The organism is Pandoraea sp. B-6, assembly GCF_000282835.1.
In the GTDB taxonomy this organism is placed as follows: Bacteria; Pseudomonadota; Gammaproteobacteria; order Burkholderiales; family Burkholderiaceae; genus Pandoraea; species Pandoraea cepalis.
Genome location: NZ_KB290527.1, coordinates 1 through 55,724, shown reverse-complemented (window position 1 = coordinate 55,724; position 55,724 = coordinate 1). Strand labels below are relative to the sequence as shown.

Genomic DNA, 55,724 nt, shown 5'->3' with positions numbered 1-55,724 from the left:
CACGACGCTGGTCTTGACGTTGGCCACCGCGGGCAGACGGAAGATGTGTTCGTGCAGGAACGCGTCGTAGGCCTTGATGTCGGGCGCCACGATTTTGAGGATGTAGTCGGCTTCGCCCGTGGTGCTGTAGCACTCCGTCACTTCCGGGCAGGTGCGGATTTCGCGCTCGAACTGCTCCGTGCCGCCCTCCGTATGGCGGGTGAGTTGTACGTGGGCCAGGGCGCATACGTGCAGGCCGAGCTTTTCCCGATCGAGCAGCACCGTGTAGCGCTGGATCACGCCGCTTTGCTCCATGTCCTTGATGCGCCGCCAGCACGGAGTTGCCGACAACCCCACGTTATCCGACAGCTCCTGCGCCGAGCGGCGCGAGTCGATCTGCAACAGTCGCAGAATCTGGCGCGCAAAATTATCGAGTAATTCCATTTCTCAAAACCGCCATCTACGAAATGAACGTTTCTTATTGTGCGCCAAATGGAGTGAAATAGTAAAAATCTTTCTCGTGCCTCCCCATACACTGCTTGCATACCGATGCGTGGCCGCTCGATGCGGTCGGAACGTCGAGACGAACAGAACAATTGCCCCCGAAGCACGGTCGATGTCGCCGTCAGATCGATCTGACGCAGGCCGCGGGGATCAGGAGAGACACAATGAATGCCCCCATGCGCGCCGCCCTCGCGACGCCGACGGCCAATCCCCTGGCCCATCCCGATTACCAGCTCTCCGACGCGCTCGCGGCCAGTCGCGGTCAGATTTTCCTCACCGGCACGCAGGCGCTCGTGCGCATCCTGCTGATGCAGCATCAGCTCGACGCCGCGCGAGGCTTGAACACTGCGGGTTTCATCAGCGGCTATCGCGGCTCGCCGCTCGGCGGCGTGGATCAGCAGTTGTGGAAGGCGAAGAAGCTGCTCGATGCGGCCAACGTCAAGTTCCTGCCGGCGATCAACGAAGAGTTGGGCGGTACCGCCGTCATGGGCACGCAACGCGTGGAAGCCGACCCGGAGCGCACCGTCGAGGGTGTGTTTGGCATGTGGTACGGCAAGGGGCCGGGCGTGGATCGCGCGGGCGATGCACTCAAGCACGGTAACGCTTACGGGGCGTCGCGCCACGGTGGCGTGGTTGTGGTGGCGGGCGACGACCACGGTTGCGTGTCGTCGTCGATGCCGCATCAGAGCGACTTTACGATGATGTCGTGGAGCATGCCCGTGCTCAACCCGGCCGACATCGGCGAACTCGTCGAATTCGGTCTCTACGGTTATGCGCTGTCGCGCTTCTCGGGCGCCTGGGCTGGCTTGAAGGCCATCTCCGAGACGGTCGAATCGCGCGGCACCGTCGATCTCGACAAGATCCGCACTGACTGGGTCGAGCCGTCGGACTACGTTGCGCCTGCGGGTGGCCTGCACAACCGCTGGCCCGATCTGCCGAGCCTGGCGCTCGAAGCGCGTCTGGCGGACAAGCTCGACGCCGTGCGCGCCTTTTCGCGCGTGAACAGCATCGACAAGTGGATTGCCCCGGCCCCGGACGCCGACATCGGTATCGTGACGTGCGGCAAGGCACATCTCGACCTGATGGAGACGCTGCGCCGCCTGGACATCACCGTCGACGATCTTGCCGCGGCCGGTGTGCGCATCTACAAGGTCGGCCTGTCGTTCCCGCTGGATATGTCGCGCCTGGACACGTTTGTCGCTGGCCTGAAGGAAATCCTCGTGATCGAGGAAAAGGGCCCCGTCGTCGAGCAGCAGATCAAGCAATACCTGTACAACCGCGCGACGGGCACGCGCCCGAGCGTGCTCGGCAAGACCGACGCCGAGGGCCGCGCGCTGCTCTCCGCGCTGGGCGAGTTGCGGCCGTCGCGCGTGTTGCCGGTGTTCGCCGAGTGGCTGGCGAAGCATCGCCCGGCGCTGGATCGTCGTGAGCGTGTGGTCGATCTCGTGGCGCACGACATCCTGTCGAACGCCGCCGACGGCGTGCGCCGCGTGCCGTATTTCTGCTCGGGTTGCCCGCACAACACGTCGACGAAGGTGCCCGAAGGCTCCATCGCGCAGGCCGGCATCGGGTGTCACTTCATGGCGTCGTGGATGGATCGCGACACGACGGGGTTGATCCAGATGGGCGGCGAGGGCGTGGACTGGGCCGCGCACTCGCACTTCACCAAGCGTGCGCACGTCTTCCAGAATCTGGGCGACGGCACGTACTTCCACTCGGGTCTGCTCGCGATTCGCCAGGCCGTGGCCTCGAAGGCGAACATCACCTACAAGATTCTCTACAACGACGCCGTGGCGATGACGGGTGGCCAGCCGGTCGACGGTTCGATTTCGGTGCCGCAGATCGCGCGTCAGGTCGAAGCCGAGGGCATTGCGAAACTTGTCGTGGTGAGCGACGAGCCGGAGAAGTACATCGGCCACGAAGGCCAGTTCCCGAAGGGCACGACGTTCCATCACCGTAGCGAACTCGACGCCGTGCAGCGCGAGTTGCGCGAGATCGCGGGCACGACCGTGCTCATCTACGATCAGACGTGCGCGGCCGAGAAGCGTCGTCGTCGGAAGAAAAACGAATTCCCGAATCCGGATCGGCGTCTGTTCATCAACGAGGCGGTTTGCGAAGGCTGCGGCGATTGCGGCGTGGCATCGAACTGCCTGTCGGTCGAGCCGGTGGAAACGGCACTGGGGCGCAAGCGTCGCATCGATCAGTCGTCGTGCAACAAGGACTTCTCCTGCGTGAACGGCTTCTGCCCGAGCTTCGTGTCGGTCAAGGGCGCGCAGTTGAAGAAGGCGCTGGCCGCCGCCTTCGACCAGGCGGCCTTCGAAGGGCGTCTGAACGCGCTGCCGCAGCCGAGCGCGCTCGCCGGCGATGCACCGTTCGACATCATGGTCACGGGCGTGGGCGGCACCGGTGTGGTGACGATTGGCGCGCTCATCACGATGGCAGCGCACCTCGAAGGCAAGAGCGCGTCGGTGCTCGACTTCATGGGTTTCGCGCAGAAGGGCGGCGCGGTGCTGTCGTTCGTGCGCTTCGCCAACACGCCGCAAGCACTCAACCAGGTGCGTATCGACACGCAGCAGGCCGACGTGCTGCTCGCGTGCGACATGGTGGTGGGCGCCAGTGCGGATGCGCTGCAAACCGTGCGACGCGACCGCACGCGCGTGGTGGTCAACACGCATGCGATTCCGAACGCGACGTTCGTGCAGAACCCCGACGCGAATCTTCATGCCGACGCGCTGCTCGAGAAGATGCGTCATGCGGCAGGTAGCGACAAGCTCGATGCGTGCGACGCTCAGGCGCTCGCCCAGCGTTTCCTCGGCGACACGATGGGCGCGAACATCATCATGCTCGGCTTCGCGTGGCAACTTGGGCTGGTGCCGGTCTCGCTGGACGCGCTGCAACGTGCGATCGAACTGAACAACGTGGCGGTGCCGATGAACCAGCTGGCGCTGGCGATCGGTCGGTTGGCGGCGGGGGATCCGACGGCGCTGACGCAGACGACGGCCAAGGCCACGCCGGTGCCGGTGCATGCCCCGGTCGCCGACGACATGACGTTCGACGAGCTCGTTGCGCATCGCGTGACGTTGCTGACGCAGTACCAGAGTGCAGCGTATGCGGCGCAGTTCGCTGCCTTCGTGAAGCAGGTGGCCGATGCGGAAACGCGTGTGGCGGGGGCGCCTGGCCGCTTGTCGCGCGCCGTGGCGCAGCAGCTCTCGCGCCTGATGGCGTACAAGGACGAGTACGAAGTGGCGCGACTGTATGCGCAAACGGCGTTCGCCGACGCGCTGGGCGAGACCTTCGAGGGCAAGCCGGGGCGCGACTTCCGTGTCGAGTTCCATATGGCGCCGCCGCTGATTGCACGCGGCAAGGACGGTGCGGTGCCGAAGAAGGTGACCATCGGGCCGTGGCTGTGGCCGGTGTTGCGCGGCATGGCGAAGCTGCGCGGTTTGCGCGGCGGTGCGCTCGACGTCTTCGGTTACACGCTGGAGCGCCGTATGGAGCGTCAGTTGATCGCGGACTATCGCACGACGTTGGAGCGCGCGTTGGCGGGCCTTTCGGCCGACACGTTGGCTGACGTGATCGCGCTGGCCGAAGCACCGGCGAAGATTCGCGGCTATGGTCATGTGAAGCTGGCGAACCTGGCGATGGTCAAGCGCGTCGAGGCCACGATTGCGGCACGGCTGAACGTGACGCCCGCCACGAGCGACGCCGTCGAGCAGGCGCTGGCACACGCACGCAGCAGCGGCAAGTCGCTCAAGGGCATTCCGGTGGTGACGGCGAAGTAAGGGGATCGGCTTGATCGGGGGCGCCTTCTGCAATAGGACCTGAGGGCGCCCCCTTTCGACAATTACCTACCGAACTTGTTGGAGTGAACGGAACGAAGCTTGTCGGACGGCTTGGCGTCATTCGCCATTCACGAGTGCGGCGGCGGGTGTTGTGCGACTGGAACCATGCGGGTGAACAGGGCGAGTCCGATAGCGGCACTTCCTGCGCAGAGAAACACGAACTCGATGCTGGTGAGGTTTGAAAGGGCACTACCGATCAGCGGCGCAATGATCATCAGCAGCAACTGAAGACTTCGGCCTGTGGACGTCACGGTCCCCAACACCTCGCGGGGACACTCCCGCTGGAACGTCAGCATCATCAGCATGACGCCAAGTCCGTAACCGAATCCGTTACCGATCCAAAGGCCAAGCATGGCGACTACCGGCAAGGCGGCGTTCGCGTAGACAATGGCCGCAGGCGTCAATATGGTGATGCCAAAGAGCAGCGATGAAGCAGCGAGCAGATCCGCAGGGGGCCATCGCCTTATCGCTGCTTTGAAGGCAAATGTCGCCAGTATTGCGCCAGCTGCCGTGCACCCCACAATGCTGCCGAAGGTCCCGTCGGGATAGCCGCGCGCTTTCAGAAACAGAGCGAGCAGTGCGTCGTAGAAGCCGAGGACAAACGCCTGACATAGCATGACAAGGAACACCCGGCGCAGCAGGGGGTGAAGTCTCAGGACGTCGTGGAACACAGACCAGACGGGACGTGCGGTGGGGAGAGCCCCGGCGCGTTTGCCGGTGTTTGGGGGGAATCCGTTTGGCAAGAGCAGGATGCCGATGACGCTGAGCGCCGCCGAGATGGCAAAACCCGGAAGGTGCCATGTCGCCAGCAGTGCTGCGACGAGTGGTGCTACCAGTTTCGCCAACTGATCGATGAGCGTGACTTTGCTGGCATTGCCGGGAAGTGCCTCGTCGGCCAGCAAGCGGCGAAACAACTGTTGTTCGGCGGGGCCGGGGACGAGGTTGGCGAATCCTTTCGATGCGACGCAGATGAGAAAAATGCCGACGGTTGGGGCTTGCCAGAGCGCCAGCGCCGCGGCAGCGCGAATAAGGTAGCTCCAACGCAACATCCGCCATGGACAGTGGCGATCCACGAGTGCGCCGATCCACGGGCCCGCAAGGACGCCGGGAACGCCGTAGAACGCCATAGCGACTCCAATCACGACAGCATCGGCATTCCACCGAAATGCGAGGTTTTCGAAGATAAGTGTGAAGTCGATCCATAGGATCGACGCGCCGATTGCACGGGAGGCGAGCAAACGCGAGTAGTTTCCTGCTAGGCGTGTAGCAATCAAAGCGAATCTCTTTGTGATGCGGTGATGTGCTGATCGCGCAGGTATAGCTGATTTTCGACAACGAAACCGTCCAGGCCGACGCCTCGCGCAAAACGAGCGAGGTCCGACGATCGATTGATGAAGCCGGCGCCGTTGAAATTCAGAAAGTACTTCGTGAAGCGGAACGGTCTTGCCGTTTCGATAGCGTCGGTACGCGCGTGGCGCTGTCCACATGAACCGCACCGGAATTCGTAGCTGCCGATCAGGGGAAGCGTTCAGGCGTTGCAGCCGTTTCTGTACCGCCTTCGCGCCGACGCGCTACCATTCGGGGGTTACGGTTGACGCAATGGGGTGAGCCGGATGCCGGTGGGGGTGTTGCGACGGGAGGCCGTCCATCGCGCACGGGGCATCGGGACTTGCCATAAGCGATTGATTACGGAGAGGAAAATGAGTGTTTCGAAGGCACCTGCGGATCGCAAGGTGATCCTCACGGGTGACCGCCCGACGGGGCCGCTGCATCTGGGCCACTATGTCGGCAGTCTGAAGAACCGCGTGGCGTATCAGCACGAATACAAGCAGTTCATCCTGGTCGCCGACGCGCAGGCATTGACGGACAACACCGACGATCGCGGCAAGGTGCACCGCAACGTCTCAGAAGTGGCGCTCGATTATCTGGCCGTCGGCATCGACCCCAGTGTCACGACCATCTGCGTGCAGACGTGGCTGCCCGAACTGACCGAACTCACGTTCTACTACCTGAACCTCGTGACCGTGGCGCGCCTGGAGCGCAATCCGACCGTCAAGCAGGAAATCGGGCTGCGTAACTTCGAGCGCGATATTCCGGCCGGCTTTCTCACGTATCCGGTCAGCCAGGCGGCCGACATCACGGCGTTTCGGGCAACGCTCGTGCCGGTCGGCGAAGACCAGTTGCCGATGATCGAGCAGACCAACGAAATCGTGCGCCGTCTGAATCGTTTGGCCGATCGCGAGATCCTGGTCGAAGCGAAGGCACTGGTGCCGCCGATCGGGCGTCTGCCGGGCATCGACGGCAAGGCCAAGATGAGCAAGTCGCTGGGCAACGTGATCAACATTTCGTCGACGCCGGACGAGATCCGTGCCGCCGTGAAGAAGTGCTACACCGATCCGCTGCATCTGAAGGTGGAAGATCCGGGGCATCTGGAAGGCAATGTGGCATTCGCGTACCTCGACGCCTTCGACGAAGACAAGGAAGGCTTGCAGGCGCTCAAGGATCACTACGTGCGCGGCGGTCTGGCCGACTCGAAGGTGAAGGCGCGTCTGGAAGAGCGGTTGCAGGAGATGCTGCGCCCGATGCGTGAGCGTCGCGAGGAATTCGCCAAGAATCCGGAGTTCGTGTGGGACATGCTGCGCGCCGGTACGGAACGTGCGCGTGAGACGGTCTCGCAAACGCTTGAAGATGTGCGCTCGGTGTTCGTCACGCCCGGGTGGAAGAAATAAGGTCGCGCCGACCGCCGCGTCGGCGTCTTGCTGGAAGAGAAAAGCAGCCCGGTGAACTGCACCCCAAAAGTTGGACGTAAATCCAATCTTTGGGGTGTTTTTCATGGGCGCGGCAGCGGGCGAGGCGTTGTAGAGGGAGGCGTCTGTACGGCAGTTCTGGTCACACGGGCGGTCTCGCCGTTGGCACTCGATCCACACTGTGCCATGTCGTTCCTGAACGACTCGGCGCTGAGCAGGGGTTGCGCCTCGTCAGCGGATGCATCGTGCGCCGCAGCGCCCGCGTTCGCCTGACGGACGAGGCGCTCGACGCGGGACAGCGCCGCATTCTGCAGGCTCAGCAGTTCCGCGAGGCCGCTTTCCGCCTCCGTCAGGGCGTCCCTGATCTGCCCTTGCGCGGCGAGTGTCCGATAGCGTTGCGCCAAATCGACGGTGGGCGCGGCAGATACGTACTTGATTGGACGCATGGTGATTTTGTCTCCTCGTGTTGAATGAACCCTCGCCGAGCCAACGGCTCGCCGTCAAAGCCGGGTATTCCCAAACGTGTGATCGAGATGCTCGAGATTCTCGTTGAGCACGCGTTGATTGCGTGTGGTGCGCGCAATGTCACGACTGAGCTCGTCGAGACGCGCCTGTATCTCGGTGGTCGCCCCCGATTGATGCGCACTGTGCCGCGCATCCAGCCCGCGATTGACGGCGTCGTTCAGGTTCTTGATCGCTGTGATCTCGTTCGATAGCTTGCCCCAGCCGCGATTGCGGGCATAACCGAAGACGTTGAATATCCCGTTGCAGGCCGTCAACACACCGGCCGCCGTTGAGGCGAGCTTCAACCCCAGCGCGAGACCGACGATTGCGGGCAGCAACCCGGGAAGCACGGCCGACGCGACCCCTAACGAGACCGTGATGACCAGGAACGAGACGAGAATCAGGATTCTTGTCTTCCATCTCCGCTTCTCTCCCGGGATGGCGGCCTGGGCCTCGGTCAGATAGTGGTTGATCAGCGGCTCGGACTTGCTCAACAGATCGCCCGTCACCACGAATGCCGCGTATAGCTCTGCCTTGGCTTGTCGAAGCGCTGCCGGCGTCATCTCCGCGTTCTCCAGAGCCCGCTGCTGGTCCTCCAGAACCCGTCGCGCCGATGTCGTGCCCACCATCGTGTCGAGAGCGGCTTTCAAATGACGGAGCGCGTCGAACGCCGCCTTCGCTTTCGGCGTCAGTTGTGCCGTGTCGGAGATCGATTGTTGCGCGTCGACGCGCTTGAACGACATGAACGACGTGAGCGACAGATCGCGTGCCTTGCCGATTTTCACGATGGCCTTCTCGAACTGGTCGATCAGTGCATCGATGCCGAGAATATCGGACGCCGCGTGCGTCGAGATGGTTTCTGACAGTCGCGCGATGGCGTCGTACTCACCGGACAATTTGCCTCGGACCGCCGCGGGGCTGACCGCTTGCGCCGCCGCATCCCAGTCGCGCTTGATCGCGGCCAGGTTGGCGACAATGTCGGCCCGGAGCGTTTCGATCGTGGGTAAGGTATCGGCGCCAGCGGTGGCCGACGAGGCCAATCCAGGGGCTGGCGCATGCTGCCGAACCCCGACCTGTTTCCATTCGGACCCGGGCGTTGGCGATAAGGGCTTGGCGACACGCCCGCCAAAGGCGGTATCGAAGCCTAATGACAGGTAGGATGGCGGAGCGAGCTTCATGGGTAGACACCTTCTGCGCGACATTGCGAGGAGTCTATGCAGCGGTGCCCGGCCGCGCTTTTCATTCGCGCGTCGAATTGTCGGAATCGGGGTATCGAGGCACCACCGGCAACGACTGCTTACGCAACAAAAAAACGCCGCGATGTGCGAGACATCGCGGCGCTTCGTTTTCCGCCCACCGCGAACGCGCTTGCGCGTGTTGCCGGGCGGCGGCTCCGGTGATTGCGGTTATTCCGGCTGCTTGGCGACCTTGCCGTCCTTGAAGACCCAGCGGATGTTTTCGCCCTGGCCGGTCAGCACCTCGATGGATTCGAGCGGATTCCCCTCGACGACCAGCACGTCGGCCAGCGCGCCCGGTGCGATCACACCCAGCTCGCCCGCGCGATTCAGAATCTCCGCACCGATGACCGTTGCCGAGCGAAGCGCTTCGGCGGCCCCCAGCACGTCGGCACGGATCGTCAGCTCGTCGGACTGGTACTTGTGCATGTCGCCGAGCAGGTCGGAGCCGAAGCCCATCTTCACGCCGGCGTCGCGATAGATCGTAAGCGATTCGCGACCGGCGCGCTGCACACTCTCCACCTTGGCCACCGACTCCGGCGGCAGGCCCAGCGACGCGCCGTCCTTGGCCAGCGCGTCGTAGGTGACCAGCGTCGGCACCACATAAGCCCCTTTCTCCGCCATGAGCTTTGCCGTCTCGGCGTCGCACAGATTGCCGTGCTCGATGGTACGCACGCCACAGCGCACAGCGCGGGCAATCGCCCGCGGGGTGTAGGCGTGGGCCATCACATAGGTTTGCGCCGCCTCCGCTTCCGCGACCGCTGCGCGGATCTCGTCTTCCGAGTATTGCGTGTTGGCAATGGGATCGACCGGCGACGCCACGCCCCCCGAGGCCATCAGCTTGATCTGCGTGGCGCCCTTCTGAATCTCCTCGCGCACGGCGAGGCGGATCGGATCGACGCCATCGACGACGCGCCCGATCGCCCCCGCGCGAAACGCGCACGAGCACGGCTCCAGCGTGTCGCTGCGGGGACGGAAGTCGCCATGTCCGCCCGTCTGCGAGAGCGCCTTGCCCGACGGGAAAATGCGCGGCCCGGGAATCACGCCCTGCTCGATGGCCTGTTGCAGCGCCCAATCGGCGCCGCCTGCGTCACGCACGGTCGTGAAGCCGCGATTGAGCATGCCCTGCATGATCGGCAGCGACTTGAGTACGGTGAGCACGTTCGGCTGGCTGGCGTTCGTGCCGAGGTTGGGATGCGACGCGAGCACGTGCACGTGGCAGTCGATCATGCCGGGCATGACGGTCTTGCCGGTGACGTCGATCACCGTCGCGCCGTCGATGTCGAGCGGCGTGGCGCTGAGCGCCGCAATGCGATTGCCCTCGATAACTACGTCGTGACGCTCGAGCAGACGGCCGGCGGCTGCATCGAGCACATTGCCGCCGCGAAGCAGGGTAACGGACATGGGGGGATTCCTTGAAAAAATGCATAAGGCGCGCCGGTGAGGGCGCGCCCGGACGACAGGGGACTCAGGCCTTGGGCAGCGGCTTCACGAAGCACGTGCCGACGAGGCTGATGGCCGCCGCGACGATCACGTAGATGGCCGGCGCCATGTTGCTGCCCGTGCGGGCAATCAGCCACGTGATGATGAGCGCGGCGAAGCCGCCAAAGATCGTCACCGCGAAGTTATAGGCTACCGACAGACCCGTCGAGAGCACCTTCGCGGGGAACATCTCGGAGAACGCCGCGAGAATCGGGCCGGTATAGCAAGCGATGAGCAGGCCGAACACGATCTGGAACATCAGCAGCGAGTGCAGGCCAGGGGCCACGTTCAGGTACGTGAACATCGGCCATGCCAGCAGCAGGATCAGCAGGGCCGATCCCGACAGGAACGGACGGCGTCCGTAGCGATCCGCCAGACGTCCCACCACCGGCGCGAACACGAGAATCATCGCGCCGCCGACCATGCCCGCCGTGAAGCCATCGGAGGCCTGCAGCTTGAGCACGCGCTGGGCATACGTCGGCATGTAGAACAGCAGCACGTAAGTGCAGATCGTCCACAGCACAACCATGGAGAAGCTGGCGAGTGTCTCGCGCGGATACTGCGAGAGCACGTCGCGCAACGGCGTATCGGACTTCTCGGCGTGCTGGAACGTCGGCGTTTCGTCGATCTTGTGACGGATGTAGAAGCCGACCGGGCCGATGAGCATGCCCACGAGGAACGGCACGCGCCAGCCCCAGGACACGAGCGAGGCGTGATCGAGTTCCGTTGTCACGAACGTGCCCACGGCCGCGCCGAGCAGCACGGCGAAGCCAATGCTCGACTGAATCCAGGCCGAGTAATAGGCGCGCTGATTGGCGGGTGCGTACTCGGTCAGGAAGGCCGTTGCGCCGCCCATTTCGCCGCCGGCCGAGAAGCCTTGCAGCAAACGCGCCAGCACGATGATGAGGGGCGCGCCCAGGCCGATCTGATCGTAGGTCGGGGCCAGGCCGATCATCGCGGTGCCGGCGGCCATGAGCAGAATGGTGAGCGACAGGGCCGCCTTGCGGCCCACGCGGTCGGAATAGATGCCGAGCACGATGCCGCCGACCGGGCGCATGAAGAAGCCCACGCCGAACGTGGCCACGGCCAGCAGAAACGACGACAGATCGTCGCCGGTGGGGAAGAATTGCTTCGCGATGATGGCCGCGAAGAAACTGTACACGGTGAAGTCGAACCACTCGAGACCGTTGCCGATCACCGTCGCCACGATCGCGTGACGGCGCTGACGGGCCAGGTTCTGTTGAGGCACTGCCAAAGTCGCCTGCATCTGAGTCTCCCGAAAGATGGGTGGCGTCCGTTGCGTGCCTTGCGACTACGTCATACCGGTAATACGCCTGCTTTTATGTCGGATCACGTCTGCGCTCCCATCGGGATCGGCACACGTGCGCGGATAAGACACAAAGTAGTGCAGACAAAATGACAGGCCAAACGAAAATTCTGCATGTTGCCATGCGTGTGGCGCATGGCAACGGTCCGAAAGATGGCGTAACCCCTATGATGGGGAACAATATTCCGTGTAGATCCAGTTGCGGAAAATTCGCGCTGCGGCATGCTCGTGGCGCTCGGCAGGCCATACGAGATAGTAGCCGCCGCCCAGGCTGGCGGTCGCATGGCACGCCTGCACGAGCAGGCCTGCGTCGAGGCACGGATCGATCATATGACGCCATCCCATGACCAAACCGCCACCCTCGATCGCCATCTGCACGAGTAGCGGGTAGTAGTTCGCGCTCACCATGCGCGGAAACTTCGGTGCGTTCACCCCCTGCAGCTCGAACCAGTCGGTCCATGACATCCACTTGCGCTGGCCGTCTTCGATGAAGAGCAGCGTCTCGCCGACGAGATCGGCCGGCGTGAGCTGGCGCCCGCGCAAATAAGTGGGCGAGCAGACGGGAAACACTTCCTCGTCGAAGAGCCGCCGACCGGCGAAGTCCGGGGGCAGGTCGTTACGCACGTAATAGACGCCCAGATCGAACTCCGACGCGGACAGCGACGTCATGCCGTCTTTCACGATCACGCGAATCTTGATGTCGGGGTGCGCGGCGCGAAATCGCATGAGTTGGGGCGTCATCCACAACACCGCCACGCCCGACGAGCAGGCCACGGTGAGTTCCAGATCGCCGCGCCGCTTCATCAGGTCGGCGGTGGCTTCGGCGCACTCGCCGAGCAGGCGCTGGATCTGTTCGGCGTAGCGTTGCCCGGCCACCGTCAGGCGCAGCGTGCGATGCTCGCGCGTGAACAGCGCGCGCCCGAGGAATTCCTCGAGCTGCGCGATTTGCCGGCTCACGGCGCTTTGCGTGAGATTGAGTTCGACGGCGGCCCGCGTGAAGCTCGCGTGCCGCACGGCTGCATCGAAAGCAATCAGGCAATGCAGCGGCGGCAACGGCGAGATGGGCATGCGTGGTGACGAAGTGACGGGTGAGGGCTCGCGCGAAATCAGCGCTTGCCGACCATTTGCTCGGGGCGAACCCAGGCGTCGAACTGCTCGGCCGTGACGTGGCCCAGCGCGAGGGCGGCCGCCTTGAGCGTGGTGCCTTCCTTGTGCGCCTTCTTGGCGATCTGCGCGGCCTTGTCGTAACCGATGTGCGGGTTGAGTGCGGTTACGAGCATGAGCGACTCTTCGAGCAGCGTGCCGATGCGCGCCCGGTTCGGTTCGATACCGATGGCGCAGTTGTCGTCGAAGCTCACCGCACCGTCGGCCAGCACGCGCACGCTTTGCAGGAAGTTGTGGATGAGCATCGGCTTGAACACATTCAGCTCGAAGTTGCCCATCGAGCCGCCGATGTTGATCGCCACGTCGTTGCCGAGCACCTGGGCGCACAGCATCGTCATCGCTTCGCATTGGGTCGGATTGACCTTGCCCGGCATGATCGAGCTGCCCGGTTCGTTTTCCGGAATCATCAGCTCGCCAATGCCGCAGCGCGGGCCGCTGGCCAGCCAGCGCACGTCGTTGGCGATCTTCATCAGGCTGGCGGCGAGCGTCTTGAGCGTGCCGTGCGCGTTGACGATGGCGTCGTTGGCGGCCAGCGCTTCGAACTTGTTCGGTGCGGTGACGAACGGCAGGCCGGTGTCGCGCGCGAGCGTGGCGGCTACTTGCCTGGCGAATTCCGGATGCGCGTTCAGGCCCGTGCCCACGGCCGTGCCGCCGAGCGCGAGTTCCGCCACGTGGGGCAGGGCGTCGTCGACGTGCTTCAGGCCGTGGTCGATCTGCGCGACCCACCCCGAGATTTCCTGGCCGAGCGTGAGCGGCGTGGCGTCCTGGAGGTGGGTGCGGCCGATCTTGACGATATCGTCATAAGCGCGGGCCTTGGCGGCGAGCGTGTCGCGCAGTTGGCCGACCCCGGGCTTCAGGTGATTGACGAGGGCGTCGAGGGCGGCCACGCTCATGGCCGTCGGGAATACGTCGTTCGACGACTGGCCTTTGTTCACGTCGTCGTTGGGGTGCACGAGACGCGTTTCGCCGCGCACGCCGTCGAGCAGTTCGCTGGCGCGGTTCGCAAGCACTTCGTTCATGTTCATGTTCGACTGCGTGCCCGAGCCGGTTTGCCACACGGCCAGCGGGAATTCGTCGTCATGCTGACCGGCGATGACTTCGTCGGCGGCCTGGATGATGGCGTCGGCTTTCTTCGCGTCGAGCACGCCCAGGCCCTTGTTGACCTCGGCAGCGGCGCGCTTCACGCGAGCGAGCGCGCGCACGAGCTCGCGCGGCATCTTCTCGGTGGAAATCTTGAAGTTCTGCAGCGAGCGCTGCGTTTGCGCACCCCAGAGACGATCGGCGGGTACCGCAATTTCGCCGAAGGTATCGCGTTCCATTCTCACAGACATGATCGACTCCTCGAAGACAGAGTTAAATTCTAGAGCTTTCACCGGGATCCGGCATGGCAGCGTCTTCCGGGATGCACCACGACGTGGGCGTGAATCGCGGGACAGGGGGGCTTTTCGACGGTTTGGAACCCGATGGCCCGAGCCACGAATTATGCGCCCCAACCGGGGGTAGAGGGCGCGGGGCGTCGGGCGTTGGGCGAGGGCGTGCCGTAGCCGTTGCTCGCGCGCTCAGGCCCAGACCGCCGTCACCAATTGCAAGGCGGCGGCGATGGCGGGTTCGTCGCGTCGCGAGGCCAGCGTGACGAACGTGAGTTCCGTCGGCACGCTCACGCCGTCAGCGATCACCAGACCATGGGCGTGCGCCTCGCGCAACGCGATCGAGTCGCGCACGAGCGACAGCCCGACGCCCGACTTCACCAGATCGAGCATCGACGGCTCCTGATCCACTTCCGCCACCTTCGTGGGCGACACGCCCAGAGCGCCGAAGCGTTCAGAGAGCAGGCGGTTGTGGGCCGATTCGGGGGGCGTCCAGATCCACGGCAACGCGGCGAGTTCGCGCCATCCGCGCCGGGCCACGCGCTCGCGCCAGCCGGCGGGTGCCAGCACCTGATACGAGAACGGCGTGAGCGTGATGGCGTGAAAGCGCTCGGGGTCAGGCAGGCCGAGATAGAAGCCGACGTCGAGTTCGCCGCGCCCCAGTTGTTGCAACACCGATCCGGACATCCCCTGACGCAGCGCCGTCTCGATCTGCGGATATGACTCGACCAGCCGTTTGAGAAAGGCGCCCAGCCGGGTGAATTCGGGGTCGAGAATCGTGCCAATGCGCAGCCGTCCGCGCACCGTGTCGCGCATCGCACCGGCCGCCTGCTGCAGATCGGCCAGCGCGGCGAGCATGCGCTCGGCCAGCGGCAACAGGGCCTGTGCGTCGCGCGTGAGCGCCAACCCCTGCGCCGTGCGTGTGAAGAGCGTGAGCCGCAGCGCCTCCTGGAGCGCCTTCGCCTGCAGGCTGACCGCCGGTTGCGTCAGATGCAGGCGTTGCGCGGCGCGCGTGAGGTTGCCCTCGTGGGCGATGGCGACAAACGCGCGAAGATGGGCGAGTTCCATGGAGGACATTCACGGGCGGCGCCCGAGGCGTGGATTATCGAGAAAGGGAGAGCAACATAAGTGAATCTTATATTGCTTTTGATAATTTCTCATTGGATTGTGTCGGTGCGCAGCAGTACGCTTGGGGCTTGATGTGGCGTGAGCCGTGGGGCGAGCGTCTGGCGAAACAGGCGGGGACCGTGTCACGGACCGGGCCGGATTGGGGAAAGACGAACATGAGCAATGCTGATATTCCGACGGTGCAACACTTCATCGGCGGTCGCCGCGTAGCGGGCGATGGCGAGCGTTTTGGCGACGTTTTCGATCCGGCGCAAGGCACCGTGAGTGCGCGCGTGGCGCTGGCGGGTGTCAACGACGTGAACGCCGCGGTAGCGGCGGCCAAGGCTGCGCTGCCATCGTGGGCGGACACGGCGCCGCTCAAGCGCGCCCGGGTGCTCTTCAAGTTCAAGGCGTTGCTCGACGAGCATCAGGACGAACTGGCACGCATTATCACGCGCGAGCACGGCAAGGTGTTCTCCGACGCGCGCGGCGAAGTCACGCGCGGTATCGAAGTCGTGGAATACGCCTGCGGTGCGCCGAGCCTGCTCATGGGCAAGCACAGCGACAATATCGGCGGCGGTATCGACAACTGGCATCTGCGTCAGCCCGTTGGCGTATGTGCGGGCATTACGCCGTTCAACTTCCCCGTGATGGTGCCGATGTGGATGTTCCCGATGGCGCTGGCGTGTGGCAATACGTTCGTGCTCAAGCCGTCCGAGCGCGACCCGTCGGCCAGCTTGCTGATCGCCGAGTTGCTGCGCGAAGCGGGGTTGCCCGATGGCGTTTTCAACGTGGTGCAAGGGGACAAGGTCGCGGTCGACGCGCTGTTGGCGCATCCTGACGTCGACGCCCTGTCGTTCGTCGGTTCGACGCCGATTGCCGAGTACATCTATACCGAAGGCACGCGTCACGGCAAGCGAGTGCAGGCGCTCGGCGGCGCGAAGAATCACCTGGTGGTGATGCCCGACGCGAATCTCGATCAGGCGGTCGACGCGCTGATCGGTGCGGCCTACGGGTCGGCGGGCGAGCGCTGCATGGCGATTTCGGTCGCGGTGGCCGTGGGCCAGGTGGCGGATCGTCTGGTCGATGCGTTGGTGCCTCGTGTGAAGGCGTTGCGCGTGGGGCCGGGGGCGGACGAAGCCTCGGAAATGGGGCCGGTCGTCACGGGGGCTCACAAGGCGAAGATCGAGGGCTATATTGCCGATGGGGTGAGCGCGGGGGCCAAGCTGCTGGTCGACGGCCGCGGATTGCAGGTGCCGGGCCACGCGCAGGGGTTTTTCCTCGGCGGGACGCTGTTCGATCACGTCACGCCCGAAATGACGATCTATCGGGAAGAGATCTTCGGGCCGGTGCTGGCGGTGGTGCGTGTGCCGGATCTTGCGGCGGCCATCGACCTGGTCAATGGGCACGAATATGGCAATGGCGTTTCGTGCTTCACCAGCGACGGTGGCGTGGCGCGTGCGTTCTCGCGTCAGGTGAAGGTCGGCATGGTGGGCATCAATGTGCCGATTCCGGTGCCGATGGCGTGGCAGTCGTTCGGCGGCTGGAAGCGTTCGCTGTTTGGCGATCATCATGCGTATGGCGAGGAGGGCATTCGTTTCTACACGCGCTTCAAGAGTGTGATGCAGCGCTGGCCGGACAGCATCGCCAAGGGGGCGGAATTCACGATGCCGGTGGCGAAATAATCGAGTGCCGTGCGTATCGGCGCGCACCGGGGTGTCGCGCCGGATGTCGGACCTGACGACAAAAATGAACCCGGTGCGGGTGGCGACAGTCCATCCCACTCGGGTGCCGCACCAGTGTTGGCACCGCACCATGGCGAGTGCTGCGCCATCGACGGAGACAGGCGGGAATGAACAAGCAGGCAGCGAAGCCGGATCGCTTCGATTACATCATTGTGGGGGCCGGCTCGGCCGGTTGCGTGCTGGCCAATCGCCTCACGCAGGACCCCGACGTCACCGTGCTGTTGCTCGAAGCGGGCGGCAAGGATGACTATCACTGGATTCACATCCCCGTCGGCTATCTCTACTGCATCGGCAATCCGCGCACCGACTGGCTGTATCGCACGCAGGCCGAGGCAGGGCTGAACGGGCGTTCGCTCGCGTATCCGCGTGGGCGGGTGCTGGGCGGCAGCTCGTCGATCAACGGCATGATCTACATGCGCGGACAGCGTGAGGATTACGACGTGTGGGCCGACGCCACCGGTGACGATGGCTGGCGGTGGGACAACGTGCTGCCGCTCTTCAAGCGCAGCGAGGATCACTACAAGGGCGGTACGGCGTTTCACGGCAGCGGGGGCGAGTGGCGTGTCGAGAAGCAGCGCCTGTCGTGGCGCGTGCTCGATTCGTTTGCGGACGCCGCCGAGCAGGTGGGTATCCCCAAGACGGACGACTTCAATCAGGGCGACAACTTCGGCATTGGCTATTTCGAAGTGAATCAGCGGCGCGGTGTGCGCTGGAGTGCGGCCAAGGGGTTCTTGCGTCCGGCGTCGCAGCGGCCGAACCTGACGATCATCACGGGCGCGAGTGTGAGTCGCTTGCTGTTCGACGGCACACGCTGTACAGGCGTGGCGTATCGCGGCGGCAATGAAGACTTCACGGCGCTGGCGGGTGCCGAAGTGATTCTTGCGGCAGGGGCGGTGAATTCGCCGCATCTGCTGGAGGTTTCGGGCATTGGCGATGGCGAGCGTCTGCGCGGTTTCGGGATCGATGTCGTCTCGGACCTGCCGGGCGTGGGCGAGAACCTGCAAGACCATCTGCAATTGCGCACCGTGTACAAGTTGCGCGGGGTGCCGACCCTCAATCTCACCGCCAACAGTTGGTTCGGCAAGCTGAAGATCGGCATGCAATATGCGTTTGCGCAGCGCGGACCGATGAGCATGGCGCCGTCGCAATTGGGGGCGTTCGCTCGCAGTCGCGAGGATATGGCGCGCCCCGATCTCGAATACCACGTACAGCCGTTGTCGCTGGAACGCTTTGGCGAACCGTTGCACAAGTTCAATGCGTTCACGGCGTCGGTGTGCAATCTGCGGCCGACGTCGCGCGGCCATGTCCATCTGAGCTCACCTGATGCGCGCGTTGCACCGAGCATCGCGCCGAATTATCTGTCGACGGAAGCGGATTTGCGCGTGGCGGCGGATGCCATCAAATTGACGCGCCGCATCGTGGGCGCACCGGCGTTCGCGCGCTATGAACCGCGCGAATATTTGCCGGGGCCATCGGTCCAGACCGACGCGGAGTTGAAGCGCGCGGCGGGCGACATCGGCACGACGATCTTTCATCCGGTGGGGACCTGCCGCATGGGCCGAGCGAACGATCCGGAGGCGGTCGTCGATGCGCAGTTGCGCGTGCGCGGCGTGCAGAACCTGCGCGTGGTCGATGCGTCGGTCATGCCGGTCATCACGTCGGGCAACACGAACTCGCCGACGATCATGATTGCCGAGCGCGCGAGCGACATGATTCGCGCGGCGCGCAAAGCAGGGCGGTGAGCGAGCACGTGATCAGCAGGCTGGCGAGTATCGCGAGTCGCGGCGGATCGACGGCCGTGATGACGAGCGTCAGGGTGCCCGCCATCGTGAAGCGGATGGCCCCTATCATGGCCGCAGCCGTGCCGGCGTGCGTCTCGAAGCGGGCCATCGCAAGCGTTGTGCTGGCGGGACGCACTGCGGACGCGCCGAACGTGACGATCAGCATGGGGATGAGTACGGTGACGACATGTATTCCAATCAGGACTCCCAGCAATGCCATCAGTCCACCCGCCATCGCCAGCAGCATGAATCCCGTGCGGATTTGATCGCGCGCGTCACGCACGCGGGCCATGCGTCCTGCCGCGAAGCCAGCCGCCACGTAGGTCAATCCGTAGATGGCGAGCATCTTCCCATAGGCGCTCGCTGAATACCCGAGGTCGTCGATGAAGATCGCAGGGGAGAGCATGATGAACGAGAAGTGGCAGACGAAGGCCATCGCGGCCTGGCTGGCGTAGATCATGAACTGGCGATGCCGCAGCATTTGTGCGTACAGCCGAACGTATTGCGCGAGGCCGGAATTCGTTTGCGGCATAGATGCCGGGAATCGAACCGCTGTGACAAAGCCCGTCAGGGCGCCCAGTCCTGCGAAGGACCAGAAAATGGCACGCCAGCCGGCGGCCTGCGTCAATGCCACGCCCACAAGTGGGGCGAGCGCGAGGCAGACACCCGCGAACGTGAGGGTGAAAATGCGCGCGCGCCATCCGGTCTGGCCGGGGAAGGCGTCTTGCAGAATAGCCTGGCAAAGCGCGAAGCCCGCGCAGCCTGCGCCCTGAACGATGCGAAAGGCGAAATGGATCTCGTACGTCGTGGCGCATGCGCTTCCGACGGCACCCATGCTCGCAAGCGTCAGGCTGCCGAGCAGCACGCGCTTTCGACCGAAGCGATCGGACATCGGGCCGACGATCAATTGCAGTCCTGAGAGTGTCAGCACCACATGGCCGACGATGGCGGCGATGGCGCGGACGTCGATCCGAAAGTCGAGCGCCATGGCTCCGAACGCGGGCAATGTGGCATCGAGCAGCAGCGCGCTGATCGCCGTGAGTGAACTGGTGAGCCAAAGGACTTCCGCGCTGCGCATATCGAATCGCTTCCGGGGAGAGCGTTCGATGCTGTCACGAAGCGACGCGGCGTAGTTTGGTGAAAATCCGATGATGACGGCGCCAGGCGCACTTTCCGGATTTCCGGATATTTACCTTAAAACTTACGTAGTAATACCTAATGTCGGTTGCGCGACCCATGGCGGGGCATCGTCAAACGGGGCCGGACGCTTTTTTGCGGGCGCGGTAAAAGCCTTATGCCATAAGGGGTTTGGGACGTGTTCGCGCCGTGATCGAAGGGTCTCGAAAGCGTGTGCGCACGCGCGTTTCGGTAGACGCGAAGCCTAGTGCAAATCCCAATGATCGCGTTGCAGCAAACCACACACAATATCGGTTCCCAGTGTGCGACCGGACCAAGAATTCGGCGACACACCCCGGGACGCGGGGCACCTCGCCGACGACGCCACCCACAGCGATGTCCGCCTGCCTCGCGGTTGTCACAGACGATGGTGCCGAGGCGGTCATTTGCCTCGCACCGCCAACCAGGAATGTGGCAGGAGACATGGCGAACAACGATTACATTCTCGAGACCCGCGGACTCACAAAAGAGTTTCGTGGCTTCACCGCCGTGAACGGGGTCGACCTGCGCGTCGCGCGCGGTACCATTCACGCACTCATCGGGCCTAACGGCGCCGGCAAGACGACCTGCTTCAACCTGCTCACCAAGTTTCTCGTGCCCAGCGCCGGCACCATCACGTTCAACGGTGAGGACATCACACGCGAAGCGCCCGCGCAGATCGCGCGACGCGGCATCATCCGGTCGTTCCAGATCTCCGCCGTCTTCCCGCACCTCACCGTGCTCGAGAACGTGCGCATCGGCCTGCAACGCAACCTCGGCACCGCGTTCCACTTCTGGCGCAGCAGCCGTTCGCTGCATCAGCTCGATGCCCGTGCCATGGAATTGCTCGCGGAAGTCAGCCTGACCGAATTCGCCGATACGCTGACCGTGGAGCTGCCCTACGGGCGCAAGCGCGCTCTCGAGATCGCCACGACGCTTGCCATGGAACCCGAACTAATGCTGCTCGACGAGCCGACGCAAGGCATGGGCCACGAAGACGTGGATCGTGTCACCGCGCTCATCAAAAAAGTGTCGGCCGGTCGCACGATCCTGATGGTCGAGCACAACATGAACGTGATCGCCGGCATTTCCGACACCATCACCGTGCTTCAGCGCGGCGAGGTGCTCGCCGAAGGGCCGTATCACGAAGTCTCGAAGAATCCGCAGGTGATGGAAGCCTATATGGGCACCGCGGACGGCGAATTGCAGGGAGCGCACGGGTGAGGACGTCTATGTACGGTAACGGCGGCGGTAATGGTGGCGCGAATGTGCCCGCACTCGAAGTCGAAGGACTGCAGGCCTGGTACGGCGAATCGCACATCCTGCACGGGGTGGATCTGGCGGTCGGCCGCGGCGAGGTCGTGACGCTGCTCGGACGCAACGGCGCCGGGCGCACCACCACGCTGCGCGCCATCATGGGCCTGACTGGCCAGCGTCAGGGCTCGATCCGGATCGGCGGCGAGGAGACCATTCACCTGCCGACCTACAAGGTTGCGCACCATGGCGTGGGCTACTGCCCCGAGGAGCGGGGCATTTTCGCGAGCCTGTCGTGCGAGGAAAACCTGTTGCTGCCCCCTTATATCGGTGTGCGAGGCGATCGTCGCGACGACGGCGGGCGCGGAATGTCGCTCGACGAAATCTATGACATGTTCCCCAACCTGAAGGAGCGTCGCCACAGTCCCGGCACGCGCCTGTCGGGCGGCGAGCAGCAGATGCTGGCGGTGGCGCGCATTCTTCGCACCGGTGCGAATCTGCTGTTGCTCGATGAGATCTCCGAAGGGCTCGCGCCCGTGATCGTGCAGACGTTGGCACGCATGATCACCACGCTCAAGGCGCGGGGCTACACCATCGTGATGGTGGAACAGAATTTCCGTTTTGCGGCTCCGCTGGCCGATCGCTTCTATGTGATGGAGCACGGCAAGATCGTGGAGCGCTTCGGCGCTCCGGAGCTGGAGGCGAAGATGCCGGTGTTGCACGAGTTGTTAGGGGTATGAGGTGACTTGCCCGGCGCGCAGGCGTTCCGGGCGATGAAACCAGGCAATCCAATCCACGAAGGAGACAAAGATGACGATGCGGATGAAGGCGTTGGCGGTTGCGGCTGCGTTCGGTTTTGCGGCGATGGCCTCACAGGCCCATGCCGACGGCAATGCGGTGAAGATCGGTTTCATTACCGATATGTCGGGCCTGTATACCGACATCGACGGGCCGGGCGGGGCGGAAGCCATCAAGATGGCCATCGCCGACTTCGGCGGCAAGGTCCTCGGCAAGCCGATCGAGCTGGTCACCGCCGATCACCAGAACAAGGCGGACGTCGCGGCGTCCAAGGCGCGCGAATGGTTCGACCGTGATGGCGTGGACATGCTGATCGGCGGCACGAACTCGGCGACTGGCCTCGCGATGAACAAGGTCTCGGCCGAGAAGAAGCGCGTCTACATCAACGTGGGCGCCGGCTCGGATGCCCTGACCAACGACCAGTGCCAGCCGTACGGCGTGCACTATGCCTACGACACCGTCGCACTGGCGCGTGGCACCGGCTCGGCCGTCGTGAAGGCTGGCGGCAAGTCGTGGTTCTTCCTGACGGCCGACTATGCGTTCGGCCACGCGCTGGAGAAGGCCACGGCCGATGTGGTCAAGGCCAACGGCGGCACGGTGAAGGGCGAGGTGCGACATCCGCTCTCGGCCTCGGACTTCTCGTCGTATCTGCTCCAGGCGCAGGCGTCGGGCGCCCAGGTGCTGGGTCTGGCCAATGCCGGCGGCGACACGGTCAACGCCATCAAGGCCGCGAAGGAGTTCGGCATCAAGGGCAAGATGCAGATCGCCGGTCTGCTCGTGTTCATCAACGACATTCACTCGCTGGGGCTGGATAACACCGGCGGCATGTACTTGACCGATAGCTGGTACTGGGACAAGAACGACAAGACGCGTGCCTTCTCCAAGCGTTACTTCGACAAGATGAAGAAGATGCCGTCGAGCCTGCAGGCCGGCGACTATTCGGCCACGATGACCTATCTGAAGGCGGTTCAGGCCGCGGGCTCGACCGACGCCGACAAGGTGATGGACGAACTGCACAAGATCAAGATCGACGACATGTTCAGCAAGGGTTACATCCGCAAGGACGGCTCGATGATCCACGACATGTACCTGATGCAGGTCAAGACCAAGCAGGAATCGAAAGCGCCGTGGGATTACTACAAGATTGTCGCCACGATTCCGGGTGACAAGGCATTCACTACGCCGCAAGAGTCGACCTGTCCGGTCTGGAAGAAGTAAGCGCCGTTAGCACGATGCTCCGAAAGCGGCGGGACGCGTGTCCCGTCGCGACCTTTCTCGCAGAGAATCGATTTCGATGGAATTACTAGGCATCCCCCTGCCGGCGCTGTTGAGCCAACTGCTGCTGGGACTGGTGAACGGCTCGTTCTACGCCATGCTGAGCCTCGGCCTGGCGGTGATTTTCGGCCTGCTCAACGTGATCAACTTCGCGCACGGCGCGTTGTTCATGCTGGGGGCCATGCTCGCCTGGATGGGCGGCAACTATCTCGGCCTCAATTACTGGGTCATGTTGATTCTCGCCCCCGTTGTGGTGGGCATCATCGGTATCGTCATCGAGCGCACCATGCTGCGCTGGATCTACAAGCTCGATCACCTGTACGGCCTGCTGCTGACGTTCGGCATCACGCTCGTGCTCGAGGGCGTCTTCCGTTCGATCTACGGCGTGTCGGGGCAGCCCTTCGACGCCCCCGACATGCTCTCCGGCGCGACCAATCTCGGCTTCATGTTCATGCCGAACTATCGCGCGTGGGTGGTGGTGGCTTCGCTCGTGGTGTGCTTCGCAACGTGGTTCGTGATCGAGAAGACCAAGATCGGTGCGTATCTGCGCGCGGGGACCGAAAACCCGAAGCTGGTGGAAGCGTTTGGTGTGAACGTGCCGCTCATGATTACGCTGACGTATGGCTTCGGGGTGGCGCTCGCCGCGTTTGCGGGCGTGCTCGCCGCGCCCGTTATCCAGATCTCGCCGCTCATGGGGCAGTCGATGATCATCACCGTGTTCGCGGTGGTCGTGATCGGTGGTATGGGCTCCATCATGGGTTCCATCCTGACCGGTCTGATGCTCGGGATCATCGAAGGCTTTACCAAGGTGTTCTACCCGCAAGGGTCTGCGACCGTGGTGTTCGTCATCATGGTGATCGTGTTGCTGCTGCGCCCGGCAGGGTTGTTCGGCAAACAAAAGTAAGGGGCGGAACCATGCAACAAGAGACGCAACAACGGGTGCTTTATTCCCTCTTGCTACTGGCGCTGATCGTCGCGCCGTTCGCCGGTGCGTATCCGGTATTCATCATGAAGGTGCTGTGCTTCACGCTGTTCGCTTGTGCGTTCAACCTGCTGCTCGGCTTTACGGGTCTGCTGTCGTTCGGCCATGCCGCGTTCTTTGGCAGCGCAGGCTACGTCACCGGTTATGTGGTGCGCAATCTGGGGTTCACGCCGGAAGTCGGCATCATTGCGGGCGTGGCGGCCGGGGCGTTGCTTGGCCTCGTCATGGGGGTGCTGGCGATCCGGCGGCAGGGCATCTACTTCGCGATGATTACGCTGGCGTTGGCGCAAATGCTGTACTTCCTCTGCCTGCAAGCGCCGTTCACCGGTGGCGAGGACGGCCTGCAAGGCGTGCCGCGCGGTAGCCTCTTTGGCCTGCTGCCGCTCGATTCCGACCTCACGCTGTATTACGTGGTGCTGGCCATTTGCGCGTTGGGCTTCCTGCTCATCATGCGTGTCGTGCATTCGCCCTTCGGTCAGGTGCTCAAGGCGATCAAGGAGAACGAGCCGCGCGCCATCTCGCTCGGTTACGACGTCGATCGCTTCAAGCTGCTCGCGTTCGTGCTGTCGGCCACGCTTGCCGCGCTGGCCGGTTCGACCAAGACGCTGGTGCTGGGCTTCGCGACGCTGACGGACGTGCATTGGACGATGTCGGGCATGGTGATCCTGATGACGCTGGTGGGTGGGCTGGGTACGATGTTTGGGCCGGTGGTGGGCGCGGTGGTGATCGTCGTGCTGGAGAACAAGCTCGGCGACATCGGCGACTGGCTCGCGACGGCCACGGGCGTGACCTGGTTCCAGACGCTCGGCGAGTCGGTGACGATCGTCATCGGGGCGATCTTCATCATCTGCGTGCTGGCCTTCCGCCGCGGTCTGGTGGGCGAGCTGGTGGCGCGGAGCCGGTTGTTCCGCCCTACGCGCACCACGGCGCAACCTTCTTGACGGAGGCGCGGGCGCACCGGCTTGGGGCGCCCGCTCTTCACCCTGGCGCACGCGTGTCGGAAAAAACCTAATCCGTAGGGGTAAATGCTGACTTGTGGTGCATCGGGTGCTCCTTTATTCTCTCCTTCAGTTCGCGTCACGGCAGGATATAGGGGCGAGGATCGAGGAGACAATAAGCGCGATAACGCGCACCGCCAAAAAGGAAGCGCTGTTGGAGAAAACTCCAACAGCGCTTTTTATATTGGGCTTCGCCGCAGTGCGGGGCCGTCATCCGCAGAAGCCCGATTCTCGTCCCCCGACAGTCCTGGTCGCATGCCCCGCCCCCCTCACGTTCCTCCATCAGCACTTTTGCGCGCCCATGTCCGGCGTGTCCTCGCGGCGATCGGAGCACGTCCCGAAAAACACCTGTTTGCCGATAGGGGGGACGGATGTTGACGAGTGGGGCGCTGACCGATTGGCTGATGCTCGCGGTCGGGGCGTTTGTGGCCGGTCTGGTCGATGCGGTGGTCGGAGGTGGCGGGCTGATCTCCGTACCGACGCTTTTCGCCGTTTTCCCGAACGCGGCGCCGCCGTTGCTGTTCGGTACCAACAAGCTGGCCGGTATCTGGGGCACGGCATCGGCTGCGCTGCGCTACGCGCGCGGCATTCAACTGCGCTGGGCCATTGTGCTGCCGGCCACCGTCGCCGCCTTCGTGTTTTCGTTTTGGGGTGCGTACGCCGTCTCCCATGTGCCGGCCGACGTGCTTCGCAAGCTGCTGCCGTTCGTGCTGACCGGCGTGGCAATCTACACCCTGCGCAAGAAGGATTTCGGGACGGTTCACGCCCCTGTGACAGGTGGGGCGGGGGTGACCCTCATGGCGATCGCCGTGGGCGGCGCCATCGGCTTCTACGACGGTTTCTTCGGCCCCGGCACGGGCAGCTTCCTCGTCTTCCTGTTTGTCCGCCTGTTTGGTCAGGATTTCGTCAACGCCTCGGCGTCGGCGAAGATCGTGAACGTGGCGACCAACCTGGCCGCGCTGTGGCTGTTTGGCATGGGCGGGCACGTTGCGTGGCAGGTTGGCCTCGGCATGGCGGTCATGAACGTGCTGGGCAGTCAGGTGGGCAGCCGGCTCGCGCTCAAGCGCGGCGTGGGTTTCGTGCGACGCATGTTCCTGTGTGTGCTCGCCGTGCTGATCGTGAAGACCGGCTATGACGCATTGCTTCGCGGCTGACGGGAGACCGGACAGCATCGCGCGTGCGCAAGTGCGGCATCGGTGGTGAAGGCGGCGCCCGGCGCCGTTCGGACGTAAGCCTTTGCGGTTGAAGCCACAGGTGGGGAAACCGCACTTTACGAGAAGGCGCCGGTGCCCGTAAGATGAGCGACAATTTGCCGACTGCGCGGTCGGTTAATATCGGGCCGGCGGGTTCAACAATGGTCAGAACAACGAATTCAAAATTTTTGCGAGGAGACCCAAATGAAACTGAAGTTGCTGTGCGTGGCGTCGGCGATGATGCTGGCTACGGGCGTTGCGAGCGCCCAGGTGAAGATTGGCGTGTCGCTGTCGGCGACCGGTCCGGCGGCTTCGCTGGGCATTCCCGAGAAGAACACCATTTCGCTGCTGCCCAAGACGATCGGCGGCCAGTCGGTGCAGTACATCCTGCTCGACGACGCGACCGACACCACGACGGCCGTCAAGAACATGCGCAAGCTGATCAGCGAAGACCACGTTGACGCCGTGCTCGGCTCGACGGTCACGCCGAACTCCCTGGCGATGGTCGACGTGGCGGCAGAGACGCAGACCCCGATGATCTCGATGGCCGCGGGCGCTGCCATTGTCGAACCGGTGGACGCCAAGCGCGCCTGGTCGTTCAAGACCCCGCAGAACGACATTCTGATGGCCACCGCCATTGCCAAGCACATGGCCGACAACGGCGTGAAGACGGTCGCGTTCATCGGCTTCTCCGACGCCTACGGCGAAGGCTGGCACAAGGAGTTCCAGAAGGCTGCCGATCTGAACAAGATCAAGGTCGTGGCCAATGAGCGCTTCAATCGTGCCGACACGTCGGTCACGGGCCAGGTCCTCAAGATCATGGCGGCCAATCCGGATGCCGTGCTGATCGCTGGTTCAGGTACGCCGGCAGCGCTGCCGCAGCGCACGCTCAAGGAGCGCGGCTACAAGGGCAAGCTGTATCAGACCCACGGTGTCGCCAACAACGACTTCCTGCGCGTTTGCGGCAAGGATTGCGACGGCACGTACCTGCCGGCGGGCCCGCTGCTCGTCGTCGACCAACTGCCTGCCGACAATCCGGTGAAGAAGTCGGCCGCTGCCTACAAGGTCGTGTATGAAAAGGCATACGGCGCGGGCTCCATCTCGACCTTCGGCGGTCACGCCTGGGACGCCGGTCTGTTGCTGCAGCGGGCCATTCCCGTTGCGCTGAAGAAGGCCAAGCCGGGCACGGCCGAGTTCCGCGCGGCATTGCGCGAGGCCCTGGAGAACGTCAAGGACATGCCGGGCACCGCGGGCATCTTCAACATGAGCGCGAAGGACCACAACGGCCTGGACCAGCGCTCGCGCGTGATGGTGGAAATCGTCAACGGCAAGTGGAAATTGGCGAACTGATGGGCGCCGGGGCTGCCTATAGCTCACAGGCATGCCCCGCTGTCACCTCCGATGGATCTGCGGTATCGGCGCCCGGTTGGACCGACCGGGCCAGAAGAACGGGCGTTCGCGCCCGTTTTTTTTGAGCGTGGTAGTTTCGCGCTTCGCAAAGAGACGGCAGGACATGCGTTTGCGAGCGGCACCTGAGAGGCCGCATTGTCCCAACCTGATCGCCGCCGCCGGGGGGCTGGCCGGCCGATCCTTTCGAGCGTAAATCCATGACGGGTGAATTCGAACACCGCAACCTATCGTTGGTGTTGTTACAGACGCGGGAAGCGGCAATGGGGCTGTTCCGACCCTTGCTCAATCGTTACGACATCACGGAACAACAATGGCGTGTGATAAGGGCCGTCAACGATAGCCAATCCGGGGAAATGGAAATCGGGCAGGTCGCACGGGAGTGCTGCATCCTCAGCCCGAGCCTGTCCGGCATGCTGGAGCGCATGGAGGCGTCGGGCCTCATCATTCGCCGTCGGATGGCAGTCGATCAGCGTCGCGTGATGGTGTCGCTTACGCCATCGAGCCGCGCACTATGCAAAAAGCTCGGTCCGCTGGTCGAGGCGCGCTATCGCTATCTGGAAGACAAGGTCGGGCGAGACACGCTCGCCGAGATCTACCGGCTGCTCGACGTCGTGCGCGAGGCCCTGCCGCCGGAGGTGCTGGCCGCTGCGCCATCGCTGCCGGACAAGCCGCGTCGCCGCCGGAAGGTGGCGGAATGACCGTTTTCGGGACGCCTGGCATTGCGAGGATGGCCGGTGCATGCCCGGCGCGGGTGGCGAGGACGACATGGCAGGCAGCGACGTCACTCGAAAGACGTCGATGACTCAGTAGTCGCCCGAGTTTTACCAATGCATAATGATTTATACAATACATAATTCTGTGCGCTGTCACACGGGGACCGTGGGGGCGTAGGGATATGAAGGGGAACGGGGTGGCAGCGCGCTGCGCCGTGCATCACACCGGCTGTCTCGCCAGTCGGCTCAAGAAGTACTCAAACGAAGTGAGAGGAGCATGGATCTTTCGATTGCAGCCATCCTGGCGCAGGACGGCATCACCACGGGTGCGATTTATGCCTTGCTGGCATTGGCACTGGTGCTGGTGTTCTCCGTCACTCGCGTCATCTTCATTCCGCAGGGCGAGTTCGTGTCGTATGGCGCGCTTACGCTGGCGGCACTGCAAACCCAGAAGTTTCCGCTGACGAGCTGGATGCTTGTGGCGATGGGCGTATGTACGTTCGTCGTGGAGACGGCGGGCGTCTTGCGTCACAGCGAGCGTCGCAAGCTGGCGGGGCGCTTGGTGCCGACGCTTGCGGGCAAGTACCTGGTGTTTCCGATTGCCGCGTTCTTCGTCGTCAGGGCGTTGGCACCGATGAATCTGCCGATGCTCGTCCAAATCGCGCTCACGATGTTGCTCGTCGTGCCGATGGGGCCGATGCTCTATCGTCTCGCGTACCAGCCGCTGGCGGAGGCGAGCACGCTGTTGCTGCTGATCGTCTCCGTGGGCGTGCACTTCGCGCTGACGGGGCTGGGGCTCGTGATGTTCGGGGCGGAAGGCTCGCGCACGCAGGCGTTCTCCGACGCCAACTTCAACATCGGCTCCGTCATGGTGTCTGGCCAGAGCCTGTGGGTGTTGGGTGTCTCGGTCGTGATGATCCTGGCGTTGTACTTCTACTTCGACCGTTCGCTCTCGGGCAAGGCGTTGCGTGCGACGGCCGTGAACCGGCTGGGCGCGCGGCTCGTGGGCATCGGCACGGTGCAGGCGGGGCGTCTGGCGTTCACGCTGGCGGCCGTGCTGGGCGTGCTGTGCGGCATCCTGATCGCACCGATCACGACGATCTATTACGAGTCGGGCTTCCTGATCGGCCTCAAGGGCTTCGTGGGCGCGATCATCGGCGGTCTGGTGAGTTATCCGGTTGCGGCGCTGGGCGCCATTCTGGTCGGCCTGTTGGAGTCGTACTCGTCGTTCTGGGCGAGTGCGTACAAAGAGGTCATCGTCTTCACGCTGATCCTTCCCGTGCTGCTGTGGCTGTCGCTCACAAGCAAGCATGTGGAAGAAGACGAGGAATAAGCCGGGGCGGACCACAGAATGAAAAACAAATACTTCCTGATTTTCCTGGTGGTGCTGGCCGTGTTGCCGGTGCTGCCTGCACCCGTGCGTTTGCCTGAGTACTGGGTAACGCTGCTCAACTACATCGGTCTATACAGCATTGTGGCCATTGGTCTCGTGCTGTTGACGGGCGTGGCGGGCATGACGTCGTTCGGACAGGCGGCATTCGTCGGTCTGGGCGCCTATGCGACCGCCTACCTGACGACTGCCTATGGCGCGTCGCCGTGGCTCGGCCTGATCGTCGGGGTGATCATCACCGCGGCGGCAGCGCTCGTCATTGGCGCGATCACCATGCGCCTGTCGGGCCACTTCCTGCCGCTGGGCACGATTGCATGGGGCCTGGCGCTGTACTACCTGTTCGGCAACCTGGAGTTCCTGGGCAAGTACGACGGTCTGAACGATATCCCGACGATCAGCCTCTTCGGCAAGGAATTGGCGAGCGGGCGTCAGATGTACTACCTGATCTGGATCGTTGTGGTGCTGGCGGTGGTATCGGTCAAGAACCTGCTTGATTCGCGTCCTGGCCGCGCGATTCGTGCGCTCAAGGGCGGTGGCGTGATGGCCGAGGCGATGGGCGTGAACACTGCGTGGATGAAAGTGGTCGTGTTCGTGTACGCCGCCGTGCTCGCCGCCATCTCGGGCTGGTTGTACGCGCATTTGCAACGCGCCGTGAACCCGACGCCGTTCAACCTGAACCACGGCATCGAATACCTGTTCATGGCCGTGGTGGGGGGCGTCTCGCATGTGTGGGGCGCGGTGCTCGGCGCCGCGATCCTGACCGTGCTCAAGGACTACCTCCAGAACATCCTGCCGATGCTGTTGGGTGCGAACGGCAACTTCGAGACCATCGTCTTTGGCGTGTTGCTGGTGCTGCTGCTGCAATATGCGCGCGACGGCGTGTGGCCCTTCTTCGGCAAGATCTTCCCGGCGCGTCGTGTCGCGAAGGCGCCGGAGCAAGCGGATCCGCTGGGGCATCGTGCCAAGCCGGCGGTTGGCGAAGTGGTGCTGACGCTGGACAAGGCGCGCAAGGAGTTCGGCGGCCTCGTAGCGGTCAACGACGTCTCCTTCCAGGTCAAAGCAGGCGAGATCGTGGGGCTGATCGGGCCGAACGGCGCGGGCAAGTCGACCACGTTCAACCTCGTGACCGGCGTGCTGCAGGCCACCCGCGGCGAGATCTCCTTCCTCGGCGAGCGAATCGACCGGCTGCCGTCGCGCGAGATCGTCAAGCGCGGTATTGGCCGTACATTCCAGCACGTGCGCTTGATGCCGCAGATGAGCGTGCTCGAGAACGTTGCGATTGGCGCCTATCTGCGAGACAAGAACGGGCTGCGTCGACGTCCCCAGGGCGGCGTGTGGTCCAGCGTGCTGCGTCTTGATCGTCAGGAAGAAGCCATGTTGCTGTACGAAGCCAAGCGGCAGATCGAGCGTGTGGGTCTCGGCGCGCACATGTATGACGAGGCGGGCAGTCTCGCGTTGGGCCAGCAGCGTATTCTGGAAATTGCACGCGCATTGGCGTGCGATCCCACGTTGCTGTTGCTCGACGAGCCGGCAGCCGGCCTGCGCTACAAAGAGAAGCAGGCGCTGGCCGATTTGCTCAAGAAGCTCAAGGACGAAGGGATGAGCGTGCTGCTGGTCGAGCACGACATGGACTTCGTGATGAACCTGACCGATCACCTCGTCGTGATGGAGTTCGGTACCAAGATCGCCGAAGGCCTGCCCGAAGACGTGCAGAAGAACCCGGCAGTGCTCGAAGCGTACCTGGGAGGAGTGGAGTGATGGCAGACGCGATTCTGGAGGTCAAGGACCTCGCCGTGGCGTACGGCAAAGTCGAAGCGGTGCACGGTGCGCATCTGCGGGTGGGGGCGGGCCAGATCGTCACCGTGATCGGTCCGAACGGAGCGGGCAAGTCGTCCATGCTCAACGCCATCATGGGGGCATTGCCGCACAACGGCTCCAGCCGTGGGAGCGTCGCGTATCTCGGTCACGAGATGTCGGCGCTGGGCATCGAAGCCCGCGTGGCCCGCGGCATGTGCCTGGTTCCGGAAAAGCGGGAGTTGTTCTCGACGATGACCGTCGAGGACAACCTGTTGCTGGGGGCGTACCGTCGCAAGCGGGCGGGGGAGAAGAACTTCCTGGACCAGATGGAAGTCGTCTACGCCCTGTTTCCGCGTCTCAAAGAGCGCCAGAAGCAGCAAGCGGGGACCTTGTCAGGCGGTGAGCGCCAAATGCTCGCGGTGGGCCGTGCATTGATGGCCAAGCCGCAATTGCTGATGCTTGACGAGCCCAGCCTCGGGCTGGCGCCACTGATCGTCAAGGAAATCTTCCACATCATCAGCGACTTGCGTAACACCGGTGTGGCCACGCTGCTGATCGAACAGAACGCTCGCGCGGCGTTGCAGGTGGCCGATTACGGCTACGTCATCGAGACGGGCGAACTCGCGTTGGAAGGCCCGGCGCAAGAACTGGCCAACAATCCTAAAGTCATCGAAACGTATCTGGGGCTGGCGAAGAAGGCTGCCTGAAGGGCGTCGCTTGTCGCGTTGGTACCCCCGGAGAGCCCGCCACTTTGGCGGGCTTTTTCATTTTCGGAGGTTGACCGGCACCCGTCGGTGACTGTTATCTGCCCCTATTTTTTTGAAGAAATGAGGGGCGCCATACACTGCACCGGTGGACTCAGTTATTCACAGTTGCTTGTGGATATTTGCAGCGCTGCAAAATCCATGGCGCACTGCCGCAATAAGGGGTTTGGCGATATTTTCGAGAATCTCAAGGAAATGACATTTGAGGTTATCCACAGAAAAGCAAACTCCCGAAAGCGATTTGCGGGGTAAGAGGGCACCTGTGGATATGCGGGTTTCAAAGTGCAATGCCAGGAGGCGCTTTCGATTTTGTAGCGTCGCTTTTGCTTCCGAGGTTTTCACGTAGAGCGTGAGGGAAAATAAGAAAGCAGAAACGCCGCGTCCCCGCAATCAGGTGACGTGCTCTCATCCGTCCGGGCAGTGGTCATTGATTGTTGGCACACTGATTGTGCTCCACCTCAAAGTTACTCCGTCAGGGCTCCGCCAATCTCACTACTATTGCGTTCGATCTCTCAACCGCGTCCTCCATTGAAGTCCGCTGGCGCCGCCGAGATGAAAAAGGGGGGCGGTGGAATTTGAGAGTGAGGTGGTGGAGTCATGCCTTCACGTCGCGATAACGTCAAAGCAACCGCCGAATCCACCCGACCAGGTTTCACGTGAAACACCGAGTGACGATCCGGCGATGGTTGTCCTGGGGCAATGGATTGGCGGAGATTGCCGGTGCCCTGACGGAGCGACTTTCAAGTGGAGCGCAGTCGGGGCGCCTGTGATCTCCGCTGCCCGGAGGCAGGTGAGGGTGGGGGCGGAATTCAAGGGTGGGGTGTTGCAGTGTTGCGTTCACGTCGCGGTAAAGTTAAAGCAACCGCCGAATCCGCTCAACGACGTTTCACGTGAAACATCGAGTGACGATCTGGCGATGGTTGTCCTGGGGCAATGGATTGGCGGAGATTGCCGGTGCCCTGACGGAGCGACTTTCAAGTGGAGCGCAGTCGGGGCGCCGGTGATCTCCGCTGCCCGGAGGCAGGCGAGAGCGAGGGATGGAATTCAACGGTGAGGTGGTGCAGGAAGGCCCTCGCCACGCTTCATAACCTAAGCGTCCCCCCATCCAACCCAACGATGTTTCACGTGAAACCGTCCCCAATACCGTCGTTTTGCCAACGTTCCACGTGAAACACCTCAGCCGTTACAAATGATGCACCGCAATACCGCTATAATTCCGCCATTACCGAATCCAGAGAGTTTGCCGTCCGCGGCAAGATGACGATGCTTTATCCGACCGAGTTCGACGTGATCGTAGTGGGTGGCGGCCATGCCGGCACAGAGGCTGCGCTCGCCTCGGCCCGCATGGGCTGTAAGACGCTTCTGCTCACCCACAACATCGAGACCCTCGGTCAGATGAGCTGCAATCCCTCCATCGGCGGGATCGGCAAAGGCCATCTCGTCAAAGAGGTCGATGCACTGGGCGGGGCCATGGCCGCCGCGACCGATGAGAGCGGTATCCAGTTTCGCATCCTGAATTCGTCCAAAGGGCCGGCCGTGCGCGCCACCCGTGCCCAAGCCGACCGAATTCTCTACAAGCAGGCTATCCGCCATCGCCTCGAGAATCAGCCTAACCTTTGGCTCTTCCAGCAAGCCGTCGAAGACCTCATCGTCGAAGGCGAACGTGTCGTAGGCGCCATCACCCAAGTGGGGCTGCGTTTCCGCGCCCGCGCCGTGGTTCTCACCGCCGGCACCTTCCTCGACGGCAAAATCCACGTCGGGCTGAACAACTACGTTGGCGGGCGCGCCGGAGACCCGGCCGCCATCAGCCTGTCCGCTCGCCTCAAAGAGTTGAAACTACCGCAAGGTCGGTTGAAAACCGGTACGCCGCCGCGCATCGACGGCCGTTCCATCGACTTCTCCGTTCTCGAAGAACAGCCCGGTGACCTCGATCCCGTTCCCGTGTTCTCGTTTCTCGGCCGCCCCGAACAGCATCCGCGCCAAGTGCCGTGCTGGGTCACCCACACCAACGAACGCACCCACGATATCATCCGCGGCGGACTCGACCGGTCGCCCATGTACACCGGCGTTATCGAAGGCGTCGGTCCGCGCTATTGTCCGTCCATCGAAGACAAGATTCACCGCTTCGCCGACAAGACGTCGCACCAGATCTACCTCGAACCCGAAGGCCTCACGACCAACGAGTTCTACCCCAACGGCATCTCCACCAGCCTGCCGTTCGACGTACAACTCGAACTCGTCCGCTCGATGAAAGGTATGGAGAATGCCTACATCCTGCGCCCAGGCTATGCCATCGAATACGACTACTTCGATCCCCGTGGGCTGCGCAGTTCGCTCGAAACCCGCGTCATCTCCGGGCTCTTCTTCGCGGGGCAGATCAACGGAACGACGGGCTACGAAGAGGCCGCCGCCCAAGGGTTGCTCGCCGGCATCAACGCCGCGTTGCAAGTACAAGGCCGCGATGCCTGGTGCCCGCGCCGCGATCAGGCGTACCTTGGCGTGCTCGTCGACGACCTGATTACGCGTGGCGTCTCCGAACCCTATCGCATGTTCACCAGCCGCGCCGAGTATCGCCTGTCGCTGCGTGAAGACAATGCCGACATGCGTCTGACCGAAGTCGGCCGCGAACTCGGTGTCGTCGACGATACGCGCTGGGAATCGTTCTGCCGCAAACGCGACGCTGTTTCACGTGAAACAGAACGTCTCAAATCGACGTGGGTGACACCGAAAACCTTCCCGGCCGAAGATGCCGTGCCGCTGCTCGGCAAAGCCATCGACCATGAATACTCGCTGGCCGATTTGCTGCGTCGCCCGGAAGTTGGCTACGACGCCCTCATGGCCGTGCAGGGCGGTCGTCTTGCCGCCGAAACACCGCTCTCCGACGATCCGCTGCAAGCGAACCAGATTCGTGAGCAGATCGAGATCGCCGCCAAGTATCAGGGCTACATCGACCGTCAGGCCGACGAGATCGTGCGCAAGGAAGCCAACGAAAACACCGTGCTGCCGGCCAACATCGACTACAACGAGGTACGCGGACTATCGATCGAAGTGCGCCAGAAGCTGGGGGCGCAGCGGCCTGAGACATTGGGTCAGGCATCGCGTATCTCCGGCGTGACGCCCGCCGCGATCTCGCTGCTGATGATCCACCTCAAGAAAGGGCTCGGACGCCGTCGCGCGTCAGGGGAAGCGACCGCTGCCGCCGATGACGGCGACGCACACGCAGCCTGACGCGGAGCCCTCATGACCGATCCGCGACGTTCCGCCGCCAACGGCGGCAATGACCTGGCTGTGCTTTTGGCCGACGGCATCCGGCAACTTGGCCTGTCCATCAGCGAAGAACAACAGCGGTGCCTGCTCGACTACCAGGCGTTGCTGGCGAAATGGAATGCCTCGTTGCAGATGACCTCCATCCGCGAACCCCGCCAAATGGTCGTCAAGCACCTGCTCGATTCGCTCTCCATTCTGCCGCGCCTTGACCGTGAGCCGATTTCACGTGTGCTTGACGTGGGCTCAGGCGGTGGGCTGCCCGGCGTGGTGCTCGCGATTGTGCGTCCCGACTGGCAAGTGACGGTCAACGACATCGTGCACAAAAAAACAGCATTCCTCACCCAGGCCCGCGCGACATTCAAGTTGACCAATCTGACGGTCGTGACCGGCCGGGTCGAGTCACTCGCTGTTGGCAAAGAAGTGAGCGCACCTTTCGACGCCATCGTGTCGCGCGCCTTTGCCGAGCTGACCGATTTCGTCACCCTCGCGGGAGCCTTGCTGGCTCCCGATGGCAGCTTCTGGGCCATGAAAGGCGTGGCGTCAGAAAGCGAACTCGCGCTGCCCACCGGCTACACACTGGTTGAGCGTCTGGCGCTGAACGTCCCATTTCTCGACGCCGAGCGTCATTTGCTTCGCGTGAAGGTAACAGCATGAATAAGATGACCCGCTGGGCAGGGGCCGTCATGGTCAGTTTTTCGGTGGTTGCCGCGGTCGCCTGGGGGCAATCCGGACAAGAATCGCTGACGACACGCGTGCGGCCGGTACAGAAGATCGACAAAGCGCGCTACGTCGGCACCTGGTACGAAATAGCACGCTATCCGAATTTCTTCGAGCGAAAATGTGTGTCGGACGTGACGGCGCAGTATGCCGCGCGACCGGACGGGCGGATCGAAGTCACCAACCGATGCCGCAAGGACGATGGTACGTGGGTCAGCGATACCGGTCTGGCACGCACCGATGGGCAGGGCACCGGCACGGCCCGCTTCAAGGTGACGTTCGCGCCGCAATGGTTGCACTGGATTCCCTGGCTTTGGGCGAACTACTGGGTTATCGTGCTCGACGACGACTATCAGTTTGCCGCTGTCGGAGAGCCCAGTCGCGAGTACCTCTGGGTCCTCTCGCGAACGCCGACGATGGACGACAACGCACTGAATCAAATGCGTGCCCAGTTGCGCAAGCAGGGCTACGACACTGACAAACTGGTGTTGACGCCCCAAAAGGCGAGCGCCTCGGCAGTACCGCCCGCCGGCGCGTCTGACGCCGGTCAGCGAAAGTAATAACTGAGCTTTACTCAGGTAATCGAATTTGCGGGACGGAGCGAATCGCGCACGCCGGGCCTCAGCCAGTCGGCGGTCGCTGGCGGCGCGGCGCATTGGCCCCGGTTTCAGCCCGGCATGATCTGCACCCATCGCATCAACACGGCAGCATTCGGAGGACTACATCGGCATGGCGAAAATTTTCTGCGTGGCCAATCAGAAGGGCGGCGTCGGCAAGACGACCACCACGGTGAACCTCGCTGCCGGACTGGCGTCGCACGGGCAGCGTGTCCTGTTGGTCGACCTCGATCCGCAGGGCAATGCGACGATGGGCAGCGGCATCGACAAAGCCGCTCTCGAATCAAGCGTGTACGAAGTGCTGGTGGACGGTGCCGATGTGGTCGCGAGTTGCCAGCGCTCGGAGTCGGGGAGTTACGATGTGCTGCCCGCGAACCGTGAACTCGCGGGTGCGGACGTGGAACTCGTCTCGCTCGAAAATCGCGACACCCGATTGAAGCTGGCGCTCGCCAAAGTCGACGACGCGTACGATTTCATCCTCATCGACTGCCCGCCCACGCTCTCGCTGCTTACCCTCAACGGGTTGTGCGCGGCGCACGGCGTGATCATTCCGATGCAGTGCGAATATTTCGCGCTCGAAGGGTTGTCGGATCTCGTCAATACGATCAAGCAAGTGCACGCGAATCTGAACCGCGACCTGCAGGTGATCGGCCTGCTGCGCGTGATGTTCGATCCGCGCATCACGCTGCAGCAACAAGTCTCGGACCAGCTCAAGGAGCACTTCGGAGACAAGGTATTCAACGCGATCATTCCGCGCAATGTGCGACTCGCTGAAGCGCCGAGCTACGGCATGCCAGGCGTCGTTTTCGATCCTGCATCGCGTGGCGCGAAGGCGTATCTGCAATTCGGCGCGGAAATGATCGCGCGTATTCAAACTATGTAAGGCGCATTCGCGCAGGAACGCATTCACATGGCGACCAAGACCACCGCACTGAAGAAAAAGGGCCTGGGCCGCGGCCTCGAAGCCCTGCTCGGCGCCCACGCCGATAATCACAACGGCGCGACCGACGCGCGCGCCGACGGCGCACCGTCGGTCATGGCGCTCGAGCGCCTTCAGGCCGGCAAGTATCAGCCTCGCACTCGCATGGATGAGGGCGCACTGCAGGAACTTGCCGCGAGCATTCGCGCGCAGGGCCTGATGCAGCCGATTCTGGTGCGTCCCGTCGATGGTGAGAAGTACGAAATTATTGCGGGCGAGCGACGTTTTCGTGCCGCACGTATCGCCGGACTGGCCGAAGTGCCGGTGCTCGTGCGCGACGTGCCCGACGAAGCCGCCGCCGCGATGGCGCTCATCGAGAATATTCAGCGCGAAGACTTGAATCCGCTTGAAGAAGCGCAAGGCATTCAGCGGCTGCTCGGTGAGTTCAACTACACGCACGAGCAAGCCGCCGAATCGCTTGGCCGCTCGCGCAGCGCGGTGTCGAACCTGTTGCGCCTGCTCAATCTCGCGCATCCCGTGCAGACGATGCTGCTCGCGGGCGATCTCGACATGGGGCACGCGCGTGCGCTGCTCTCCGTCGACGCCGCCACGCAGATCACGCTCGCCAATCAAGTGGTGAACAAGCGTCTTTCGGTGCGCGACACGGAGCGCATCGTCAATGCGTCGCTCAAGCCGCAGGGAGACGGGATTCGTCGTCGCTCGGCGGAAGAGGGCGGTCGCGACGTGACGCGTCTCGAAGAAGAGTTGTCGGATTTGCTCGCGTCGAACGTCAAGATCAAGGTCGGCCGCAAAGGCGCCGGACAACTCACGATTGAATTCGGCAGCCTCGACGCGCTCGACGGCATTCTCGCGCGCATTCGTGCCGAATGACGTCGGTGTGTTGAGCGTCCTCTCGTGAGCGATCCCGCAGGCAAGTCCGTGGAGCCGACGAAGGCGAGCCCGTCGCAGACATCGGCCGTGCCAGCTTCATCGTCATCGGCAGCGTCATCGCCATCGTCACAGCACGGCACCGCAGCAACGCGTGCATTGCGCGCCCTGCGCGCAACCTACGAGCGCGTGCGCGACGATCGCGTGCTGGTCATCCTGCTCGTGGGCTTCGTCGCCTTGCAGATAGCCCGGCCGGCGAGCCTTGGGGACCTGTTCGCACGCATCGATCAGCACACGATTCTCACGCTCGCCGGATTGCTGATGCTCACGCGCGCGATCGATCAGAGCGGCTTCCTCGATTGGCTTGCTCAGCGCTTGCTGCGGGCGTTTCGCACCGAGCGACGTCTCGCGCTGTTGATGGTGGCGTTCGCCGCAGCCCTCTCCACGCTGCTCACCAACGACGTCGCCCTCTTTGCCGTCGTGCCGCTCGCGCAGTCGCTCGCACGCATTGCACCGGTGCGGATTGAACGGCTGATCATCTTCCTCGCGTTGGCGGTCAATGCCGGCTCGAGCCTCACGCCGCTCGGCAATCCGCAGAATCTCTTCCTGTGGCAACACAGTGGCATGGGCTTCGGAGCTTACGTCGTCATGATGACGCCTCTGACGTTGGCGCTCATGGCCGTGTTGCTCGTGACGTGTGCGATGGCGTTCGATTCCCGTGTGCTGCATTTTCAGCGGCGCGGCCCCGCGCATGACGTGCGCTGGCCGTTGCTGTGGGTCGCCCTGGCGCTGTTCGTGGCGTTCGTCGTGCTGGCGGATCACGGCGCTGCCACCTGGGCCTGCGCGGGTGTGGCGGCGGTCCTGCTGGTCGCGCGGCGCAATGCGGTGTTCGGTATCGACTGGTTGCTGCTCGCCATCTTCGTGCTGATGTTCGTGGTGCTGCGCGGTGTGGCCGGGTTACCCGAGGTGCGCGCGACGCTCGGTCAGGTGGATTTGTCCGGATCCGGTATGGCCTATATGGGGGCCGCGGTGCTGTCGCAGGTCATCAGCAACGTTCCCGCCGCGATCCTGCTCGCGGAGTACAGCCACAACTGGCCGGCGCTTGCGCATGGCGCGGCGGTCGGTGGCTTCGGCCTTGCAATCGGTTCGTTAGCCAACCTGATCGCATTGCGCATGGCGAAATCTGACAAGATCTGGTGGCGCTTTCATTGGCTCTCCCTCCCGTTTTATCTGGTGGCACTGTGTGTCGGATATGTTGCCCTCAAATGGGGATAATCGCGCATCGAATGACGTCAAGTCGCAGCGATTGCGCAGCGTTTGGGGCATTTGCCGCGCTGCACCATGAGGAAAATCGGGCTCCTTGAGAGTTGGCGCCAAATCGGAGCATGCACTGCACAATTTCGGCGAATTTGTTGCGTGTTTCGATTGACTGGGGTTCGTAATTTCCCGTAAAATCTCGCGGATTTATCTGCTTGAAGAGCCCATTCGTTTTGCACGAGTCGGGCGGGGAGGCTACGAGATGACCGACGAAAAACGGTCGGACTTGGAACCGAAACCGCAAGCGCCGGCACGTGCAGCATCAGAGGTCTGGGACGACGAGCAGGCGCAAGAAACCATCGTTCCGCTCACACGTGCGCAGGCTGAGCGCCTGTTCGGTCCCGATGTGGGGCGTGTGTCCCGTGTGACTCCATTCAGGGTGGTGGGAGCCCAGGTACTGCTGTCGCTGGTAGCGGCGCTGGCCTGGTGGTTACTCTCGGCATCGCCACGAGACGCGGCGGTGTCCGCATGGCTGGGTGGAATGGTCGGTTGGTTGCCGGGCGCATTGTTTGCGCTGCGGCTAAGAATGTCAGGTGATCGCCTCTCCGTCGGTTCGTTGATGGTGGGAGAGGCGGTCAAGGTAGCAACGACGATTGCGTTGTTTGTGGCCATAGCCTTCGGCTACCCAGGCGTGCACTGGATAGCGTTGCTGGTCACCTTCGTGCTCACGCTCAAAGTCTATTGGCTTGCGATGGCATTGAAGTAGCGGTGAAAACCCGCTCGCGCGTCGACACGCTACCGTGTGCGGATTTTCATAATTGGGTGTTTGATCGCTATGTCATTAGAAGCCGGCCACGCTCCGAGCCCGTCGGAGTACATTTCGCACCACCTGCAAAACCTTGCGAGTTCGACGCAAACCAAGATCGTCGATTTCTCGATCATCAACTGGGACACGATGTTCTGGTCGATCGCAATGGGCGTTCTGGGCTGTTTCGTGCTTTGGTTGGCTGCCCGTAAAGCGTCCTCGGGCGTGCCGAGCCGTTTCCAGGGGGCGGTTGAAATGCTCGTCGAAATGGTGGAAGACCAGTCGAAGAGCATCGTGCACGGCAATCGTGCGTTCATCGCACCGCTGGCGTTGACCGTGTTCGTCTGGGTCGCCCTCATGAACTCGCTGGACTTGCTGCCCGTCGATCTGCCGTCAAAGGTGATCGGGTGGGTCGGCCTGGGCGACATCATTACCCATCACCGCATCGTGCCGACGGCCGATCTGAACGGTACGCTGGGTATTTCCGTCGGCGTGCTGATCCTGATGCTGTACTACAGCTTCAAGATCAAGGGCGCGGGTGGTTTCATGCACGAGTTGTTCACGGCACCGTTCGGTAACCACTTCCTGCTGTGGATCCCGAACCTGCTGCTCAACCTGATCGAATTCTGTGCCAAGACCGTGTCGCTCGGTATGCGACTGTTCGGCAATATGTACGCCGGCGAACTGTTGTTCCTGCTGATCGCTCTGTTGGGCGGCATCTGGAGCTTTGGCGCGGATGCGTCGGTGCTGGGTTTTGTCGGTCACATCATTGCCGGCACCGCATGGGCGATTTTCCACATCCTGATCGTGTTGCTCCAGGCGTTCATCATGATGATGCTCACGCTGGTGTATATCGGCCAGGCGCACGACCATCATTGATGGGTCGTTGCAGGCAGTGACGTGTTTCCCGGTTTCACAGTTTTTCAAATTTAAAGTTTCAAGTCTCTAACCAAAAGGAGTAATCATGCAAGCTTTCATCGCCAACATCCAGGGTCTGACCGCCATCGCTATCGGCATTATCATCGGTCTGGGTGCTATCGGCGCCTGCCTGGGTATCGCGCTGATGGGCGGTAAGTACATCGAAGCGTGCGCCCGTCAGCCCGAGCTGATGAACCCGCTGCAAACGAAGATGTTCCTGCTGGCCGGCCTGATCGATGCGGCATTCCTGATCGGCGTGGGCGTTGCCATGCTGTTCGCGTTCGCGAACCCGCTGCTGTCGAAGCTCGCTTAAGTTTCTTTCGGCCGGTCGCGCAATGATCCGCGCGGCCAACTGGACATGAACGGCGCGCCCAAGCCAGCTGGCACCATGGGGCGCGCTGTTTTGCCAATCGACTCGCATCACCGAAAGGAAACACCGTGAACATAAACGCAACTCTGTTCGCGCAAACCGTCGTGTTTCTGATCCTGGCATGGTTCACGATGAAGTTCGTGTGGCCGCCGCTGATCAAGGCTATCGACGAACGCGCGAAGAAAATCGCTGACGGTCTGGCTGCCGCCGACAAGGGCAAGGCCGAACTGGACGCCGCCAACAAGCGCTCCACGCAAGCCCTCGCGGAAGCCCGCGACGAAGGCGCGAAGCGTATTGCCGACGCCGAGAAGCGTGCTCAGGCCGTGGCCGACGAAATCAAGGCCCAGGCGCAAGCCGAAGCCGCCCGAATCATCGCCAACGCCAAAGCCGAAGCCGAGAATCAGGCCGTCAAGGTCCGTGAATCGCTGCGCGAAGACGTTGCCGGTCTGGCTGTCAAGGGCGCCGAGCAGATCCTGAAGCGTGAAGTTGACGCCAAGGCCCATGCCGACCTGCTGAACCAACTCAAGGCAGAGCTCTGATCATGGCCGAACTCGCAACCATCGCTCGTCCGTACGCCGAAGCGCTGTTCCGCGTGGCCAAGACCGGCGACCTGAATCGCTGGTCGGGGCTGGTGCGCGAACTGGCGCAAGTGGCAGCGCTGTCCGAAGTGGCCAATCTGGCCGACGATCCGAAAATCACGCCGGCGCAAGTGGTCGATGTGCTGACCGCGGCCGTGAAATCGACCGACGCCGAAGTGCGCAACTTCGTCGCCGCTGTGGTCGAGAACGGCCGTCTGGCCGCCATGCCGGAGATCGCCGAACAGTTTGAAGCGTTGAAGAACGCTGCCTCCGGTTCGGCGGATGCCACGATCGAAAGCGCCTTCCCGCTCGAAGGCGAGCAACTGACCTCTCTGGTCAAGGGCCTCGAGCACAAGTTCGGCTGCAAGCTCAACGCGAGCGTGACGGTAGACCCGTCGCTCATCGGTGGCGTGCGTGTGGTGGTTGGCGACGAGGTGCTGGACACTTCGGTGCGCGCCCGCCTGGCAGCTATGCGGACGTCGCTGACGGCCTGAGGCCGGCGCGATACGACTGCGACGGCAAGAATTGAATATCAGGAGCACATATGCAACTCAATCCCTCTGAAATCAGCGAACTGATCAAGAGCCGGATTCAAGGTCTCGAGAGCGGCGCCGAAGTCCGTAACGAAGGCACCGTGATCTCGGTGACTGACGGTATCTGCCGCATCCATGGCCTGTCGGACGTGATGCAGGGCGAAATGCTGGAATTCCCGGGCAATACGTTCGGTCTGGCACTGAACCTCGAGCGCGACTCCGTCGGCGCCGTGATTTTGGGCGAATACGAGCACATCTCGGAAGGCGACACCGTCAAGTGCACGGGCCGCATTCTGGAAGTGCCGGTCGGCCCGGAACTGAAGGGCCGCGTCGTTGACGCACTGGGCCAGCCGATCGACGGCAAGGGTCCGATCAACGCCAAGCTCACCGACGCCATCGAAAAAATCGCCCCGGGCGTGATCTGGCGTAAGTCGGTGTCGCAACCGGTGCAGACCGGTATCAAGGCAATCGACGCCATGGTGCCGATCGGCCGCGGCCAGCGTGAGCTGATCATTGGTGACCGTCAGACGGGTAAGACCGCTGTGGCCATCGACGCGATCATCTCGCAGAAGGGCAAGGGCATGACCTGCGTGTACGTCGCCATCGGTCAGAAGGCCTCGTCGATCATGAACGTGGTGCGCAAGCTCGAAGAGCACGGCGCGATGGAATACACGATCATCGTGACGGCAACGGCGTCGGACTCGGCGGCCATGCAGTTCATCGCACCGTACGCCGGCTGCACGATGGGCGAGTACTTCCGCGATCGCGGCGAAGACGCGCTGATCATTTATGACGACTTGACCAAGCAAGCCTGGGCCTATCGTCAGATTTCGCTGCTGCTGCGCCGTCCGCCGGGCCGTGAAGCCTACCCGGGCGACGTGTTCTATCTCCACTCGCGTCTGCTCGAGCGTGCGGCGCGTGTCTCGGAAGAGTACGTCGAGAAGTTCACCAACGGCCAAATCAAGGGCCAGAGCGGTTCGCTGACCGCCCTGCCGGTGATTGAAACGCAAGCCGGCGACGTGACCGCCTTCGTTCCGACGAACGTGATTTCGATTACCGACGGCCAGATCTTCCTGGAAACCGACCTCTTCAACGCGGGTATCCGTCCGGCAATCAACGCCGGTATCTCGGTGTCGCGTGTGGGTGGTGCGGCGCAGACCAAGGTCATCAAGAAGCTGTCGGGCGGTATCCGTACCGACCTCGCACAGTACCGTGAGCTGGCTGCGTTCGCGCAGTTCGCCTCCGACCTGGACGAAGCGACCCGCAAGCAGCTCGAGCGCGGCCGCCGCGTGACGGAACTGCTCAAGCAGCCGCAGTACCAGCCGCTGCAGGTCTGGGAACTGGCCACGTCGCTGTTTGCCGCCAACAACGGCTATCTGGACGACCTCGAAGTCTCCCAGGTCCTGTCGTTCGAAAAGGGTCTGCGCGAAGTTCTGAAGACCAGCCACGGCGCGCTCATCGGCCGTATCGAAGAGACCAAAGATCTCTCGAAGGACGACGAAGCCGCCCTGCACGCTGCGATCAAGGACTTCAAGCAGACCGGCGCTTACTAATCCGGTTGAATCGGTAACTATTCAACGGACCCGGGAAGGCGCGATGTTCAGCCAACAGCGAACGTCGCGCCGAGACAAGGAGTAAGCAATGGCTGGAATGAAGGAAATTCGCGGCAAGATCAAGAGCGTGCAAAACACGCGCAAGATCACCAAGGCCATGGAAATGGTGGCCGCGTCGAAGATGCGCCGCGCGCAGGAACGCATGCGTCATGCCCGGCCGTACGCTGACAAGGTGCGCCAGATCGCCGCGCATATGGGCCAGGCGAATCCGGAATACCACCACCCGTTCATGGTGAAGCATGCCGACGCGAAAGCGGCCGGCTTCATCGTGGTGACGACGGACAAGGGTCTGTGCGGCGGCTTGAACACCAACGTGCTGCGTGCCGTGGTGGCCAAGATGAAGGACATCGAAGCGCAAGGCCTGAAGATCGAGGCCACTGCCATCGGCAGCAAGGGCTTCGGTTTCCTGAACCGTATCGGCGCGAAGGTGGTATCGCATGTCGTGCAACTGGGCGACACGCCACATCTGGACAAGTTGATCGGCGCAGTGAAGCTGCAGCTCGATGCGTACGCCGAAGGCAAGCTCGACGCCGTGTATCTGGCCTACAACCGCTTCGTCAACACGATGAAGCAGGAAGCCGTGGTCGAACAACTGCTGCCGCTGCCCGAGAAGTTCGAGGGTGCGTCGGACGACGCGAGCGCAGTGCCGGCACAGCATTCGTGGGACTACATCTACGAACCGGATGCGAAGACGGTCGTCGATGCCCTGTTGGTGCGTTACGTCGAAGCTGTCGTGTACCAGGCTGTCGCAGAGAACATGGCGTCGGAACAGTCCGCCCGTATGGTGGCCATGAAGGCCGCATCGGACAACGCGAAGACCGTGATCGGTGAATTGCAGATGATCTACAACAAGGGTCGTCAAGCCGCGATTACGAAGGAACTGTCCGAAATCGTGGGTGGCGCCGCCGCAGTCTAAGCGGTGGCACGGGCCGATGCGCCGCAAGGCGAAATGAATTTGAGTATCTAAAGGAAAAGCGATGAGTACTGCTTTGATTGAAGGCAAAATCGTACAGTGCATCGGCGCCGTTATCGACGTGGAATTCCCGCGCGAAAGCATGCCGAAGATCTACGACGCGCTCACCATGGAAGGGTCGGAACTGACGCTCGAAGTCCAGCAACAGCTGGGCGACGGCGTGGTTCGTACCATCTGTCTGGGTTCCTCCGAAGGCCTGCGCCGCGGCATGACGGTGCAAAACACCGGTCTGCCGATCACGGTGCCGGTCGGCAAGCCGACGCTGGGTCGCATCATGGACGTGCTGGGCCGTCCGATCGACGAAGCCGGTCCGATCGCCAAGGAACACACCCGTTCGATTCACCAGAAGGCACCGGCGTTCGACGAACTGTCGCCGTCGACCGAACTGCTCGAAACCGGCATCAAGGTGATCGACCTGATCTGCCCGTTCGCCAAGGGCGGTAAGGTGGGTCTGTTCGGTGGCGCCGGTGTGGGCAAGACCGTGAACATGATGGAACTCATCAATAACATCGCCAAGGAACACGGCGGTTATTCGGTGTTTGCCGGCGTGGGCGAGCGTACCCGTGAAGGGAACGACTTCTACCACGAAATGAAGGACTCGAACGTTCTGGACAAGGTCGCACTGGTGTACGGCCAGATGAACGAGCCGCCGGGCAACCGTCTGCGCGTGGCGCTGACCGGTCTGACGATGGCCGAGCACTTCCGTGACGAAGGTCGCGACGTGCTGTTCTTCGTGGACAACATCTACCGTTTCACGCTGGCCGGTACCGAAGTCTCGGCACTGCTCGGTCGTATGCCGTCCGCCGTGGGCTATCAGCCGACGCTGGCGGAAGAAATGGGTAAGCTGCAAGAGCGTATTACGTCGACCAAGACCGGCTCGATCACGTCGGTGCAAGCCGTGTACGTGCCTGCCGATGACTTGACCGACCCGTCGCCGGCCACCACCTTCGGTCACTTGGACGCCACCGTCGTTCTGTCGCGTGACATCGCCTCGCTGGGTATCTACCCGGCCGTCGATCCGCTCGACTCGACCTCGCGTCAGATCGACCCGAATGTGATTGGCGAAGAGCACTACACGGTGACCCGTCGCGTGCAATCGACGCTGCAGCGTTACAAGGAACTGCGCGACATTATCGCGATTCTGGGCATGGACGAACTGTCGCCGGACGACAAGCTCGCCGTGGCCCGTGCGCGTAAGATCCAGCGTTTCCTGTCGCAGCCGTTCCACGTGGCCGAAGTGTTCACGGGTTCGCCGGGCAAGTACGTTCCGCTCAAGGAAACGATCCGCGGCTTCAAGATGATCGTCGATGGCGAGTGCGACCACCTGCCGGAACAGGCGTTCTACATGGTTGGCACGATCGACGAAGCGTTCGAAAAAGCCAAGAAGATGCAGTAAACGGTTGAGTGCCGGGCGACGGCGGGGTCTCGCGAGAGACGCCACCGCACGCCGGCAGGTGACTGTTGCGGGGCGGGGTAGCGAAGCGAGGGCGGCAATGTCCGGACTGGCGCGCCTGCCGCTTCATCACACTCAACGGGAGCGATTATGGCAACCATTCAAGTAGACGTCGTCAGCGCCGAAGCGCAGATCTTCTCCGGTCCGGCGCGCTTTGTGGCGCTGCCTGGCGAAGCCGGCGAACTGGGCATTTTGCCCGGCCACACGCCGCTGATCACGCGCATCAAGCCGGGCGCGGTGCGTATCGAGGACGAGGCAGGGAACGAGGACTTCGTCTTCGTGGCCGGCGGCATTCTCGAAGTGCAACCGGGTACGGTGACCGTGCTCGCGGATACCGCAATTCGCGGCAAGGATTTGGACGAGGCCAAGGCTGCCGAAGCCAAGCGCCGTGCCGAAGAAGCGCTGTCGAACAAGGATTCGAACATCGAGTATGCGACTGCCCAAGCCGAACTGGCCGAAGCCATCGCCCAACTCGCTGCGATCCAGAAGTTCCGCAAGGTGAAGTAACGCCGCGTGGCTGCGGCGACGGCCTCATGGTCGACGCTGTACGCCATGCTCGCCGTAGTGCAACGAGGGTTGTCTTTGCAACGACCATCGCCACGCCGCGGCCAAAAGCCCCATGCATGCAAGTGCGTGGGGCTTTTGTTTTGTCCGGGCATGTCCGCCGCCCGGGGGCACCGCGTGCCCACCGCCCCGCGTATTCTTCGCTCAACTCAGGGCCATCCCCACTCGTGTCGTTGCCGGAATTCCGTTAACGTAAACGTCAAGTCAGCATCGCGCGCTATTGTTATGACTAGCGCCCCCGTCGCTCGATGAGACGACAACAGGCGGGCCATTCACGCGGGCGAGCGCCGGACATCAGCATTTCACCCCTTCAGCATTGCTTCAGGAGACAAGCGCATGGAAAGCCGGGAAGTTTCGGGCGTTGTACCTCGTAATGGACTGTCGTATGTGAAGGGTGACACCACCATTCCGCTATCGACGTTGACGGTGTTCGGTCTGCTCGCCGAGACGGCGGCGAAGTATCCGGAGCGGCAGGCCGTCGTGTTCCGTGAGCAGGGCGTGGATTGGACGTGGCGGGAATTCATCGCGCATGTGGATACGTTTGCCTCCGGGCTGATGTCGTTGGGCCTGAAGCAGGGCGATCGCGTGGGCATCTGGTCGCCGAACCGTGTGGAGTGGCTGGTCACGCAGTTCGCCACGGCACGGATCGGTTTGATTCTGGTGAACATCAATCCGGCGTACCGGCTGGCCGAACTCGAATACGCGATCAACAAGGTCGGATGTAAAGCGCTCATCGCGGCGGAGTCCTTCAAGACGTCGCGGTATCTCGACATGCTCAACACGCTCGCGCCCGAGCTGGCAGAGAGTTCTCCCGGTCAACTGCACTCGGCGAAGCTGCCGACGCTGCGCACCGTCATTCGCATGGGCTCGGGCGTGACGCCGGGCATGATGAATTACAGCGACGTGGTCACGCTCGGTGCGGATGCCGATCTCGACGCGCTGCGCGAGATCACCGATGGGCTCGATTGCTTCGACGCCATCAATATCCAGTTCACGAGCGGTACCACCGGCAACCCGAAGGGCGCCACGCTCACGCATCACAACATCGTCAACAACGGCCGTTACATCGCCATGGCGATGCGCTTCTCGGAGCATGACAGCCTGTGCATTCCGGTGCCGTTCTACCACTGTTTCGGCATGGTGCTGGCAGTGCTCGCCTGCGTGTCGACCGGGGCGACGATGGTGTTCCCGGGCGAGGCGTTCGACCCGAAGGCGACGATGGCCGCGGTGTCGGAAGAGCGCTGCACCGCATTGCACGGCGTGCCGACGATGTTCATCGCCCAGCTCGATCATCCGGACTTTGACATCTACCGGTTCGATACCTTGCGCACGGGCATCATGGCTGGCTCGCCGTGCCCGATCGAGACGATGAAGCGCGTGATCAGCCAAATGCACATGCACGAAGTTACGATTGCCTACGGCATGACGGAAACGAGTCCCGTGTCGTTCCAGACCACGACCACCGATCCGCTCGAGAAGCGCGTGACGACCGTCGGGCGCGTGCAGCCGCACCTCGAAGTGAAACTCGTGGATGCTGCCGGGGAGATCGTGCCGGTGGGCGAAAAGGGCGAACTTTGCACGAAGGGCTACTCGGTGATGCAGGGCTATTGGGACGACGAGCCGCGCACGCGTGAGGCGATCCGCGACGGCTGGATGCACACGGGCGATCTGGCCACGATCGACGAGGAAGGCTATTGCAATATCGTCGGCCGCGTAAAGGACATGCTCATTCGCGGGGGAGAGAACATCTACCCGCGCGAGATCGAGGAGTTCCTGTTCCGTCACCCGAAGGTGCAGGCGGTGCAGGTGTTCGGCGTGCCGGATGCGAAGTATGGCGAGGAAGTGTGCGCCTGGATCATTCTCAAACCGGGACAGAGCGCGACGGAAGACGATATCCGCGCCTTCTGCCAGGATCAGATCGCGCATTACAAGATTCCACGCTACATCCGCTTCGTGACCGAGATGCCGATGACGATCACGGGCAAGGTGCAGAAGTTCGTCATGCGCGAGCAGATGGTCGAATCGCTGGGACTGTCGGAAGCGAAGACAGCCTGACCGCCGCCGGGTCGGGGCCCGCGTGAATGGCGGGCCCTTGCTTATTTCTTGAGCGCGCCCGGGGGCAATGCCGTATGATTCGGGATTACCCTAGGTTTCGCGCCATGCCTGCCCACACCTTCCGCACGGTTTTCGTTCTCGGCATTCTGTCGGCCATCGGCTCGCTGTCGATCGACATGTATCTGCCCGCGCTGCCGAGCATTGCACGCGAATTGAATACGACGGACGCGGCAGCGCAATTCTCGCTGGCGTCGTTCTTTATTGGTCTCGGGCTGGGCCAGTTGCTGCACGGGCCGCTGGCCGACCGTTACGGGCGCAAGCGGCCGCTCTACGCCGGTCTGGCGCTCTATACCATCGCGTCGGCCGGTTGTGCGCTCGCCACGAATATCGAGACGCTGATTGTCTGTCGCTTCATTCAGGCGGTGGGCGGCTGCGCATGCTTTGTGATCGCCCGTGCGATGGCGCGCGACCTGTTTGACACGAGCACCGTGGCGCGTGTGCTGTCGCGCATGACGCTCATCATGGGCGCGGCCCCGATCCTCGCACCGCTGATCGGCGGGCAAGTCCTGCTGGTCGTCGGCTGGCGCTGGATCTTCTGGGGCCTGACGGTGTTCGGCGCGCTGTGTTTCGCGATGTCCGTCTATTGGCTGCCGGAGACGCGCGCGGCTGCAAAACAGGCTCGCCATTGGCTCGCTACGGCGTGGCACAACTACGGCGCACTCGTGCGCGACCGCGAATTCATGGGCAATGCGCTTGCGGGGGGCATCTCCCAGGCGGGGATGTTCGCCTACATCACCGGCTCGCCCTTCGTGTTCATCAATCTGTACGGCGTCGACCCTGCGCACTACGGCTGGCTTTTCGGGCTGAACGCGTGCGGCATCATTGCCGGCTCGCAGGTCAACGCCCACCTGTTGCGCAAGCGCCGTCCGGCCGACGTGCTACGTCGAACCAACAATCTGGTCGCCGTGCTGGGATTGTTGATGCTGGCGGTGGCGGCGCTCAAGCTCGGTGGACTGGTCGGGTTGATGGTGCCGCTGTTCGCCTATGTCACGAGCCTGGGCTTTTCCCAGCCGAATGCGGTGGCCGAAGCGCTGAACCGGCAGCATCAACGCGCCGGGGCCGCATCGGCCCTGCTGGGCGCGCTGCAATTCCTCGCCGCCGCGAGCGCGGGGGCCGCGGTCGGTCTGATGCACGCCCGCTCGGCGGTGCCGATGGCGGCCGTTATGGCCGTGTGCGGTGTGCTGTCTTGGTGTCTCCACACGGTACTGATCCGCCGCGCGGCCCGGGCGTTGCCCCCCGCTGCCGGACCGGCTTGATCCCGCGCTACTTCGCCGCAAGTCGCGAACGCCGCCGCACCCGGCATCATCGAGTGTTGGAATCCCGCCACACTGGGAAGGGCGCGAAAGACACTCGAGCGCCAATGCCGAAGATTTTCGGGGAACCGATGCGCGAAATTGTCTTCCAATCCTGATATTCGATACGCGTCATGCCCACCTGTAACAGTTTGTAATTGGACTGTTCGTGCGCCGGCGCGATAGGCAAAGTGCGATGCATAGCCCTCCTGCAAAGCCCCCGGAAATTTTTTGCAAGAATGGCTAAAGTTCGGCACCCGCTTGCCGAAATACAGTCGAGTAGTAAAGCGCAGCTTCATGACGTCTTCGTGACGCTGACATGATTTCGCCACGATCGCTATCCCCAGGCGTATCGGAGGGGCCGCTTGCGCCCCGTCTGTAGGAAAAATTCCTACAAATAACTTCCGCTTTTCTCACCGCCCCACGTAGTTTTTCTCCGATTTCTTTATCTTTCGCCCTTGTCCACAATGCGAGGGACTAGGCAGTCGTACGCCAGATCCATCCATTGCGCCGGGGGGCCGCATGCGAAACAGCGAAACACTCAATGAGATTCGTGAATTGAATCTCTCTTATCTCGTCCTGGCTCAGCGCCTGATCCGTGAGGATCGTGCCGCGGCAATGTTCCGCATGGGGATCAGCGACCAACTGGCCGACGTGCTCGGCCGTCTCACATTGGCTCAACTCGTCAAATTCGCGGGGTCGAACCAGCTTCTGTGTCGATTTCGCTTCGACGACCACGTAATGCTGTCGAGTCTTACGCACAGTGCGAAAGACGTGGGTATGCAGCAGTCGCACGCTTCGATTCTGTTGGCGGGGCAACCCGTCGAGCAGATCGGCTAAGCACGCCACGCACGCTACGCCGCCCGGTGGGCGGCGCTTCGCGTGACTTGCCAGGAAGTTTGCCCATGCGTACCAAAAGCGTCGTTCTCGAGGCCCGTGAAATTCAGTTGGCCATCGAGCTGATTGAACTCGGCGCCCGCCTCCAGTTGTTGGAAGCTGAAACGAGCCTGAGCCGTGACCGGCTCATCAAACTCTACAAAGAACTCAAGGGGGCATCGCCGCCCAAGGGCATGCTGCCGTTCTCGACCGATTGGTTCGTGACGTGGTTGCCGAACATCCATTCGTCGCTTTTCCACAATATCTATCGCCACCTCGTGCAGCACGGCGGGTGCCAGGGCATCGAAGCCATCGTCAAGGCGTACCGCCTGTACATGGAGCACGTGGAGATGCATGACTGGGAAGCGGTGCTCGGGTTTACACGCGCGTGGACGCTCGTTCGCTTCTTCGACAGCAAGATGTTGCAAATGACGCCGTGCACGCGCTGCGGCGGACATTTCGTCACGCACGCCCATGAGCCGCATGGCCAGTACGTTTGCGGACTTTGCCAGCCCCCGTCGCGCGCCGGCAAGACCCGCAAGGCGAAGCATGCGCCCGCGGCCGATCTGGCGCCGGTCACTGAAACTTCTCCATTGGCCGCCTAGGCAAGCCTACGTCACGAGGTCGCACCCCCTACAGTTTCCCTGCGTGTCTGCCGTTAAGCCCTCTGAACAGGACGGACAATTTTCCGTAGACGTATTTTTGCGAGAGGTATCCGGCAGTGCTTGTCGTCATTGGTTACATCATCGTTCTGGCATCGGTCTTTGGCGGTTTCGTCATGGGCGGAGGCCACTTGGGCGCGCTGTTTCAGCCGACCGAGCTGCTGATCATCGGTGGCGCGGGCATCGGCTCGTTCGTGGTGGGCAACAACAGCAAGGCGATCAAGGCGACGATGAAGGCGCTGCCGATGCTGTTCAAGGGCTCGAAATACACCAAGGATCTGTACATGGAGCTGATGGCGCTCCTGTACGTGCTGCTCGCGAAAGCGCGCAAGGACGGCATGCTCGCCATCGAAGGCGACGTGGAAGACCCGGCATCGAGCCCGGTGTTCTCGCAATATCCGCGCATTCTCGGCGAGCCGCGCATCATGGAATTCCTCACCGACTACCTGCGCCTGATGGTCAGCGGCAACATGAACGCGTTCGAGATCGAGAACCTGATGGATCACGAAATCGAAACGTACCGTCATGAAGGCGAAGTCCCCGCGCACTGTCTGCAGAAGACGGGCGACGCCATGCCCGCTTTCGGTATCGTGGCGGCCGTGATGGGCGTGGTGCACACGATGGCGTCGGCCGACCAGCCGCCGGCGGTGTTGGGCGCGCTGATCGCCCAGGCCCTCGTGGGCACGTTCCTCGGCATTTTGCTCGCCTACGGCTTCATCTCGCCGCTGGCGCAGCTCATCGAACACCGCATCAACGAATCCGTGAAGCTCTACGAGTGCATCAAGGTCACGCTGCTCGCCAGCCTGAACGGTTACGCGCCGGCACTCTCGGTCGAGTTCGGCCGCAAGGTGCTGTATTCCACCGTCCGTCCGTCGTTCGCCGAGCTCGAAGAGCACGTGCGACAGGTCAAGGCACGCTGACGGGCCGCAGCAATGAGCGAGAAAGAAGAGCGGCCCATCATCGTCAAGCGCCGCGCGCGCAGCGCGCACGGCCATCACGGCGGCGCGTGGAAGATTGCGTACGCCGACTTCATGACGGCGATGATGGCGTTCTTCTTGCTGATGTGGCTGCTCAGTTCGGCGACGAGCAAGGAGCTGACGGGGATTGCCGAATACTTCCGCACGCCGCTCATGGTCGCGCTCTCCGGCGGACATAACGCGGCCGACAATAGCGGTGTCATTCCCGGTGGCGGCCCCGACACGACCCGCACCGACGGCCAGAAATCGCGCGGCGATCAAGCCAGATCGCGTCAGGCGATGTCGGCCGAGCTGGCCGAGCGGGCCGAAGCGCAGCGTTTGCGCGAACTCAAGGCGCGCATCGAGAAGGCAATCGAGAACAATCCTACGCTCAAGCAGTTCCGCAAGCAGTTGCTCATCGACGTGACGACCGAGGGCTTGCGCATTCAGATCGTGGACGACCAGAACCGGCCGATGTTCGCCAACGCGAGCGCGCAGGTGCAGCCGTATATGCGTGACATCCTGCGCGAGATCGGCAAGTCGCTCAACGACATGCCGAACCGCATCAGCCTGTCGGGCCACACCGATGCCACCGCCTACGCACAGGGCGACAAGAGCTACAGCAACTGGGAGTTGTCGGCCGATCGCGCGAACGCGTCGCGTCGCGAACTGATTGCCGGCGGTCTCGACGGCGAAAAGGTGCTGCGCGTGGTGGGCCTGGCGTCCACCGTGCCGCTCGATCGCGACAACGCGTACAACCCGATCAATCGCCGCATCAGCATCATCGTGCTCAATCGACGCGCAGAGCAGTCGGTCAAGCGCGAGGCCGACCAACCGACGATCGACGCAGCGAACGCCCGCGGCGCCGGCAGCGATGCCGTGAACGCCCTCATCAACGGCGAGCTGCCGGCACCGCCTGCTCCCCCGGCGGCACCCGACGCCGCTCTGCGATAACGGACAAGAGGAGACGCATGCAGGCCCTTCGCAACACGATTCTCGCCGTCGACGATTCTGCGTCGATGCGTCAGATACTGGCGGCCACGCTTGACGAGGCCGGCTACGCCGTGACGACTGCCCGCGACGGGCAGGAGGCCCTGGCGCTGGCGTCGAACGCGGCGTTCGATCTGGTGCTGACCGACCAGCACATGCCTGGCATGGACGGCCTGTCGCTCATTCGCGCGCTGCGCGAACTCGACACGTTTGCGCAAACGCCGATTCTGGTGCTCACCACCGAAGTCGACGGCGCGTACAAAGCCGCGGCGCGCGAAGCGGGCGCCAGCGGCTGGCTGATCAAACCGGTCGACCCCGAGGCATTGGTCGACGTAGTGGGCTCGCTCGTCGGCGAAGGCGCATGACGATGTCGTCGATGGCACAACCAAGTTAGGACGAGGAAATCGGTGGATATCACCCAGTTCTACCAGACCTTTTTCGATGAAGCGGAAGAGTTGCTCGCCGAGATGGAGCATCTTCTGCTCGCGCTCGATATCAATGCACCCGATAACGAGCAGCTCAATGCGATCTTCCGTGCGGCCCACTCGATCAAGGGCGGCGCCGCGACGTTCGGCTTCACCGCGCTCACCGAGACCACTCACCTGCTGGAAAACCTGCTGGACCGCGCGCGCCGCGGCGAATTGCAGTTGCGCACCGAGATGGTCGACACCTTCCTGGAAACCAAAGACGTGTTGCATCAACAGTTGAATGCCTACCGCGCCTCCAGTGAGCCCGATGCCGAGGCGATGAAGCGCATCTGCGCTGTGCTCCAGCAGCTCGCCGCGGAGGAAAGCGGCGCGCCTGCCCCTGCGGCCGCACCGGCTGCGCCGGTAGCCTCCGCAGCGCCA

The 55,724-nt window shown here is 62.8% G+C and carries 48 protein-coding genes; 38 read left to right on the top strand and 10 right to left on the bottom strand.

All coding sequences use genetic code 11. The features are described from left to right. A partial coding sequence (locus A985_RS25415) for an Lrp/AsnC family transcriptional regulator (protein WP_232424614.1) occupies positions 1-423 on the bottom strand: 423 nt, incomplete at its 3' end. 224 nt (positions 424-647) lie between these two features. On the opposite strand from A985_RS25415, the gene A985_RS0113075 reads away from it, so the two are divergent. After that, a complete protein-coding gene (locus A985_RS0113075) occupies positions 648-4,265 on the top strand; it encodes an indolepyruvate ferredoxin oxidoreductase family protein (RefSeq protein ID WP_017233852.1) in 3,618 nt (1,205 codons plus the stop codon). A 128-nt stretch (positions 4,266-4,393) separates the two neighbouring features. On the opposite strand, the gene A985_RS25410 is transcribed toward A985_RS0113075, so the two are convergent. Further along, complete coding sequence (locus tag A985_RS25410; RefSeq protein WP_017233851.1) at positions 4,394-5,563, bottom strand: MFS transporter; 1,170 nt, start codon at positions 5,561-5,563, stop codon at positions 4,394-4,396. Between the two features lie 462 nt (positions 5,564-6,025). Between A985_RS25410 and trpS the strand changes: the two genes are divergently transcribed. Beyond that, positions 6,026-7,054 (top strand): tryptophan--tRNA ligase, encoded by a 1,029-nt coding sequence (gene trpS / locus A985_RS0113065; RefSeq protein ID WP_017233850.1) that lies wholly within the window; start codon positions 6,026-6,028, stop codon positions 7,052-7,054. 101 nt (positions 7,055-7,155) lie between these two features. Here the strand turns inward: trpS and A985_RS0113060 are convergent, their stop codons facing one another. From A985_RS0113060 to A985_RS0113030, 7 genes are all read right to left on the bottom strand, one after another. Then, entirely contained in the window at positions 7,156-7,518 is a 363-nt protein-coding gene (locus A985_RS0113060; protein WP_017233849.1) for a hypothetical protein, read from the bottom strand. A gap of 54 nt (positions 7,519-7,572) precedes the next feature. Continuing rightward, positions 7,573-8,754, bottom strand: coding sequence for a hypothetical protein (locus A985_RS0113055; RefSeq protein ID WP_157211456.1), 1,182 nt, complete (start codon positions 8,752-8,754; stop codon positions 7,573-7,575). Positions 8,755-8,982: 228 nt separating this feature from the next. Further along, positions 8,983-10,215: an amidohydrolase family protein gene (locus A985_RS0113050; protein ID WP_017233847.1), complete on the bottom strand. Its 1,233-nt coding sequence runs from the start codon at positions 10,213-10,215 to the stop codon at positions 8,983-8,985. A gap of 64 nt (positions 10,216-10,279) precedes the next feature. Continuing rightward, positions 10,280-11,560: an MFS transporter gene (locus A985_RS0113045; protein WP_017233846.1), complete on the bottom strand. Its 1,281-nt coding sequence runs from the start codon at positions 11,558-11,560 to the stop codon at positions 10,280-10,282. A 225-nt stretch (positions 11,561-11,785) separates the two neighbouring features. Further along, positions 11,786-12,688, bottom strand: coding sequence for a LysR substrate-binding domain-containing protein (locus A985_RS0113040; protein WP_017233845.1), 903 nt, complete (start codon positions 12,686-12,688; stop codon positions 11,786-11,788). 38 nt (positions 12,689-12,726) lie between these two features. Further along, the gene (gene fumC / locus A985_RS0113035) at positions 12,727-14,115 is read right to left on the bottom strand and encodes a class II fumarate hydratase (protein ID WP_232424613.1); all 1,389 of its coding nucleotides are present in this window, start codon (positions 14,113-14,115) and stop codon (positions 12,727-12,729) included. Positions 14,116-14,343: 228 nt separating this feature from the next. Continuing rightward, entirely contained in the window at positions 14,344-15,219 is an 876-nt protein-coding gene (locus A985_RS0113030; RefSeq protein WP_017233843.1) for a LysR family transcriptional regulator, read from the bottom strand. A gap of 215 nt (positions 15,220-15,434) precedes the next feature. Between A985_RS0113030 and A985_RS0113025 the strand changes: the two genes are divergently transcribed. Next, entirely contained in the window at positions 15,435-16,943 is a 1,509-nt protein-coding gene (locus A985_RS0113025) for a CoA-acylating methylmalonate-semialdehyde dehydrogenase (RefSeq protein WP_017233842.1), read from the top strand. Positions 16,944-17,110: 167 nt separating this feature from the next. Continuing rightward, on the top strand, positions 17,111-18,745 hold the full coding sequence (locus tag A985_RS0113020; protein ID WP_017233841.1) for a GMC family oxidoreductase: 1,635 nt from the start codon (positions 17,111-17,113) through the stop codon (positions 18,743-18,745). On the opposite strand, the gene A985_RS0113015 is transcribed toward A985_RS0113020, so the two are convergent. Beyond that, positions 18,687-19,862, bottom strand: a complete 1,176-nt coding sequence (locus A985_RS0113015; protein WP_017233840.1) for an MFS transporter — start codon at positions 19,860-19,862, stop codon at positions 18,687-18,689. The genes A985_RS0113020 and A985_RS0113015 overlap by 59 nt on opposite strands. Positions 19,863-20,383: 521 nt before the next feature. On the opposite strand from A985_RS0113015, the gene A985_RS0113010 reads away from it, so the two are divergent. From A985_RS0113010 to A985_RS25400, 34 genes are all read left to right on the top strand, one after another. Continuing rightward, positions 20,384-21,163, top strand: a complete 780-nt coding sequence (locus A985_RS0113010) for an ABC transporter ATP-binding protein (protein WP_017233839.1) — start codon at positions 20,384-20,386, stop codon at positions 21,161-21,163. An 8-nt stretch (positions 21,164-21,171) separates the two neighbouring features. Continuing rightward, positions 21,172-21,933 (top strand): ABC transporter ATP-binding protein, encoded by a 762-nt coding sequence (locus tag A985_RS0113005; protein ID WP_017233838.1) that lies wholly within the window; start codon positions 21,172-21,174, stop codon positions 21,931-21,933. Between the two features lie 76 nt (positions 21,934-22,009). Next, positions 22,010-23,209, top strand: coding sequence for an ABC transporter substrate-binding protein (locus tag A985_RS0113000; RefSeq protein WP_026131933.1), 1,200 nt, complete (start codon positions 22,010-22,012; stop codon positions 23,207-23,209). Positions 23,210-23,285: 76 nt separating this feature from the next. Next, positions 23,286-24,170: a branched-chain amino acid ABC transporter permease gene (locus A985_RS0112995; RefSeq protein WP_017233836.1), complete on the top strand. Its 885-nt coding sequence runs from the start codon at positions 23,286-23,288 to the stop codon at positions 24,168-24,170. An 11-nt stretch (positions 24,171-24,181) separates the two neighbouring features. Continuing rightward, positions 24,182-25,189: a branched-chain amino acid ABC transporter permease gene (locus tag A985_RS0112990; protein ID WP_017233835.1), complete on the top strand. Its 1,008-nt coding sequence runs from the start codon at positions 24,182-24,184 to the stop codon at positions 25,187-25,189. Between the two features lie 428 nt (positions 25,190-25,617). Next, positions 25,618-26,400 (top strand): TSUP family transporter, encoded by a 783-nt coding sequence (locus A985_RS0112985; RefSeq protein ID WP_017233834.1) that lies wholly within the window; start codon positions 25,618-25,620, stop codon positions 26,398-26,400. A 243-nt stretch (positions 26,401-26,643) separates the two neighbouring features. Beyond that, positions 26,644-27,789: an ABC transporter substrate-binding protein gene (locus A985_RS0112980; protein ID WP_017233833.1), complete on the top strand. Its 1,146-nt coding sequence runs from the start codon at positions 26,644-26,646 to the stop codon at positions 27,787-27,789. A 257-nt stretch (positions 27,790-28,046) separates the two neighbouring features. Beyond that, positions 28,047-28,547: a homoprotocatechuate degradation operon regulator HpaR gene (gene hpaR / locus A985_RS0112975; RefSeq protein ID WP_017233832.1), complete on the top strand. Its 501-nt coding sequence runs from the start codon at positions 28,047-28,049 to the stop codon at positions 28,545-28,547. Positions 28,548-28,839: 292 nt separating this feature from the next. Further along, positions 28,840-29,895 (top strand): branched-chain amino acid ABC transporter permease, encoded by a 1,056-nt coding sequence (locus A985_RS0112970; protein WP_017233831.1) that lies wholly within the window; start codon positions 28,840-28,842, stop codon positions 29,893-29,895. Between the two features lie 18 nt (positions 29,896-29,913). Continuing rightward, positions 29,914-31,710 (top strand): ATP-binding cassette domain-containing protein, encoded by a 1,797-nt coding sequence (locus A985_RS25405; RefSeq protein WP_017233830.1) that lies wholly within the window; start codon positions 29,914-29,916, stop codon positions 31,708-31,710. Then, positions 31,710-32,456, top strand: coding sequence for an ABC transporter ATP-binding protein (locus tag A985_RS0112960; protein ID WP_017233829.1), 747 nt, complete (start codon positions 31,710-31,712; stop codon positions 32,454-32,456). Before A985_RS25405 ends, A985_RS0112960 begins: the two co-directional genes overlap by 1 nt. A gap of 1,320 nt (positions 32,457-33,776) precedes the next feature. Then, positions 33,777-35,741, top strand: a complete 1,965-nt coding sequence (mnmG, locus tag A985_RS0112955; RefSeq protein ID WP_026131931.1) for a tRNA uridine-5-carboxymethylaminomethyl(34) synthesis enzyme MnmG — start codon at positions 33,777-33,779, stop codon at positions 35,739-35,741. 12 nt (positions 35,742-35,753) lie between these two features. Next, a complete protein-coding gene (gene rsmG / locus A985_RS0112950; protein ID WP_017233827.1) occupies positions 35,754-36,434 on the top strand; it encodes a 16S rRNA (guanine(527)-N(7))-methyltransferase RsmG in 681 nt (226 codons plus the stop codon). Further along, the gene (locus A985_RS0112945) at positions 36,431-37,057 is read left to right on the top strand and encodes a lipocalin family protein (RefSeq protein WP_017233826.1); all 627 of its coding nucleotides are present in this window, start codon (positions 36,431-36,433) and stop codon (positions 37,055-37,057) included. Before rsmG ends, A985_RS0112945 begins: the two co-directional genes overlap by 4 nt. 169 nt (positions 37,058-37,226) lie before the next feature. Beyond that, complete coding sequence (locus A985_RS0112940; protein WP_017233825.1) at positions 37,227-37,997, top strand: ParA family protein; 771 nt, start codon at positions 37,227-37,229, stop codon at positions 37,995-37,997. 27 nt (positions 37,998-38,024) lie between these two features. After that, positions 38,025-38,924, top strand: a complete 900-nt coding sequence (locus A985_RS0112935; protein ID WP_017233824.1) for a ParB/RepB/Spo0J family partition protein — start codon at positions 38,025-38,027, stop codon at positions 38,922-38,924. A gap of 156 nt (positions 38,925-39,080) precedes the next feature. Further along, on the top strand, positions 39,081-40,196 hold the full coding sequence (locus tag A985_RS0112930; RefSeq protein WP_017233823.1) for an SLC13 family permease: 1,116 nt from the start codon (positions 39,081-39,083) through the stop codon (positions 40,194-40,196). Between the two features lie 244 nt (positions 40,197-40,440). Further along, positions 40,441-40,944 (top strand): ATP synthase subunit I, encoded by a 504-nt coding sequence (locus tag A985_RS0112925; protein WP_017233822.1) that lies wholly within the window; start codon positions 40,441-40,443, stop codon positions 40,942-40,944. 69 nt (positions 40,945-41,013) lie between these two features. Next, positions 41,014-41,862: a F0F1 ATP synthase subunit A gene (atpB, locus tag A985_RS0112920; protein ID WP_017233821.1), complete on the top strand. Its 849-nt coding sequence runs from the start codon at positions 41,014-41,016 to the stop codon at positions 41,860-41,862. Positions 41,863-41,947: 85 nt separating this feature from the next. Further along, positions 41,948-42,214, top strand: coding sequence for a F0F1 ATP synthase subunit C (gene atpE, locus A985_RS0112915; protein WP_017233820.1), 267 nt, complete (start codon positions 41,948-41,950; stop codon positions 42,212-42,214). A 125-nt stretch (positions 42,215-42,339) separates the two neighbouring features. Continuing rightward, a complete protein-coding gene (locus tag A985_RS0112910; protein ID WP_017233819.1) occupies positions 42,340-42,810 on the top strand; it encodes a F0F1 ATP synthase subunit B in 471 nt (156 codons plus the stop codon). Positions 42,811-42,812: 2 nt separating this feature from the next. Continuing rightward, positions 42,813-43,343: a F0F1 ATP synthase subunit delta gene (locus A985_RS0112905; protein WP_017233818.1), complete on the top strand. Its 531-nt coding sequence runs from the start codon at positions 42,813-42,815 to the stop codon at positions 43,341-43,343. 50 nt (positions 43,344-43,393) lie between these two features. Continuing rightward, complete coding sequence (atpA, locus tag A985_RS0112900; protein WP_017233817.1) at positions 43,394-44,935, top strand: F0F1 ATP synthase subunit alpha; 1,542 nt, start codon at positions 43,394-43,396, stop codon at positions 44,933-44,935. Positions 44,936-45,023: 88 nt separating this feature from the next. Next, positions 45,024-45,911: a F0F1 ATP synthase subunit gamma gene (gene atpG, locus A985_RS0112895; protein ID WP_026131929.1), complete on the top strand. Its 888-nt coding sequence runs from the start codon at positions 45,024-45,026 to the stop codon at positions 45,909-45,911. Positions 45,912-45,972: 61 nt separating this feature from the next. Next, positions 45,973-47,364, top strand: coding sequence for a F0F1 ATP synthase subunit beta (gene atpD / locus A985_RS0112890; protein WP_017233815.1), 1,392 nt, complete (start codon positions 45,973-45,975; stop codon positions 47,362-47,364). A 147-nt stretch (positions 47,365-47,511) separates the two neighbouring features. Continuing rightward, positions 47,512-47,928: a F0F1 ATP synthase subunit epsilon gene (locus tag A985_RS0112885; protein ID WP_017233814.1), complete on the top strand. Its 417-nt coding sequence runs from the start codon at positions 47,512-47,514 to the stop codon at positions 47,926-47,928. Positions 47,929-48,321: 393 nt separating this feature from the next. Further along, positions 48,322-50,040 (top strand): AMP-binding protein, encoded by a 1,719-nt coding sequence (locus A985_RS0112880; protein WP_017233813.1) that lies wholly within the window; start codon positions 48,322-48,324, stop codon positions 50,038-50,040. 104 nt (positions 50,041-50,144) lie between these two features. After that, the gene (locus A985_RS0112875) at positions 50,145-51,356 is read left to right on the top strand and encodes a Bcr/CflA family multidrug efflux MFS transporter (protein ID WP_017233812.1); all 1,212 of its coding nucleotides are present in this window, start codon (positions 50,145-50,147) and stop codon (positions 51,354-51,356) included. A gap of 558 nt (positions 51,357-51,914) precedes the next feature. Beyond that, positions 51,915-52,232: a flagellar transcriptional regulator FlhD gene (gene flhD, locus A985_RS0112870; protein ID WP_017233811.1), complete on the top strand. Its 318-nt coding sequence runs from the start codon at positions 51,915-51,917 to the stop codon at positions 52,230-52,232. Positions 52,233-52,297: 65 nt separating this feature from the next. Continuing rightward, on the top strand, positions 52,298-52,873 hold the full coding sequence (gene flhC, locus A985_RS0112865) for a flagellar transcriptional regulator FlhC (protein WP_017233810.1): 576 nt from the start codon (positions 52,298-52,300) through the stop codon (positions 52,871-52,873). A gap of 116 nt (positions 52,874-52,989) precedes the next feature. Then, positions 52,990-53,850, top strand: a complete 861-nt coding sequence (gene motA / locus A985_RS0112860) for a flagellar motor stator protein MotA (RefSeq protein WP_017233809.1) — start codon at positions 52,990-52,992, stop codon at positions 53,848-53,850. Between the two features lie 12 nt (positions 53,851-53,862). Further along, positions 53,863-54,840, top strand: a complete 978-nt coding sequence (gene motB, locus A985_RS0112855; RefSeq protein WP_017233808.1) for a flagellar motor protein MotB — start codon at positions 53,863-53,865, stop codon at positions 54,838-54,840. A gap of 17 nt (positions 54,841-54,857) precedes the next feature. Continuing rightward, positions 54,858-55,241: a response regulator gene (locus A985_RS0112850; RefSeq protein ID WP_017233807.1), complete on the top strand. Its 384-nt coding sequence runs from the start codon at positions 54,858-54,860 to the stop codon at positions 55,239-55,241. 42 nt (positions 55,242-55,283) lie between these two features. Continuing rightward, positions 55,284-55,724: Hpt domain-containing protein (locus A985_RS25400; protein ID WP_017233806.1), on the top strand; the 441-nt coding region annotated here is incomplete at its 3' end.

What these genes read in the sequence shown, in the direction of transcription:
- A985_RS0113075 (WP_017233852.1), top strand. Translation starts at nt 648, where the DNA reads ATGAATGCCCCCATGCGCGCCGCCCTCGCGACGCCGACGGCCAATCCC.
- trpS (WP_017233850.1), top strand. Translation starts at nt 6,026, where the DNA reads ATGAGTGTTTCGAAGGCACCTGCGGATCGCAAGGTGATCCTCACGGGT.
- A985_RS0113060 (WP_017233849.1), bottom strand. Translation starts at nt 7,518, where the DNA reads ATGCGTCCAATCAAGTACGTATCTGCCGCGCCCACCGTCGATTTGGCG.
- A985_RS0113055 (WP_157211456.1), bottom strand. Translation starts at nt 8,754, where the DNA reads ATGAAGCTCGCTCCGCCATCCTACCTGTCATTAGGCTTCGATACCGCC.
- A985_RS0113050 (WP_017233847.1), bottom strand. Translation starts at nt 10,215, where the DNA reads ATGTCCGTTACCCTGCTTCGCGGCGGCAATGTGCTCGATGCAGCCGCC.
- A985_RS0113045 (WP_017233846.1), bottom strand. Translation starts at nt 11,560, where the DNA reads ATGCAGGCGACTTTGGCAGTGCCTCAACAGAACCTGGCCCGTCAGCGC.
- A985_RS0113040 (WP_017233845.1), bottom strand. Translation starts at nt 12,688, where the DNA reads ATGCCCATCTCGCCGTTGCCGCCGCTGCATTGCCTGATTGCTTTCGAT.
- fumC (WP_232424613.1), bottom strand. Translation starts at nt 14,115, where the DNA reads ATGTCTGTGAGAATGGAACGCGATACCTTCGGCGAAATTGCGGTACCC.
- A985_RS0113030 (WP_017233843.1), bottom strand. Translation starts at nt 15,219, where the DNA reads ATGGAACTCGCCCATCTTCGCGCGTTTGTCGCCATCGCCCACGAGGGC.
- A985_RS0113025 (WP_017233842.1), top strand. Translation starts at nt 15,435, where the DNA reads ATGAGCAATGCTGATATTCCGACGGTGCAACACTTCATCGGCGGTCGC.
- A985_RS0113020 (WP_017233841.1), top strand. Translation starts at nt 17,111, where the DNA reads ATGAACAAGCAGGCAGCGAAGCCGGATCGCTTCGATTACATCATTGTG.
- A985_RS0113015 (WP_017233840.1), bottom strand. Translation starts at nt 19,862, where the DNA reads ATGCGCAGCGCGGAAGTCCTTTGGCTCACCAGTTCACTCACGGCGATC.
- A985_RS0113010 (WP_017233839.1), top strand. Translation starts at nt 20,384, where the DNA reads ATGGCGAACAACGATTACATTCTCGAGACCCGCGGACTCACAAAAGAG.
- A985_RS0113005 (WP_017233838.1), top strand. Translation starts at nt 21,172, where the DNA reads ATGTACGGTAACGGCGGCGGTAATGGTGGCGCGAATGTGCCCGCACTC.
- A985_RS0113000 (WP_026131933.1), top strand. Translation starts at nt 22,010, where the DNA reads ATGCGGATGAAGGCGTTGGCGGTTGCGGCTGCGTTCGGTTTTGCGGCG.
- A985_RS0112995 (WP_017233836.1), top strand. Translation starts at nt 23,286, where the DNA reads ATGGAATTACTAGGCATCCCCCTGCCGGCGCTGTTGAGCCAACTGCTG.
- A985_RS0112990 (WP_017233835.1), top strand. Translation starts at nt 24,182, where the DNA reads ATGCAACAAGAGACGCAACAACGGGTGCTTTATTCCCTCTTGCTACTG.
- A985_RS0112985 (WP_017233834.1), top strand. Translation starts at nt 25,618, where the DNA reads ATGTTGACGAGTGGGGCGCTGACCGATTGGCTGATGCTCGCGGTCGGG.
- A985_RS0112980 (WP_017233833.1), top strand. Translation starts at nt 26,644, where the DNA reads ATGAAACTGAAGTTGCTGTGCGTGGCGTCGGCGATGATGCTGGCTACG.
- hpaR (WP_017233832.1), top strand. Translation starts at nt 28,047, where the DNA reads ATGACGGGTGAATTCGAACACCGCAACCTATCGTTGGTGTTGTTACAG.
- A985_RS0112970 (WP_017233831.1), top strand. Translation starts at nt 28,840, where the DNA reads ATGGATCTTTCGATTGCAGCCATCCTGGCGCAGGACGGCATCACCACG.
- A985_RS25405 (WP_017233830.1), top strand. Translation starts at nt 29,914, where the DNA reads ATGAAAAACAAATACTTCCTGATTTTCCTGGTGGTGCTGGCCGTGTTG.
- A985_RS0112960 (WP_017233829.1), top strand. Translation starts at nt 31,710, where the DNA reads ATGGCAGACGCGATTCTGGAGGTCAAGGACCTCGCCGTGGCGTACGGC.
- mnmG (WP_026131931.1), top strand. Translation starts at nt 33,777, where the DNA reads ATGCTTTATCCGACCGAGTTCGACGTGATCGTAGTGGGTGGCGGCCAT.
- rsmG (WP_017233827.1), top strand. Translation starts at nt 35,754, where the DNA reads ATGACCGATCCGCGACGTTCCGCCGCCAACGGCGGCAATGACCTGGCT.
- A985_RS0112945 (WP_017233826.1), top strand. Translation starts at nt 36,431, where the DNA reads ATGAATAAGATGACCCGCTGGGCAGGGGCCGTCATGGTCAGTTTTTCG.
- A985_RS0112940 (WP_017233825.1), top strand. Translation starts at nt 37,227, where the DNA reads ATGGCGAAAATTTTCTGCGTGGCCAATCAGAAGGGCGGCGTCGGCAAG.
- A985_RS0112935 (WP_017233824.1), top strand. Translation starts at nt 38,025, where the DNA reads ATGGCGACCAAGACCACCGCACTGAAGAAAAAGGGCCTGGGCCGCGGC.
- A985_RS0112925 (WP_017233822.1), top strand. Translation starts at nt 40,441, where the DNA reads ATGACCGACGAAAAACGGTCGGACTTGGAACCGAAACCGCAAGCGCCG.
- atpB (WP_017233821.1), top strand. Translation starts at nt 41,014, where the DNA reads ATGTCATTAGAAGCCGGCCACGCTCCGAGCCCGTCGGAGTACATTTCG.
- atpE (WP_017233820.1), top strand. Translation starts at nt 41,948, where the DNA reads ATGCAAGCTTTCATCGCCAACATCCAGGGTCTGACCGCCATCGCTATC.
- A985_RS0112905 (WP_017233818.1), top strand. Translation starts at nt 42,813, where the DNA reads ATGGCCGAACTCGCAACCATCGCTCGTCCGTACGCCGAAGCGCTGTTC.
- atpA (WP_017233817.1), top strand. Translation starts at nt 43,394, where the DNA reads ATGCAACTCAATCCCTCTGAAATCAGCGAACTGATCAAGAGCCGGATT.
- atpG (WP_026131929.1), top strand. Translation starts at nt 45,024, where the DNA reads ATGGCTGGAATGAAGGAAATTCGCGGCAAGATCAAGAGCGTGCAAAAC.
- atpD (WP_017233815.1), top strand. Translation starts at nt 45,973, where the DNA reads ATGAGTACTGCTTTGATTGAAGGCAAAATCGTACAGTGCATCGGCGCC.
- A985_RS0112885 (WP_017233814.1), top strand. Translation starts at nt 47,512, where the DNA reads ATGGCAACCATTCAAGTAGACGTCGTCAGCGCCGAAGCGCAGATCTTC.
- A985_RS0112880 (WP_017233813.1), top strand. Translation starts at nt 48,322, where the DNA reads ATGGAAAGCCGGGAAGTTTCGGGCGTTGTACCTCGTAATGGACTGTCG.
- A985_RS0112875 (WP_017233812.1), top strand. Translation starts at nt 50,145, where the DNA reads ATGCCTGCCCACACCTTCCGCACGGTTTTCGTTCTCGGCATTCTGTCG.
- flhD (WP_017233811.1), top strand. Translation starts at nt 51,915, where the DNA reads ATGCGAAACAGCGAAACACTCAATGAGATTCGTGAATTGAATCTCTCT.
- flhC (WP_017233810.1), top strand. Translation starts at nt 52,298, where the DNA reads ATGCGTACCAAAAGCGTCGTTCTCGAGGCCCGTGAAATTCAGTTGGCC.
- motB (WP_017233808.1), top strand. Translation starts at nt 53,863, where the DNA reads ATGAGCGAGAAAGAAGAGCGGCCCATCATCGTCAAGCGCCGCGCGCGC.
- A985_RS0112850 (WP_017233807.1), top strand. Translation starts at nt 54,858, where the DNA reads ATGCAGGCCCTTCGCAACACGATTCTCGCCGTCGACGATTCTGCGTCG.